Source organism: Methylobacterium sp. P5_C11 (assembly GCF_054049775.1).
This window is the reverse complement of sequence record NZ_JBFULS010000040.1, coordinates 1-48885: the sequence shown is the minus strand read 5'-3', so window position 1 is coordinate 48885 and position 48885 is coordinate 1. Positions and strand designations below refer to the sequence as shown.

Genomic DNA, 48885 nt, shown 5'->3' with positions numbered 1-48885 from the left:
ACACCGGTCCAGACCGGCATTCCCTCGACACGAACACCGATCCGGCCCCGGACACACCGCCCGCGCTCACACGAGCCGGCGCACTCCGGACCAGCCGCACACACTTGGCGCGGGGTGGAGCAGCCCGGTAGCTCGTCAGGCTCATAACCTGAAGGTCACAGGTTCAAATCCTGTCCCCGCAACCAAATCCCAATACCAAACAACCCGCCACGCTCACATGCGCGGCGGGTTGTTTGGTTTTTAAATACGATCGAAGCAAGCGCGACTCGCCTTTCGCCGAGTCGATGGATGCTCGACTTGGCCCCGCCTGCGCGAGGATCCGGGAAAGACGCCGGATGCTCAATGCCCGGAATTCTCCTGCGCAGCTTGGCCGGCGAGCGGCGCCGGTTCGATCATCGACGCCTGACGGCTGTCCGATCGGCCGCCCTGGAACGGGACGCCCATCCAGCCGCCTGACCAAGCGGCCCCTCACCGAGCCTTTACAAGCGCCTCGACCGTAGGTCGGTAGGATCCGGCGCCGCTCCGGACCCTGCCCCGCTCGCTTGCCCTGAACCGCCTTCACCGGATTCAGCACGCTGGAGTTGCATTTTCCGACGTGAAAGGACGACCGCACATCCGCCCCGCGCTCGCAATCGACGGATGCGCATGAGGACGAAATCTCTATAGCCTGCCCCAAATCATGCCTCCGGCTGTAAAGCGCGGCCTCAACCAGGTCGGAAGGATAAAATAGCCATATCGATTGCGCACAAGCGAAGTTATGGCAGACATTGTTCCTTCAGGTTGAGCGTTCCGGATTATTCATCTTAGGCTATTTGGATGGGTATATCGCCAGTCTGAATTTAAGACTTGACCCATCTTGGAAATGCGATTGTATCGGGCATCCGAATCGCGACGCAGTGCTTGCGTTCTGGCGAGTTTCGTCATCTTGAGAAGGCAACGCACGAGACATGCTTGAGTCGAACGGCGTCCACCTCCGCTTCGTCACGCTCACCTCCGAGATCGTCTCGGCCTATGTGAGCCACAATCACGTGCAGAGCGCGGACCTGCCAGGCCTCCTCAACGATGTGCATGCGGCGATCCGGGGCATCTGCGGCGCCGGCAGCGACACGCCGCCGGTGACCAAGGCGACCCCCCAGGAGATCCGACGCTCGGTGACCCCTGACTTCCTGATCTCGTTCGAGGATGGGAAGCCCTACAAGACCCTGCGCCGCCATCTCACCCTGCGCGGCCTCACCCCCGAGGCGTACCGCGCCAAGTGGGGTCTCGCCCTCGACTACCCGATGACCGCGCAGACCTATTCCGAGCAGCGCTCGCAGCTCGCCCGCTCCCTGGGCCTCGGGCAGCAACGGGTGAAGCCCGCGGAAGCGCCTCCGGAGCCCGACCCGGCCCCTCAACCCGCGGGACGACGCCGGGTGCGCAGCAAAGCGGTCGCCTGATTGCGAAGCGCTTGCGGCGAAGGTGTCGTCGCCCTGCCGCAATCGGCCTCGATAGCGTAGGGCCGCACGGTGCGCCCGCCTGATCGGCCTGGACGGCGCACCCGCCCTGATGCCGGAGCCCTGCATGCTGACCCGCCTCGCCCTGCCTGCCCTCGCCGCCGCCCTGATGGCCACCGGCCCGGCCGCGGCGCAGATGGCGCGCACGGAGGCGCGGGAAGCCCCCCGGGACGGGACGGCCAAGGTCGTGCCCCTCAGCAAGGCCGACGTGCAGCTCTCCTTCGCCCCCGTGGTGAAGCGGGCCGCGCCGTCGGTGGTGAACGTCTACGCCTCCCATGTCGAGAAGCGCGCCAGTGCCCGCTCCAGCGCCATGGAGGAGTTCATGCGCCGCTTCTTCGGTGAGCCGGAGGGCGGTCGCGGCCCCCGGGGCGACCGGGCTCAGAAATCGCTGGGTTCCGGCGTGCTGGTCGATGCCGACGGCCTCGTCATCACCAACAACCACGTCATCGACAACATGAACGAGGTGCGGATCGCGCTGGCGGACCGCCGGGAGTTCGAGGCGACGATCGTGATGCGCGACACCCGCACCGACCTCGCGGTACTCAAGATCAAGGACGTGCCGAAGGGCCTCGTGCCGATGCCGTTCGGCGATGCCGACGCCCTCGAGGTCGGCGATTTCGTGATGGCGATCGGCAACCCGTTCGGCGTCGGCCAGACGGTGACGCAGGGCATCGTCTCGGCCCTGGCGCGGACGCAGGTCGGCTCGGCCGACTATCAGTACTTCATCCAGACGGACGCGGCGATCAACCCGGGCAATTCGGGCGGGGCGCTGGTCGATCTGCGCGGCCATCTGGTGGGCATCAATACCGCGATCTACTCGCAGTCGGGTGGCAGCCACGGCATCGGCTTCGCGATCCCCGTGGGCATGGTCAAGGCGGTCGTCGACGCCGCCCGCGACGGCGCGAGCGTCGTGCGCCGGCCCTGGCTCGGGGCGCGCATCCAGAGCGTCTCCCCCGACATCGCCGACAGCATGGGCCTCGATCACCCGACCGGCGTTCTGGTGGCGAGCCTGCAGGCCAAGAGCCCCGCCGAGGAGGCCGGCCTGAAGCGCGGCGACCTGATCCTCACGGTGGACGGCCAGGAGGTGGCCGACCCGGAGGCCTTCGGCTACCGCTTCGCCCTCAAGGGCGTCCAGGGCCAGGCCCGGTTCGGGATCCTGCGCGGCACGAGCCGCCAGACGGTGGCGATCAAGCTCGCACCGGCGCCGGAGACGCGCCCGCGCGACGTGCTCAAGGTGAAGAATCGCTCGCCGTTCCTGGGCGCGACGCTCGTCAACACCTCGCCGGCGGTGGCCGAGGAGATGCAGGTCGATTTCCAGACGGACGGCGTGGCCGTGCAGGCGGTCGACGAGACCTCCATCGCGGCCCGGGTCGGTCTGCAGAAGGGCGACGTGATCCTCTCGGTCAACGGCGTCCCGGTGCCGACCACCAAGGATCTCGACCGGGTCACCCGCAACAGCCTCAATTCCTGGGAGGTGGCGATCAACCGCAACGGCGAGATCCTGACCTCGGTGTTCGGCGGCTGATCCCGCCCGGGCGGACGGCTCCGTAACCGTGGGCAAGCGCCGGCTCCCGGCTTGCGCCGCCGCCCGCGCCCGGTGTTGATGCGCGGATGTCCGACCTGTTCGCCTCCGCGGAGCCGCCCTCCGCGCCGGATCTAGCCCCCGGCCCCGAGACCGCCCGGCCCCTCGCGGACCGGCCCTTGGCGGACCGGCTGCGCCCGCAGAGCCTCGCGGAGGTCGTCGGCCAGGAGCACCTGACCGGGGAGGGCGGGGCACTCACGCGGCTGCTGCGCGGACGGAGCCTCGGCTCGCTGATCTTCTGGGGACCGCCGGGCACCGGCAAGACCACGGTGGCGCGGCTGCTCGCCCAGGGCACCGACCTGCATTTCGAGCAGATCTCGGCGATCTTTTCCGGCGTGCCCGACCTGCGCAAGGTGTTCGAGGCCGCCCGCAGGCGCCGGGCGAGCGGGCAGGCGACCCTGCTGTTCGTCGACGAGATCCACCGTTTCAACCGGGCGCAGCTCGACGCCTTCCTGCCGGTGATGGAGGACGGCACCGTCACGCTGGTGGGCGCGACCACCGAGAACCCCTCGTTCGAGCTGAACGCCGCGCTCCTGTCCCGCGCCCGGGTGCTGCTGTTCCGGGCGCTCGATCCGGGCGCCATCGCGCGGCTCCTGGTGCGGGCCGAGGCGCTGACCGGGCAGGCCCTGCCGCTCACCGAGGAGGCGCGCGGCGTGCTGGTGCGGATGGCCGACGGGGACGGGCGCGCGGCGCTGACCCTGGCCGAGGAGGTCTGGCGCTCGGCTGGCCCCGGTGAGACCCTCGACGCGGAAGAACTGCAAAAAATCGTGCAGCGCCGGGCGCCGATCTACGACAAGGCGCAGGAGGGCCACTACAACCTGATCTCGGCCCTGCACAAGACCGTGCGCGGCTCGGACCCGGACGCGGCGCTCTACTATCTCTGCCGAATGCTCGATGCCGGCGAGGACCGGCTGTTCATCGCCCGCCGGCTGGTGCGCATGGCGGTGGAGGATATCGGGCTCGCCGACCCGCAAGCGCTGGTGGTCGCCAACGCCGCCAAGGACGCCTTCGACTTCCTCGGCAGCCCCGAGGGCGAGCTGGCGCTGGCCCAGGCGGCGATCTACCTCGCCTGCGCGCCGAAATCGAACGCGGTCTACGAGGCCTACAAGGCCGCGACCCGCCTCGCCAAGGAGGCGGGCTCCCTGGCACCGCCCCGCACCATCCTGAACGCGCCGACCAAGCTGATGAAGCGGATCGGCTACGGCGAGGGCTACCGCTACGACCACGACGAGCCCGACGCCTTCTCGGGGCAGGATTACTGGCCCGACGCCCTGGGACGCCAGCACCTCTACCGGCCCACCGAGCGCGGCTACGAGACCCGGCTCGCCGAGCGCCTCGACCGGTGGGAGGCGCTGCGGAAGGCGCGGCGCGGGGCGGGGTAGGGGGCTTATCCCGCTTCTGGCTGACGGCTCCGGCGCCGTCATTGCGAGCGGAGCGAAGCAATCCAGCAGCCCCACGATTCCTGACGTCGCGCTGCCCTGGGTCACTTCGCTGCGCTCGTGATGACGGCGTGGGCTGCATCAACCGAAGCCGTATCAAAGATCGAGGGGCGCGTTGTCGATCACCTCCTTCATCACGAAGAAGGTCCGGGTCTGGCGCACCCCCGGCAGGCCGATCAGCGTGGCGCTGTGGAGGCGGTTGAAGTCGGCCATGTCGGAGACCCGGATCTTCAGCATGTAGTCGAAGTCGCCGGCCACGAGGTGGCAGTCGAGGAGCACGGGGATCGCCCGCACGGCGGCCTCGAACGCGGAGAAGCTCTCGGGGGTGGAGCGGTCGAGCACCACGCCGACGAAGACCAGGGTGCCGCGCCCGACCCGCATCGGGTCGATCAACGCCCGGACCGCCCGCACGAACCCGTCGGCGAACAGGCGCTGGATCCGGCGATGGCAGGTGGCCGCGCTGGTGCCGACCCGCTCGGCGATCTCGGCATTGGCCATGCGCCCGTCAGCCTGGAGGAGCCGGAGGATCTTCTGGTCGATCCGGTCGAGCCCTTCGGACATGGTGGATTCTTTCAGGAGAGACACGCAATCCGGAATTCTCTGTGGTGAAYGTGCTCGACAGCGCAAGGCTACGCACCTCCGATCTGAAAGATCGAGAGCACCTTTCATGCCGGATCGGGTAGTTTTCCCTGCGCCTCGAAGACGGATCCGAGCCCCGCGCCGGACCGTCCCCGAGGCCTCGCTTCAACGCGTCCGGGCCGGAGGGAGACCGCTCCTGCCCGGGCCGCGCCCCGAGACCCGGAGAGACCCGATGCTGGACAAGTTCGAGCGCTATCCCCTGACCTTCGGCCCGACGCCGATCGAGCCGCTCAAGCGCCTGACCGCGCATCTCGGCGGGGAGGTCGAGCTCTACGCCAAGCGCGAGGATTGCAATTCCGGCCTCGCCTACGGCGGCAACAAGCTGCGCAAGCTCGAGTACATCGTGCCGGACGCGATCAAGAGCGGGGCCGACACGCTGGTGTCGATCGGCGGCGTGCAGTCGAACCACACCCGCATGGTCGCGGCGGTCGCCGCCAAGATCGGGATGAAGTGCCGGCTGATCCAAGAGGCATGGGTGCCCCACGAGGACGCCGTCTACGACCGGGTCGGCAACATCCTCCTGTCGCGGATCATGGGCGCGCAGACGCAGCTCGTGGATGACGGGTTCGACATCGGCATCCGCGATTCGTGGAAGCGGGCGCTCGCCGAGGTCGAGGCCGAGGGCGGCAAGCCCTACGCGATCCCGGCCGGCGCCTCGGTGCACAAGTACGGCGGGCTCGGCTATGTCGGCTTCGCCGAGGAGGTGCGCAGGCAGGAGGCCGAGATGGGCCTGCGCTTCGACTACGTGGTGGTCTGCACGGTCACGGGCTCGACCCATGCCGGCATGCTGGTGGGCTTCTCCGCCGACGGGCGCGCCCGCAACGTCATCGGCATCGACGCCTCCTGCACCCCGGCCCAGACCAAGGCCCAGGTCCTCGACATCGCCCAGAACACCGCCGCCCTGGTCGGCGCGGGCGACATCGTGGCCGACGACGTGGTGCTCAACGAGGATTACGCCTACCCGGTCTACGGCGTGCCCTCCAAGGAGACCGTGGAAGCGATCCGGCTCTCGGCCCGGCTCGAGGGGATGATCACCGACCCGGTCTACGAGGGGAAGTCGATGCAGGGCATGATCGACCTCGTGAAGAAGGGCTTCTTCCCGAAGGGCTCGAAGGTGCTCTACGCCCATCTCGGCGGCGCGCCGGCGCTGAACGGCTACAGCTACACGTTCCGCAACGGCTGATACCGTTACCGGTCGATGCCTTCGGCACTGCCGTCCTTGCGAGCGGAGCGAAGCAATCCAGACGGCGCCACGCTTCCCGACGTGGCGTGAGCCTGGGTCACTTCGCTGCGCTCGTGATGACGGAGTGGGGCACCTCGACCGAAGCGTTCGAGCGAAGCTGTGTGAGGCGGAGCGGCCAGATCCCTCACCTGCCTTCGGCCATCTCATCCTGATGTGCCGTGCAGCAGCCTCGAAGGGGGCTCCGGAAGTCTCGCGATCCCTGGAGCTCCTCCGAGGCCCGCTGGCGCGGGCATCTCAGGATGCGGCGATCGGACGGGGCCAGCGACTCCGGCGCGCGGTCCCCTATATGGCCGCGCGGGACACGCACCATAGAGAGCAGGGATGATCGCACCGGCACGCGCGCTGCTCCTGGCCACCCTGCTCGCCCTCGGAGGCCCGGCCGCCTGGGCCGCCTCGGGGCCGGCCGTGGAGGCCGAGAACGGGATGGTGGTCTCGTCCCAGCGCCTCGCCTCGCAGGTGGGCGCCGACATCCTGAGGGCCGGCGGCAACGCCGTCGACGCCGCGGTGGCGGTGGCCTACGCCGAGGCGGTGGTGAACCCGTGCTGCGGCAATCTCGGCGGCGGCGGCTTCCTGGTGCTCCACAACGCCGACGGGCGCAGCCGCTTCGTCAATTTCCGCGAGATTGCCCCGGCGGCCGCCACCCGGGACATGTATCTCGACGCCGCCGGCACCGTCGTGAAGGGCGCTAGCCTGCGCGGCTGGAAGGCGGCCGGCGTGCCCGGAACCGTGCTCGGCCTCAACACCACGCTCGCCGAATACGGGACCCTGCCGCTGGCGCAGGTGATGGCGCCGGCGATCGCGCTCGCCCGCGACGGGTTCGTGCTGACCCGGGGCGACACCGACATCCTCGCATCCGGCACCAAGCTGTTCGCCGCCCAGGCAAACGTCGCCCGGATCTTCCTGCGCCCGGACGGCAGCCCCTGGCGGCCCGGGGACCGGCTGGTCCAGGCCGACCTCGCCCGCACCCTCCAGGCCATCGCCGACCGCGGCGCGGATGCGTTCTACAGGGGCGCGATCCCGGACGCCGTGGAGGCGGCCTCGCGCGCGGGCGGCGGCCTGCTGACGGCGGCCGACTTCGCCGCCTACACGGTGACGCAATCCGAGCCGCTCACCTGCCGCTACCGGGGCGCCACCATCCTGTCGGCGCCCCCGCCCTCGTCCGGCGGCACCACGCTCTGCGAGATCCTCAACATCCTGGACGGCTACGACCTGCGGGCCGCCGGGTTCAACGCGGCCCGGACCGTGCACCTGATGGTCGAGGCGATGCGGCGCGCCTACGCGGACCGCAACCTGCTGCTCGGCGACCCGGCCTTCGTGGAAAACCCGGTCGAGCGGCTCCTGTCGCCGGCCTACGCGGAGACGCTCCGGGCCTCGATCCGTCCGGACCGGGCGACCCCGTCGGCGGAGATCCGTCCGGATCCCGGCCAGGCGACGGGGGAGCGGCCCGAGACCACCCATATCTCGGTGATGGACAAGGCCGGCAACGCGGCCTCGCTGACCTACACGATCAACGGCTATTTCGGCGCCGGGGTGATCGCCGGCGACACGGGGTTCTTCCTGAACGACGAGATGGACGACTTCACGGTCAAGACCGGGGTGCCGAACCTGTTCGGCCTCGTGCAGGGGACGAAGAACGCGATCGCGCCCGGCAAGCGCCCGCTCTCGTCGATGGCCCCCACCATCGTCCTGCGCGACGGCAAGGTGGCGCTGGTGGCGGGCTCGCCGGGGGGGTCGCGGATCATCACGATCACCGCGCAGACGCTGATCAACATGCTGGATTTCGGCATGGAGCCGCAGGAGGCGGTGGACGCCCCGCGCATCCACCACCAGTGGCTGCCCGACACGGTCTATGCCGAGCCCTTCGCGCTCTCGGCCGACACGCAGGCGATCCTGCGCGCCATGGGCCACACGATCGTGGAGCAGAAACCCTGGGGCGCGCAGGAACTCATCGCGGTGCGCGCCGCCGCCCCGGCCGGGCCGGAGACGGCCTCCTCGGGCAACGACGCCTCGCGCACCGGGCGGATGCGCCCGGGGCTGCTCTACGGTGCCAACGACAACCGGCGGCCGGCGGGCGCGGCCGTGGGGGACTAGGGCGCGGCCGGTCCCATCGGAACAAACTCGTCACGCCGGACCCGCGAGGCGGCGCCCGGCATGACACGCTGGACGCTCAGCCCTCTCAGGCCTCCCGGGCCACCGCCCGGAACCCGATGTCGCGGCGGCAAAAACCCTCCGGCCAGTCGATCCGGGCCACCGCCGCGTAGGCGCGGGCCTGGGCGTCGGTGACGCTGTCGCCGAGCGCCGTGACCGCGAGGACCCGGCCGCCATCGGCGAGGAGCTGACCGCCCTCGGCGCGGGTGCCGGCCTGGAACACGTGGACGCCGTCGCCCTCGGCCCCATCGACGCCCCGGATCACCGAGCCCCGGACCACGGCCCCCGGATAGCCCGCCGCCGCCATCACCACGGTAAGGGCGGCCCGGTGGGCGTCGAATTCCAGGGTCACCCCGGAGAGATCCCCCTCGGTGGCCGACAGCAGGGCCGGCACGAGGTCGGAGGCAAGGCGCGGCATCAGCACCTGCGCCTCGGGGTCGCCGAACCGGGTGTTGTACTCGATGAGCTTCGGCCCGTCGGCGGTGAGCATCAGGCCGGCATACAGGATGCCGGTGAACGGGCAGCCCCGCGCCCGCATGCCGGCCAGCGTCGGCGCGATGATCTCGGCCATGACCCGGGCCTCGATCTCCGGGGTGACCACCCGGGCCGGGGAATAGGCGCCCATGCCGCCGGTGTTGGGGCCGCGGTCGCCGTCGAACACGCGCTTGTGGTCCTGCGCAGTGCCGAGCGGGATGGCCCGCGTGCCGTCGCACAGCGCGAAGAAGCTCGCTTCCTCGCCGAACAGGCATTCCTCGACCACGACCTCGGCGCCGGGCTCGGCGAACAGGGCGGTCAGCGCGTCCTCGGCCTGGTCGACGGTCTCGGCCACCGTGACGCCCTTGCCGGCCGCGAGCCCGTCGGCCTTCACGACGATCGGGGCGCCCTGCCGGCGGACATAGGCCAGCGCCGGGTCGAGGGCCGTGAAGCGCGCGAAGGCTGCGGTGGGGATGCCGCAGGCGGCGCAGAGATCCTTGGTGAAGCCCTTGGAGCCCTCGAGCCGGGCGGCGTCGCGGGTCGGCCCGAAGGCGCGGATCCCGGCGGCCTTCAGGTCGTCCACGAGCCCGGCGACCAGGGGCGCCTCGGGCCCGACCACCACGAGGCCGATCGACTCCGCGGCGCAGAAGGCGGCCACGGCCGCGTGGTCCGTGACGGAGAGGTCCGGACGGTTCGTCCCGTGGCGGGCGGTGCCGGGATTGCCCGGCGCCGTGAACAGGCGGGTGCAGAGGGGGCTCTGGGCCAGTCGCCAGGCCAGGGCGTGCTCGCGGCCGCCGGAGCCGATCAGCAGGATGTTCATGTGCACGCCACCATGAGCCCAGCTTCTGGGGTAAGCGTGCCGGCGGGAAAAGGTTTTTTTCGGGCTTTCCCCGCTCTGCGCGGATATCCCGCCCGTTCAGCAGCCGATGCAGACGCCCGTGCTGACGCCGCCGCCGCGCCGCACGACCCCGTGACGGCCGATATGGCGCCCCCCACGGCCCCCCCGGTAGGGCAGGGAGGGTCCGAGGTCCTGGTACTGGACGTTGCGCTGGATCGTCTGATTCAGGGTATTGAAGTCGGTGACCCGCTGCTGGTTGAAGGTCCGAAGCTGACCCTGCAGGGCGAACGAGGCGTTGGCGGCGTTCGGGTCGTTCTGCTGCACCTGCGCCGAGGCGGCGCCCGCCGGGAGGGCGAGCGCCAGGGCGAGGAGCGCGCGGGACGCGGCGCGCATGGGTCTCTCCGTGCGGTGTTCGAGGAACCTTCCGACTCGACGCGCCAGGATCGGTCCGGGTTCCGGGCCGCGTCAACCCGGCCCGACATCGTCCGCGAAGGTGCGGCCATCCTGGTCGATGGCGGTGATCCGGGCGCGGCCCGCGATCATGTAGGCCCACTCGGCCTCCTTGTGCCAGTGCATCTCGCGGACCGCGCCGGCCTTGAGCCGCATGTTGACCCCGGCCATGGCCTTCGAGACCGGCAGCTCGCGGATCGTCGTCTGGCGTGCCCAGCCACCCGTCTCCAGACGCATGTGGCTGTCGGCGAAGGACCATTTTAGGTTCGGCATCGTGCCATGGTCGGTGGCGGGCGGCGCCAGGGTGAAGGGCTCCTCGGCGGCCCGGGGACGGTTCTGCGGCCCCAGGATGTCGGCTCCCTTGATGTCGGCGCCCTTGTTGCCGCGCTCGGGGAGGGGCGGGGCCGGTCCGGCGGATTGCGCCGCGGCCGGGGACGCCACCATCGCGCCGCCGGCGGCGATGAGGGCGCGCCTGGAGATCTCGGTCATCGGGTCTCGGTCCCTGCTGTGTCGCAGGGTAACCGGACGGCGGACGGGTGGATCCGCGATCGGGGCGCATCGTGCAGTGCGGCATCTCGCCCGGAACCGGCTTTCGGCCTATATATTGAATGCACGACCTGACGCGTCCCGACCGGGCGGCGGGCGCCATTGCGGCGCATGATGCGCGACCCGAGGGCGAGGATGGCGAACCGGCACAGTTCAGCCGCAGGAAGAGCCGGCAGCGCCGCGTCCCACGGGCGCCTGTGGATCGCCCTGCTGGCCCTGGCGGGCGTGGGCTTCCTCGGCTACCGCCACTGGCCGGAGCAGTCCCGGGCGGCGAGCCCACCGCGCTCCGCCCCGGCCAAGCCGCCCTCCGTGCGCGTCGCCAAGGCCGAGCGGGCCACAGGCCCCCTGAGCCTCACCCAGACCGGCACCACCCAGGCCTTCGACGCGGCGAGCCTCTACCCGCGGGCGACCGGCTACATCGTGGAGCGCAAGGTCGATATCGGCTCGCACGTGAAGACGGGCGACCTGCTGTTCCGGATCAGCGCCCCCGACCTCGACCAGCAGCTCGTCCAGGCGCAGTCGCAGGTCCTGCAGCTCCAGGCGGCGCTGATCCAGGCGCGCGCGATGGTCGACCAGGCCGAGGCCAACCGGCACCTCGCCGACGTGACCAACCGACGGACCTCGACGCTTGCCGGCACCGGTGTCGAGACCCGGCAGAACGCCGACACGTCCCAGGCCGGGGTGCTGGCCCAGACCGCCAATGTCGACGCCGCCAGGGCCGCCGTGAAGGTGGCCGAGGCCAACATCGCCGCCCAGGAGGCGCAGGTCGCGCGCCTGAAGGTGCTGACCGGCTTCGAGGAGATCCGCGCGCCCTTCGACGGGGTCGTGACCACCCGCAACAACGATGTCGGCGACGCGGTCACGGCGGACACGAACACCGGCGCGCCGCTCCTCACCCTGGCGCGGGACGACGTCCTGCGCATGGCGGTGAACGTGCCGCTCTACGCCGCCGACGGCGTCCGCGACGGGCTCGACGCCAAGGTCGAGGTCGCGCAGATCCCCGGAAAGGTCTTCCCCGGGACGGTCTCGCGCTCCTCGACGACGCTGCTCTCCGCCGCCCGGACCCTGGTCACGCAGGTCGACATCCCCAACCCGGACGGCGCCCTGCGGGCGGGGCTCTACATCACCCTGACGCTGGAGATTCCGCGGGTCGCGCCCGCCGTGACGGTGCCGAACGACGCCCTGATCTTCGACCAGAACGGGACCCGCGTGGCGGCGGTCGAACCGGCCGGGGACGGGAGCGGGGTGGTGCGGATGCGCCCGGTCACCATCTTCCGGCAGACCCGGACGCTGCTGGAGCTGCGCACCGGCCTGAACGGCGGCGAGCGCGTCGTCGTGGGTCCTCCGGCCTCCCTGCGCGACGGCGACAGGGTCACCCTGCCTCCGGAGGACAGGGCAGGGGCGTGAGCGCCGCCGCGGGACGCGGCGCCAGCCGTCCGGTGCGGGGCAGACCCGTGCGGCCGCCCCACCCATGCGGCCCGTGTCCAGCCCTGGCACAGCTCCGTCGGCGATAAGCCGCAGGACCCGCGGCGTCCGCCGCGACAGGCTGGCTCAGGAAGCGGATACGACCGCCGTGGCACTCGGAACGATAGCGCTGTCGATCGCGCTGCTCGGCCTCGCCCTCGCGCTCTTCGGGCTGAAGCTGACCCTTGCAGGCGGGTCCTGGTTCTACGTCGCCCTGGGCGCGGGCGTGTTCGCCTCCGGCGTTCAGCTGGCCCGGCGCCGCCGGAGCGGATTGTGGATCTACGCCCTGGTCCTGGCGGCCGCCTTCGCCTGGACGATCGGCGAGGTCGGGTTCGACAAGTGGCAATGGATCCCGCGCGGCGCCCTGATCCTGCTCGTCGGCGCGGTTCTCTGCCTGCCCTTCGTCGTGCGGCGCCTGCGCGACGCGCCCGGGCGGCCCTGGGTACCGAGCCCCGGAAACGGCCCGCTCCTCCTTCGGGCCATCGTCCTGCTCATCGCGGCCGCGAGTGCCGCGGCCTGGTTCGTCGATCCGGTCGAGATCCGCGGCAGCCTGCCGAAGACCGCGGAGGCGGGATCCGCCGCCGTGGATCCGAGCGGCGTTGCCTATCCGGCCGACGACTGGGTCGCCTATGGCGGCACCAATCTCGGCCAGCGCTACTCGGCGCTCACGGACATCACCACCGGCACTGTCCGGGGCCTCGCGGTGGCCTGGGAGCATCACACGGGCGACCTGCGCAGCGACGGACGGACGGATTCGAAGGAGTTCACCTTTGAGGCCACGCCGATCAAGGTGAACGGGCTGCTCTATTTCTGCACCCCGCACAACATCGTCCAGGCCCTGGAGCCCGAGACCGGCCGGCTGGTCTGGTCCTTCGATCCGAAGATGGCGCGGGACGGCCAGTACCAGCACCAGACCTGCCGGGGCGTGTCCTACAACGACTCGGCCGCTTACGCGTCGCCGCCGGGGACCGATCCCGCCACGGCCGCCGCCGTCGCGACGGCGATCGCCGAATGCCCGCGCCGGATCATCGCGTCCTCGGTCGACGCACGGCTCTACGCGTTGAACGCCGAGACCGGCGCCCTGTGCAGGACCTTCGGGCCGGACGGGTTCGTCGACCTCACGGCACAGATGCCGAACCTCCGGCGCGCGGCCTATCAGCAGACCTCGGCGCCGCTGGTGACACGGAACCTCATCGTCCTCGGCAGCGCGATCGCCGACAATTACTACGCGGAGAATCCGTCGGGCGTGATCCGCGCCTTCGACGTGCGCACCGGCGCGATCGTCTGGAAGTTCGACGCCGGCAAGCCCGACGAGACCGCGCCGCTACAGCCGGGGGCGCTCTACGAGCCCAACTCGGCGGTGGCCTGGACGCAGTTCTCGGCCGACGAGGCCCTGGGGCTGGTCTACGTGCCGTTCGGCAACCGGGCGCCCGATCAGGTCGGCGTGTCCCGGTCTCAGGCGGACGAGGCCCTGGTCGACGCCCTGGCGGCTTTGGACCTGCAGACCGGCAAGCTGGCCTGGGCGTTCCGGACCACCCATCACGACCTGTGGGACCGCGATAATCCGTCCCAGCCGGTGCTCCTGACCCTACCGCGGGGCGACCGGGGCGACGGTCCGGTGCCGGCGATCCTGATCCCCACCAAGGTCGGCAACGTCTGGATTCTCGATCGCCGCACCGGCGACCCGATCCGGCCGATCTCTCAGGTGGCGGTCTCCACCCGGACCGACATCCCGGGGGAGACACCGTCCCCAGTCCAGCCGATGGCGTCCCTCCGCTTCACGCCGGCGCCGCTGACGGAGGCCGACATGTGGGGCGTCACGCCCTTCGACCAGATCCAGTGCCGCCTCGCCTTCCGGTCGAACCGCTACGACGGCAACCCGTTCACGCCGCCCCAGGCGTCGGAAGGCGCGATCATCTGGCCGGGCAACATCGGTGTGTTCAACTGGGGCTCGGTGGCCGTCGATCCGGTCCATCACTGGATGATCGCGACGCCGCAATACCTGCCCTACATCTACCGCCTGCTCCCCCGACCGGCGAGCGAGCCCGAGCGGCGCCTCGTCAGCGTCGATCCGGATTCCACCCCGGGCAACGAGAATCTCGGCGGCCCCTACGCGGTGTCCATCGCGCATATGCGTTCCGCCCTCGGCGTCCCGTGCAACGCGCCGCCCTGGGGCGTGCGGGTCGGCGTGAACCTCGCGGACGGCACCACCGCCTGGAAGCACCGCAACGGCACCGTCGCGGGGCAGAGGATCGGCGGTCTCGCGGTCCCAATCCCGTTCGAGATGGGCATGCTGGCCCATGGCGGCACCCTGGCCACGGCCGGCGGCGTCGCGTTCACGGCCGCCACCCTCGACGACCGCATCCGCGGCTACGACATGCAGACCGGGGCGGTCCTGTGGTCCAGGCCGCTGCCGGCCGGCGGTCAGGCCACCCCGATGACCTATCGCGGCAAGGATGGCCGGCAATACGTCGTGATCGCGGCGGGCGGGCACGGCTCGCTCGGGACCACGCCGGGCGATTCGGTCATCGCCTTCCGGCTCGAGTAAGCCGGCGCGCCCGTCGCGACGCCGGGACCGGCCTGCAGGGCCGGCGGGCGCCCCCCCGGCCTTCCGAGGCGGCGCGCCGTTCAGCCCGCCAGCCGCGCCCGCGCGTCGATGCGGGCGAGGCGGCCCAGCAGGTATTCGACCTCGGCCTTCGCCTGCGGGGTCAGCGCCTGGGACGGCTTGCGTTGCGCGTCGGATGAAAAGATCCCCCGGCGCATGAACACGTACTTGCGCACCGCGAGGCCCAGCGGCCCCTGCTGCTGCTCGTAGCGGAGATAGGGGAGGTGGGCGTCGAACAGGTCGTGGGCGGCCTCGCGCTCGCCGGCCCGGCCGAGGCGGACCACGTCGACCAGCATCTCCGGGAAGGCGTAGCCGGTATTGGCCCCGTCGGCGCCGCGCTCGGTCTCGAAATCGAGGAACAGGCCGCCATTGCCCACGAGGATGCTGATGTGGCGCATGGAGCCGTCGCGCTCGAAGCCGCGCAGCGTCGAGATCTTCTCGAGTCCCGGCCAGTCCTCGTGCTTAAGCATCACGCAGGAAGGGTTCTCGGACACGATCCGGCGGATCACCCCGGTGGTCATCTGGACCGAGAAGGTGAGGGGATAATCCTGAAGCACGAAGGGCACGTCCGTCCCGATCGCCTCCACGGCGTTGCGGTAGTAGCCGACCACCTGGTCGTCGGTGCGCAGCGTGTTGGGCGGCGCGATCATCACGCCGGCCGCACCCAGTTCCATCACCTCCCGGGCGAGCGACCGCATGGCCGCGAAGCCCGGCGCCGTGACGCCGACGATCACCGGCAGCCGGGTGCGCCCGAGGACGCGCTTGGCCACCGCGATTCCCTCCGCGTGGTCGAGCTTGCCGGCCTCGCCGAGCTGACCGAGGATTGTCAGGCCGTCGACGCCGGCCGACCCGAAGAAATCGGTCATCCGGTCCAGGGAATCCTCGTCGATCCGGCCGTCCGGATGGAACGGCGTCGGCGCGATCGGGACGACGCCGCCGATGTCGCTGGTGAGGGGCATGCCGGTCTCCGCGCTGCTGCGGCGGCCGCCGGCCGCCAGGTGGCATGCCCCATACTAAAAAATCCCGGGCGACGCGACGCGCCCGGGACGGGATCGGACCGCGTTCGGCGCGTGCGAGCGACCCGTTGGCTCAGCCCAGCAGCTTGTCGAGGGTGATCGGCATCGCGCGGACCCGCACGCCGGTGGCGTGCCAGACCGCGTTGGCGATGGCGCCCACCGTGCCGGTGATGCCGATCTCGCCGACCCCCTTCACGCCGAGATTGTTCACCACCGCGTCGTCCTCGTGGACCAGGATCGCCTCCAGGGCCGGAATGTCGGCGTTCACCGGCACGTGATACTCGGCGAGGTTGTCGTTGAGGAAGCGGCCGGTGCGCGGATCCATCTCGGCCCGCTCGTGGAGGGCGAAGGACAGGCCCCAGATCATCCCGCCGTAATACTGGCTCTGGACGAGGCGCGGGTTGATCACCCGGCCGGCCGCGAAGGCGCCGGTGAGGCGGCTCACCCGGATCTGGCCGAGATCGGGATCGACCTTCACCTCGGCGAAGACCGCGCCGTGGGCGTGCATGGCGTAGGAGGCCTGCGCGGCCGGGTCGGCGCCAGCCTTGCCCTGGCCCTCGATGCTGGACCGGCCGGCCCGCCGGAGGATGTCGGTGAACGACTCGCTCCGGCCCGAATCGTCGCGCCGGGTCAGGTGACCGCCCGCGGCGGTCACGCCGGCATTGCCCGCCCCGTAGAGCGGCGAGGCGGGGTCGTTGGTGGCGAGCTCCGCGAGTTGCCGGATCACGTCGCCGGCCGCCGCGTGGACCGCGCCGCCCGCCGTGGCGGTGTGGCCCGAGCCGCCCGCGATGCCGGCATTCGGCAGGTCGGAGGACCCCATCCGGAAGGTGAGGGCGTCCATCCCGATCCCCAGCCCGTCGGCGGCGATCTGGGCCAGCGCCGTCCAGGCACCCTGGCCCATGTCGATCGCCCCGAGTTCCACCGTGCCGGTGCCGTCGGCGCGGATCTCGGCCCGGGCCAGCCCCTCGAAGATCAGCGCCGGGAAGGTCGCGGTCCCCATGCCGGTGCCGACCAGGAACCCATCCCTGTCCCGCGTCTGGCGGGGCTGCAGCGGGCGCCCGGCCCAGCCGAAGGCCTCCGCGCCGCGCCGGTAGCATTCCCGCAGGGCCTTGGAGGAGAAGGGCTTTCCGGTGATCGGCTCGACCTCGGCGTAGTTGGCGAGCCGGAAGTCCAGCGGGTCCATGCCGAGTTCGTGGGCCATCTCGTCCAGCGCGCTCTCCAGGGCGACGCTGCCGGTGGCCTCGCCGGGCGCCCGCATGAACAGCGGCGTGCCGGTGTCGAGGCGCACCGCCTCATGCCGGATGGCGATGGCCGGGCTCGCGTAGAGGGTGCTGGTCGCCCGGCCCGCCGGCTCGAAGAAGTCGTCGAAGCTCGACGAGGCGGTGCGGATGTGGTGGTCGAGGGCGGTCAGCTTGCCGGACGCGTCGGCGCCGAGCCGGATCGTCTGCCGGGTCGGCCCGCGATGGCCCATCGGGCCGTACATCTGGGTGCGGGTCGGAACCAGCTTCACCGGTCGGCCGACGAGCTTGGCCGCCATGCAGGCGAGCACCTGGGGCCCGGCCGGCACGCCCTTCGAGCCGAAGCCGCCGCCGAGATAGGGGCTGTCGATGTGGATGTCGTCGGGGCGGATGCCGAACAGGCCGGCGAGCCGCCCCTGCGACATGGCGAGCGCCTGGGTCGGCATGAGCAGCGTCAGCCGGTCCCCGTCCCAGCTGGCCACCGCCGCGTGCGGCTCCATCGCGTTGTGGTACTGGGCCGGCGTCTCGTAGGTGGCAGCGATCGTCCTGGATGCGGCCGCGAGCCCGGCCTCGACGTCGCCCTCGGTCTCCACCGGTGGCGCGCCGACGCCGACCGAATCCGGCGTGAAGGCCTCACCGGAATCGAGGCCGATCCGCGGCGTCTCGGCCGCGTAGGTCGGGGCGAGCAGCCGGGCGCCTTCGGTCGCCGCCTCCAGGGTCTCGGCGATCACCACCGCGATGGGCTGGTTGGCGTAGCGGACCCGGTCGTTCTGCAGGAGGTCGAGGCGGAACGTGAACGGCCCGTCCTTGGCGTCCGGGTCCTTGGCGAGCGCCGGGGCATGGCCCGGCCGCATCACCGCGACGACACCCGGATGGGCCTCGGCAGCGGCCACGTCGAGGCCGGTGACGCGGCCCTTCGCGATCCGGGCGACGCAGAGCGCCGCGTGGAGAGTCCCGGGGGGCAGGTTGTCGGCGGAGAAGCGGGCCTGACCGGTCACCTTGAGGGGACCGTCGCGCCGGGTCAGGGGCTGGCCCATGCTGGAGCCGTGCCGGACCGCGCCGGCGGGGAGGTTCGAGGCGGGCGTGTTCGATGGCGTGGAGGTCGCGGTCATGCGGGTCTCCTCAGAGGGTTCCGGTTGAAGCCTTCGGTTGCGGTGACCCGCTCCGTCATCACGAGCGGAGCGAAGTGACCCAGGGCAGCGCGACATCGGGCATCGTAGCGCCGCCTGGGTTGCTTCGCTCCGCTCGCAAAGACGGCGCCGGAGCTGCCGACCGGGGGCAGGGTCAGACGATGCCGAACGGGGAGGCGGGGAGCGCCGGGATCCGGGCGGGCGTCCCGGCGGCGGCCAGGGTCAGCGCACGGACCGCCACCCGCCGGGCGAGCTCGATCTTGAAGGCGTTGACTTCGCCGGTGGGCTTGGCGCCGGCGAGCGCGGCGTCGGCGGCCTTCGCGTAGGCCTCGGGGGCGGGCGCCTGTCCGGCGAGCGCCGCCTCGGCCTCCGCCACCCGCCAGGGCTTGAGCGCCAGCCCGCCGAAGGCGAGCCGCGCCCGGCCGATCCGGCCTCCCTCGAGGGTCAGGGCGGCGGCCGCCGACACCACCGCGAAGGCGTAGGAGGTGCGGTCGCGGACCTTGAGGTAGCGGGCATGGGCTCGGAAGTCGGCGCCCTCCGGGGGCAGCCGCAGGGCGGTGATCAACTCGCCGGGCCGCAGGTCGGTCTCCCGCTCCGGATGGTCGCCGGGCAGGTGGTGGAAGGCCGTGAGCGGCACCGTTCGGTCACCGTCCGGCCCGGCGATCTCCACCACCGCGTCGAGGGCGGCGAGCGGCACGCAGAAATCGGACGGGTGGGTTGCGATGCAGTGCGCGCTCCAGCCCTGGACCGCGTGGATGCGGGTGGCGTGCCCCAGGGCCGCGCAGCCGGAGCCGGGCGCGCGCTTGTTGCAGGGCGAGACCGCGTCGGTGAAGTACGGGCAGCGGGTGCGCTGCATCAGGTTGCCGCCGACCGTGGCGGCGTTGCGCAGCTGCGCCGAGGCGCCCGCCAGCAGGGCCTCGGCCACCATCGGGTAGGCCTTGGCGAAGGCGGGGTCGTGGGCGAGGTCGCTGTTGCGCACCAGGGCGCCGACCCGTGTGGCCCCGTCCGGCAGCCGCTCGATAGCCGAGAGGCCGGGCAGGCGGGTGATGTCGACGACCCGTTCCGGGGTGGCGACGCCGCCCTTCATCAGGTCGACCAGGTTGGTCCCGGCGGCGAGATAGGCCGTGCCCGGCTGCCGCCCGGCCGCCACGGCCTCCGGCACGCTCGCGGGGCGGATGTAGTCGAAGGTCCTCACGCCGCGTCCTCCCGCTGCTCCGAGGTCCGGGCAGCCGCGTCCTGCACGGCGTCCAAGATGCCCGCATAGGCGCCGCAGCGGCAGAGGTTGCCGCTCATGCCCTCGCGGATGCGTTCGGGATCGGTGCCGGCCTGCCCCTCGCGGATCAGCCCCACGGCGCTCATGATCTGGCCGGGGGTGCAGAAGCCGCACTGGAAGCCGTCATGGGCGATGAAGGCCGCCTGGACGGGATGGAGCCGGTCGCCCTCGGCCAGCCCCTCGATGGTCAGGATCTCGGCGCCGTCGAGGCTCGCGGCCAGCGTCAGGCAGCTGTTGATGCGCCGCCCGTCCACCAGAACCGTGCAGGCGCCGCACTGGCCGCGGTCGCAGCCCTTCTTGGCACCGGTCAGGCCGAGGCGCTCGCGCAGGAGGTCGAGGAGGGTGACGCGTGGATCGTCGAGGGCGATCTCGCGCGGCTGCCCGTTCAGGGTGAGCCTGAGGGGAATGGTCATGCGGGGGTCCCGGCTTGAAGGCTGGAACCGTTACAGATAGCCGCCGCCCGGCCCTCGGCGAGGCCTCAACCGGGAGGCGATGTGCGCAAGCTCACGGTCCGTGCCGGTTGCGCGGTTATGCTGACTTGACCGTCACTTCCGAAGTCGACTTCAGCACCGTCTTGCCCTTGGTGGTCTTGATCTCCACGGCCGGCTCCGCCTTTGAGGCCGCGCGCTTCACGGTGTTGCCCTTGATGGTCTTCTCGACGTCCTGGGTGTGGACCTTGGTCACCTCGCCCGAGACGCTGCCCTTGCCCCACTTGTAGGTGACATCGTCCCCGGTCTTCACCTTCGCCTTGGCGGTCATGCGCGTCTCCCTCGTGGATGCGGGAACAAGCGGGCCGGGGCAGGGGCGTTCCCGGGTGTCCACGGCCGGGATGCCGCAGGCACGCGGCCAGACCGCTTGGCTATCGGCCTCCTGTCACGGAGACGCGCGGTCGCCTTTCAGCAGGCCAGACGGCGACGGCGCGCCTTCGCAGCCGTCGCGACGCGCCTGACCGTTTCAGGCGCCCAGTCGACGGCTGAGGACCAGGCCCTCAGCGGCCGACCGCCCCCCGCAGGGCCGCGACCATCGTCTCGACCGCCGCCTGCGCGGTTTCGCCGAGGTCGATCTGGGTCGCGCCGGCGGTCACGAGGCCGCGCCCTTCCAGCTCCTGGACGCCCTCCGAATCCGCCTCGTGGCCCGCGCCGTCCCGGCGGATCACCGCGGTGACCTTCTCGCCGCTGACGAGGCGGTGATAGGCCGCGAAGGCGAGGATCGAGAGAGCCTTGTCGGAGAGTGCGTTCACGTCGTCGGCCATGATGGTTGTCCTCGCGCACCGGTCCCGGGTCGGGTTCGACGGACGAACGCCCTGCGGGGGCGACGGCTCCGGCGGCCGCCAGGGGTGCGACGACGGGTGCGACCGTCGCGGCGGCCGCGCGTCGCCCGAGCCCCGCCTTTTTGCTACTCTGCCGCCCGCATGATGCCGAACACCGACCAGACCGAAGTGGAACCCAGCCCCGAGATGGCCGGTGGACCGGAACCCCACGACCTCGACTATCGCCTGCGCCAGCAGGCGATCCTGTCGGAGTTCGGCGTCGAGGCCCTCCGCGGCACCGATGTCGACCACCTGCTGCAGCGGGCGGCGGAGCTGTGCGCCGAGGGCATGGGCGCCGAGTTCTGCAAGGCCCTGGAATACCGGCGCGGTGCGGACACGCTGCTGGTGCGGGCCGGCGTCGGCTGGGGGCCGGACGTGATCGGGAAGGCCCGGGTCGGGGCCGACCTCGCCTCCCCGGCGGGCTTCGCCCTCAAGACCGGCCGGCCGGTGATCTCGAACCACCTCGCCGATGAGACCCGGTTCCGCACGCCGCAGCTCATGGCCGACCACGGCATCCGCCGGGCGATCAACGTGCTGATCGAGAACCGGGACGGGGCCTTCGGGGTGCTGGAGGTGGACGACACCCGCGAGGGCATGTTCGCGGAGGCCGACATCGCGTTCATGCAGGGCTTCGCCAACCTGCTCGGCGGCGCCATCGAGCGCCAGCGCACCGAGAGCCTGCTGCGCGCGGCGCTGGCCCGCCAGGACCTGCTCGCCCGGGAGATGAGCCACCGGGTCAAGAACAGCCTCGCCATCGTGGCGAGCCTGCTCGCCCTCCAGGCCCGCGCCGCCGAGGAGCCCGCCGTGCAGGCGGCCCTGACGGACGCGCGCAGCCGGGTCGAGGCGATCGCGGGCGTCCACGACCAGCTCTGGCGGGAGGGTGACGGGACGGCCGATGACGGGGAGGGGGTCCCGGGCGAAATCGACCTCGCGCCCTTCCTGGAGAAGCTGGTGGCCAACCTCGACAGCGGCGCGCCGGGCCTGCGTCTCGCCTGTACGGCCTGCCCGCAGCGGATCTCGGCCGACCGGGCGATCCCGATCGGCCTCCTCGTCAACGAACTCGTGACCAATGCGCTGAAATACGCCTACCCGCCCGCGACCCACCCGGAGGGGGGCGAGATCCGGGTCCGGGCCGAACGCCAGCTCGACACCCTCGTGGTCGAGGTGGCCGACGACGGGGTCGGGCTGCCGGCGGGGTTCGAGATCGGCCGCGTCTCGAAGAGCCTCGGCATGCGGGTGATCGGCAGCCTGACGCGCCAGCTCGGCGGCAGCCTGACGACGCCCGCCCCCGGGCGGGGCGCCTGCTTCCGGCTGGACGTGCCGATGACCCAATGAACGCCTGCGCGGCGCGGCACGCGCCGCGGCCGGGACTGGACAAATGTCCCGCGCCGTCGCGATCTGCGCGCGACGGGCTGGGCGAGACAGAGCGGATGCAGTGACCGGGATCAGGGATGCGGCGGCGATCCTCGCCGAGCGGCTCCACGCCTTCCGGAGCCTGGGCGACAATTGCGAGTTCGGGTTCGTGCAGCGCTACGGCGGCGTCGAGCCCTCCGGCCTGCTGCGCTTCTCCTACACGCCGATGGAAGACCTGATCCGCGGCCTGCGCTGCGGGTTCTCGGATTTCGGCGTGCCGGGCGACCTGCGGCTCTCCGTGAGCGCGGGCGGCACCTATTACTGTCACAGCTGCGCCTACAACATCTGGGCGAATACCGGGCACCCGGCCGGCTCGATCGCCCCGGAGCTGCTGCTGGAGCGGGAATACGGCCGGCTGGCCCATCTCAAGGGCAAGCTGCTGGACGACCTCGCCGACGGCTCGAAGATCCTGGTGCGCAAGGTCGGCCGCGACGAGGCCGAGGCCGACTTCGCCCGCTTGGCCGAGGCGGTCTGGGCGCACGGGCCCTCGACGCTGCTGCGCGTCACCGAGGCCGGACCGGACTGGCGTCCGGAGCCGGCCCGGCGCGTCGCCGACCGCCTGATCGCGGGACGGGTCCGCCGGTTCGCGCCGGTGGAGCAGGCCTGGGAGGTCGACCTCGAACCCTGGATGCACCTCGTGGACGGCGCCTACGCGCTCGTGCGCGGGGCGGCGCCGAGCCGCCTCGACGCCACAGCCTTCCCGCAGGCGCTGGCGCTGCCGGGCCGCCTGCGCCGCCATGTCGGCCGCCACCGGGAGGAAGCGCTGAGCGCCTACACCCGGGCGGTCGACCCGGCCGGCTTCCGAAGCGAGGCGGTCCACGTGTTCTCGAGCTGGGTGTGGATCCCGGAGGATTTTTCCGGGACGCGGGTCTTCGCGGCGGCCGGCTACGCGCGGCTCGGCTGGCGGGATGCGGACCTGTCGCAGCGCGGCTGCTGGCAGCGCGTCTGGGCCGCGGGGCGGCTGCGGCCCGAGGCAACGCGCGAGCCCGTCGGGCTTGGCATGATCGGCACCAACCGGGACGCGTTCTGGTCCGCCGGGGCGCGCTTCGCCGAAGGACCGATTCCGGGGGATGAGCCCGCGCCGGCGTTGCGGATGCCGCCCGCCCGCTTCCCGGGCCGGGATCTCCTCGGCCGGCTGCGGCCGCGGTTCCTGTAGCATCGTCGGCGCCGGGTCCCGACATCGACCCGGCGGGACCGTCCACACGCCCACGGGACACCGACGAGGGAGCGTCCGGGCAAAGTGGACGATCGACTCAGCGAAGATGGTCTCCCGTAAAAACCTACCCCTCGTCGGCTCGACCGCAGGATTTACGCCTGCGTTCAGGGGAAAAATCGACGCATTCATTTTCTTGATCTTGACTTCACATCGAATAAAACTTGGCCTCCTCCGCTGTCGCGCAAACCATCTGGCCGGCCTCATGCGTGTCCCGTCCCGCCGCCTCGTCCTGGCAGGCACCCTGAGCCTTGTTGTCGGGGGGGCGGCCCGTGCGGCCGGGCCGCCCCTGCGCGTCGTGGCATCCTCGGTGCCCCATGCGGAGATCCTGCGCTTCGTGAGCGAGACCCTTGCCCCCGGCTTTCCCCTGACGATCATCGAGATCAGCGGTGACCTGCGGCCGAACGCGCTGCTGCGCGACGGCGATGCCGACGCCAACTTCTTCCAGCACGTGCCCTACCTGCGGGCCGAGGAAGCCGCGCTGGGGATCCGTTTCGCCGTGGTGGCCACGGTGCATGTCGAGCCCCTCGGGCTCTATAGTCGACGCGCCAAGGCGCTGGCCGACCTGCCCAAGGGAGGCGTCATCGCCCTTCCGAACAACGTGTCGAACGCGAGCCGGAGCCTGAAGCTGCTCCAGGAGAACGGCCTGATCCGCCTGCGGCCGGGCGGGGAGGGGATCCTGGCGACAACCGACGACATCGCCGAGAACCCGAAGGCGTTCCGCTTCGTCGAGATCGACGCGGCGCAGGTGCCGCGCTCCCTCGACGACGTGGCGCTCGCGGTGATCAACGGCAACTCCGCGCTGGAGGCGGGGTTGGCGCCGGCCCGGGACGCCCTGGCGCTGGAACGGGCGGACGGCAATCCGTACGCGAACGTCCTCGTCACCACGGAGGTGCTGGCACGCGATCCGCGCATCCTGCGCCTCGTCGACCTCCTGACTTCGGCCGAGGTCGCGGGCTTCATCCGGACGCGCTATCGCGGCTCCGTGGTGCCGGTCCGCGCCTGACCGGACGTCCTGTCCGCACCCAGGACCCGGGCCGGGGTCCGGCCGGCCGGCGTTTCGGTCCTGCGTCGGGTCGACCGCCCGGGGCAGCAGCCGTCAGACAGGGCAGGGGGAGCCTGCCTCGGGTGACAGCGCGGTGGCGCGCAGGCGCCCTCACCCGCGCGGTCGTCGTCCACCTCTCCCACCGTCACGTCCGGTCCATCGCGATCGCCAGGCTCTCGATAGTGCGCGCGAGGCCCGACGGGCGCCCGCGTCACGCATTGCGGCCGCCGCTCCGCACGAGGGTCTTCAGGACCCGTCGGCACCCGTCCCGGCCCGTACGCCGGTGATCTGCCGGATCCGCCGCGGCAGGTCGCGAACGAGGGCGGTCCTCCTGTAGGGCGCCATCTTCCGCCACGCGCGGATCTCCAGGACCGTGCGGCCGCAACCGAGGCACCAGCCGGTGCGCCCGTCCCACTGGCAAACCCCGATGCAGGGGTCGTCCTTCTTCATGTTAGGGCTCCGCACGTCACGAGGACCATCAACCGCTCGACACATATAGGGTACCCCCCTATATATCACGACGACGAGGAAGCCCCCGATGGCCCACACGATCAAGGACAAGACCAAGCTCCTGGCGCGGGTGCGCCGGATCAAGGGACAGGCGGAAGCCGTCGAGCGGGCTCTGGAGGCCGAGCTCGGCTGCGCCGACGTCCTGATGCTGGTCGCCTCGATGCGCGGGGCCATCAACGGGCTGACCGCCGAGCTGATGGAAGACCACATCCGCCACCACGTCGTGAACCCGGACGTCGAGCCGGACGCCGAGCGCGCCCGGGGCGCGGCCGAGCTGATCGAGGTGGTGCGGACCTACCTCAAGTGACGAGATCCCATGACCTCCTTGCCTGACCTGCTGCAGCAGGGGACCGCGCATGCGTGGCTGTTCGTGCCGAGCGCGATCCTGCTCGGCGCCTTGCACGGCCTGGAGCCGGGCCACGCGAAGACGATGATGGCCGCCTTCATCATCGCGGTCCGGGGCACGGTGACGCAGGCGGTGCTGCTGGGGCTCGCGGCCACGCTCTCGCACACGGCGGTCGTGTGGGTGATCGCGCTGGGCGGGCAGTACGTCGGCCAGGAATGGGGCGGCGCGGCGAGCGAGCCGTACTTCCAGCTCGCCTCCGCGGTCGCCATCGTCGGCATCGCGCTCTGGATGGCGTGGCGCACCTGGCGCGCGCAGCACCACGACCATCACCACCATCACGACGAGGCGAGACGCGTCGCGACCGAAGCCGGAATCCTGACGCTGGAACTGTTCGAGGACGGCGTGCCGCCGCGCTGGCGGGTGCGGGCGGAGGGGGGCGCGCTGCCGGCCCCCGGGACCATGACCGTCGAGACGGTCCGGCCCGATGGCGGCCGGCAGACGTTCGCCTTCGCGAACGGGGGCGACGTCCTGGAGAGCCTGGAGACCGTCCCCGAGCCGCACGCCTTCACGGCGCGCCTGCACCTGAAGGGGCCGGCCGGCGCCGAGACCCATGAGGTTGCCTTCGCAGAGCACGACCACGACCATGGACACATGAACCTGGGCGACGAGGACGACGCCCATGCCAGGGCGCATGCCCAGGACATCCGCCGCCGCTTCGCGGGCCGGCCGGTGACGACCGGTCAGATCGTCCTGTTCGGCCTGACCGGCGGCCTGATCCCGTGCCCGGCGGCCATCACGGTCCTGCTCCTCTGCATCCAGCTCAAGCAGTTCAGCCTGGGATTCGCGCTCGTCGTCTGCTTCAGCATCGGCTTGGCGCTCACGATGGTCTCGGCCGGCGTCATCGCGGCGCTCAGCGTCAGGCACGTCGCCTCGCGCTGGTCCGGATTCGGCGGTTTCGCCCGCCAGGCGCCCTACGCCTCGGCCGCCCTGATCGTCCTGGTCGGCCTCTACACGGGCTGGCTCGGCTGGGAAGGCCTCCATCATCCCGCGGCCACACAGGCAGAGAGCGCGTCGAGCTGGGCCGGTTGACCGACAGTCCTCCGCGACGGCAGGATCTCCGGCATCGCCCCGCCGGCGCGCGGCCGAGAGCCTGCCGAACCCGGTGCGCACGACCTTTGCCCTGTTCCTCGCGCCGGGTTATCCGCGACCTTGGTCACATGGAACACCAGGATCTCCTGGCTGGCTTCGTCCGGCTGCACATCCTCCACCACGCGGCCGAGGGCGACCTCTACGGCCAGTGGATGATCGCGGAACTGGGCCGGCACGGCTACACGCTCAGCGCCGGGACCCTCTACCCGATGCTGCACGCCATGGAGCGCCGGGGGTACCTGACCTCACGGATGGAACGGGCCGGCCGCAGCCAGCGGCGGATCTACCGCGCGACGGTATTGGGCTGCGAGGCCCTCGCCCTGGCGCGCGAGCGGATGCGCGAGCTGTTCCACGAGGTGCTGCCGCGCGAGGAACCCGACCGGCGGGGCACCTCGAATCCCTGACCGTCGCCGTCGCGCGCGACGGGACAGGTCTCGTCCTTCGCCCGGTCCGCCGACCCCGAGGTCGCCGATCGGCCTGCGCCGGTGCCCGACCTCGGACAGGTCGGCATCGGCCCGCTCGGAAGCCGCCTCCCGGTCGGAGTCGGGACTGCGTGCCGCCCCCGGCCCGCGACCTGGCCCGCAATCCCCGTCATCGCAGGCCTCGAGCCCCGGCCGGATCGGGCAAGGCGGACTGGATCCTGGCGGCGGGGCCGGTCAGAGCAGGGCCAGGGCGACGCCGCCCAGGGCCGTGAGCGCGACGACGATCCACGGCGGGACCCGACCGACCGTGAGCAGCACGAAGGCCAGCACGGCCACCGCGACATCGCGGGGGTTGCCGACGGCACTGGTCCAGACGGGCTCGTAGAGCGCGGAACCGAGGATGCCGACCACCGCCGCATTGGTGCCGCGCATGGCCGCCTGGGCCATCGGACGCGTCCGGAACGCGTCCCAGTAGGGCAGCATGCCGTAGACCAGCAGCAGCCCCGGGAGAAAGATCGCCACGAGCGCGATGGCCGAACCGACCGCCCCGTGGGGTGCCGGCCCGGCGACGGCCCCGAGATAGGCCGCGAAGGTGAACAGCGGGCCGGGCACGGCCTGGGCGGCGCCGTAGCCGGCGAGGAAGGTGCCGGGGCCGACCCAGCCCGGGGCGACCACCTCGGCCTGCAGCAGCGGCAGCACCACGTGGCCGCCGCCGAACACCAGGGCGCCGGAGCGATAGAAGGCGTCGAACAGGGCCAGGGACTGGGCGTGCAGGCCGGCGGCGAGGAGGTGAGGCACGACGAGGAGCAGGGCGAAGGCGATCAGCGCCGCAGCCCCTGCCCGACGGGACACCGGGAACGCGAGGTGCCCGGCTTGACCCGGCGGCGCCGCGCGGCAGAGGGCGAGGCCGGCGACGGCCCCGAGGACGATGGCCGCGAGCTGCCCGACCGAGCCGGCCACGAACACGGTGAGGAACAGCGCCGCCACCGCGATGCCGGCGCGCGGCCGGTCCGGCGCCAGGGAGCGGGCCATGCCCCACACCGCCTGCGCGACCACGGCGACGGCGACGAGCTTCAGGCCGTGGATCGCGCCGTCGGCGACCGGGCCGGACAGCGCGGCGGCTCCGTACGCGAAGGCGAGCAGCAGCAGGGCCGACGGGAGGGTGAACCCGGCCCAGGCGGCGAGCCCGCCGAGAAGCCCGCCACCCCGCAGGACGCCCAGCGAGAAGCCGACCTGACTGGAAGCCGGCCCGGGCAGGAACTGGCAGAGCGCCACCAGGTCGGCGTAGGCGCGCTCGTCCAGCCACCGCCGCCGGGTGACCAGCGCGTCGCGGAAGTAGCCGAGATGCGCGATGGGGCCGCCGAACGCGGTCAGGCCCAGCTTGAGGAAGGCGAGGAACACCTCGCCGACGGAGCCGGCAGGGCCAGCCGACGCCTCGTCGGCACGCCGCGTCTCAGCGGTCGGGGGAGCATCGGCCATGGTCCGTCTCGGTCCGTCTCGGCAGGCGGAGGGGGGTTCGCGGACGTCCAGGGTTCGGCGTCCCTCGCAGGACGGCCTCCCCCGGCGCCCCATCGAGCACCGGTCCGTCATGCTGTCGCAGCCGCCTGGATCGGTGAGCCTTCCTGCGGTATCGGGTTTCGATATCGAGGACGAGGGGCCGGGACAAGGCGCCCTCGCAGGCCCGTCCCGCCCCCGTCGCGACAAGGACGCCACCATGCCCGTCCGCATGCCTCACCCGGACCGTCGCCAGGTCCTTGGCCAAGTCCTTGGCCAGGTCCTTGGCGCTAGCGGAGCCGCGACGCTCGGCCTCGCGCTCCCGTCGTCCTCCGGCCACGCCGCGGAGGCGGGCGCGGACCACACCATCCGGATCGCGCCGGTCTCGCACGAGATCGCCCCCGGCAAGGTCATCCGGACGACGGCCTATAACGGCGCCGTCCCGGGGCCGGTCCTGCGCCTGAAGGAGAATGAGCCGGTCCGCATCAACGTCGTCAACGACAGCGGCTATCCCAACCTCGTCCACTGGCACGGGTTGCACCTCCCGCCCGAGCAGGACGGCGCGATCGAGGAAGGCTCGCCCATCATCGCGCCGGGCGGGTCGCTGGTCTACGCCTTCACGCCGAAGCCCTCCGGTACGCGCTGGTACCACAGCCACGCCATGGCCATGGAGGACCTGACGAAGAGCACCTACTCGGGCGAGTTCGGCTTCCTGATCGTGGAGCCGGCGGCGGGCGACCCCGGCCGCTACGACCGCGAGGTGCTCCTGGCATCCCACACCTGGGAAGGCCACTGGGTCAGCATGCAGGACATGAGGAAGGGGCCGCCGCCGGACAACGGCCTGGAGGCGATGTACCGCTCGGCGACRCTGGGCGACCGGATGCTCGGCCACGGCGAGCCCGTCCGGGTCCGCGAGGGCGAGCGGGTGCTGTTCCGCATCCTCAACGCCAACGCGAGCATGGGCATCTCCCTCGCCCTGCCGGGCCACCGCTTCCAGGTCATCGCGCTCGACGGCAACCCGGTGCCGGTCCAGGCCGCCGTCGAGGTGCTCAAGCTCGACGTGGCGGAGCGCGCCGACGTCATCGTCGCGATGAACAACCCCGGCGTCTGGGTGCTCGGCTCGACCAAGGACGACGCGCGCGGCATGGGCATGGGCGTGGTCGTCGAATACGCGAACCGGCAGGGCGAGCCGCACTGGATCAGGCCACAGCGGGACGACTGGCGCTATGCCGCCTTCGCCCGGGCCGGGGCGGCGGCCGCGCCGGACGAGACCATCGCCCTGCGGTTCGAGAAGATCCCCGGGGGCCGCGGCGGCTACAACCGATGGACGATCAACGGCAAGTCCTGGCCCGACACCGATCCGCTGTTCACGGTGCAACGGGGCAAGCGCTACCGCCTGGTCATGGACAACCATAGCGGCGACGAGCACCCGGTGCACATCCACCGCCACACGTTCGAGGTGACCAAGGTCGGCGACCAGCCCATGTCGGGGCTGATGAAGGACACGATCAGCCTGCCGCGCTTCTCGAAGGCGGAGGTCGACTTCGTCGCCGACGACCCCGGCGCGACCTTCTTCCACTGCCACCACCAGGACCACATGGACGAGGGCTTCGCAGGGCTGATCCGCTACGCGTGAGGCCGGCGAACCTGGGCGCGGCGCCGCCGGGGAACGCGGCAGCCCGGATCCTCGGGACTCCACGCGTTCGGAGGGCTTGACCTTCCCACGGTGGGAAGCCCCATCTTGTCGGGACGTCATCCGAAGGAGAGCGTCATGATCCGCTTCAAGGTCGACACGATGGAGTGCGGCGGCTGCGCCAAGGCCGTGACCCGCGCCGTCGAGGCCATCGAGCCCGGCGCCCGGGTGACGGTCGACCTGGAGACCAAGCGCGTGACCGTGTCGGGCGCTGTCGGAACGGCCGAGAGGATCGCCCACGCGATCGCGTCGGCCGGCTACCCGGCGGAGCCCCTGCGCGCGGCGGCCTGAGGCTGCGGGCCGGAAACCTAACCTCCCCGTCCGCATTCACGTCCCACGCGCGGACATGGTCCCGACACCCGAACCGGTATAATCCTGACCCCATGAGCCCCGACCGGCAGATCCTGCGCCTGATGGCGGCGATGATCCTCGCGATCATCGCCTACGTCGCGCCGTCCGCCGTCCAGGCCCACGAGGGCCACGCGCACCACGGCCATCCCGTGGCGGCGCAGCCGAAGGCCGTCACGGCGGCCGCCGACACCGTGGTTGTGCCGGCGAAGCCCGCATTCCGGGCCGAGGCGCCCGCGTGGTCCAGGGTCGCGCGCGCCACCGCCGAGGCGGCGCGCATCGAGCCGACCGAGGACGGTTGCTGCCGCCCGGGCTGCAAGACCCGCTGCTGCGGGACGATGGCCTGCTGCGCCACCGCAATCCTCACCGGACCCCATGGCCTCTCGCCGTCCCTGTTCCGGACCGTCACGCTGATCCCGCGCGACGTCGCCGGCCGCGCCGGCCGCGGCCCCGAGACCCTGCCAGAGCCCCCACGAACCCGCGCGTGAGATGAGGCGCGCCTGAGGCGCGCGAGGCCCGAGGTGCGCCCGCCCGTGGCCGCGCCCGGCATCCCCACCGCGAGGATACCGTTCCCATGCCGATCCGTCCTGCCGCCGCCCTCGGCGCGGTGGCGCTGCTGGCCGCCGTGCTGGCCGAGCCCGCGCGCGCCCACGAGGGCCACGACCACGGCGCCGGCCAGCCGCCCGTCTCGAAGACCATCGCCCCGCGCGGCGAGGCCCTCACCGACGCCTTCGAACTCGTCGCCGTCCCGCGCGACGGTACCCTGACCCTGTTCCTCGACCGCTTCCGGACGAACGAGCCGGTGACCGGTGCGACGCTCGAGGTCGAGACGCCGGAGGGTCCGAGGACCGCCACTGCCACGCCCGAGGGCGGCTACGCGCTGCCGGCCCCGTGGCTGTCCAAGCCCGGGCGGCACGCGTTCACCGCCACCGTCACGGTGGGCGGGGACGTCGACGTCCTCGCGGTCTCGGTCACCGTTCCGGACGGGAAGGCGACGATGGGAGGCGCCCCGGCGACGCCCGCGTCGATACAGTCCGTGACGTCGCGCGTCTCGACAATCGCCCGCCGCGTCCGCGAGCGCCTCGGCGCGAAGGACCCGACCCTGGTCGGCGCGGTCGCCGTCGCCTTCCTGCTCGGCATGCTCGTGACCGGGCTCGCCCGGGGGCGCCGTAGCGTCCCGGCGGTGGCGCTCGCCGCCCTCGGCATCACCCTCGTGCTGGGCACCGCCGCCTTCGCGCACGACGACGCGGATCACGGCGCCCCCGTGCAGGGGGCCGCTCTGACCGGGCCGCGTCAGGGCGCGCCCGCCTCGTCGGACCTGGCGCAGCGCCTGCCCGACGGCTCGGTCTTCGTGCCCAAGCCCACCCAGCGCCTGCTCGTCCTGCGAACGGTCATGACCGAGCAGGGCCGTTTCCACCGCTCGGTCGCGCTGCCCGGCCGCATCATCCCCGACCCCAACGCCAGCGGCGTCGTGCAGTCCTCGGTCGGCGGCCGCCTGTCGCCGCCGCCCTCCGGGCTGTTCCCTCGCCTCGGCACGCGGGTGCGCAAGGGCGAGGTTCTGGCCACGGTCACCCCGCCGATCCAGGCCGTCGACGTCTCCGACATGCGCCAGACCCAAGGGGACCTCGATCAGCAGATCGCCATCGTCGAGCGCCGGGTCGACCGGTACAAGCGCCTCGCCCTGACGGGGGCCGTGGCCCAGACCCAGCTCGACGACGCCCAGGCCGAACTCAAGGGCCTTCAGGACCGGCGCGCGGCCCTCGACAAGATCCGGCAGCAGCCGGAGCCGCTTGTCGCGCCGGTCGACGGGGTTGTGGCCCAGGCCGCGGCGGTGGCGGGCCAGATGGCCAGCCCCGGGCAGATGGTCTTCCAGATCGTCGATCCGGCCCGCCTCTGGGTCGAGGCACTGAGCTTCGACGCCCTCACGCCCGCGCAGGACGCCACGGCGCGGCTCGCCGACGGCCGCACCCTCAAGCTCGCCTACCAGGGTTCGGGCCTCGCCGACCGCAACCAGGCCATCCCGGTGCAGTTCGCGATCCAGGGCGACGCCTCGGGCCTGCGGGTCGGGCAGCTCGTCACCGTGCTCGCCGGCACCGACCGCGAGCAGGCCGGGCTGGCGCTGCCGCGCGCGGCGGTCGTGCGCGCCGGCAACGGGCAGGACGTCGTCTACGAGCACACCACCGCCGAGCGCTTCGAGGCGCGACCCGTCCGCGTCGAGCCGCTGGACGGCGGCCGGGTGCTGGTCGCCGAGGGGGTCGGACCGGGCAGGCGGATCGTGACCCAGGGCGCCGAGCTCCTCGACCAGGTGCGCTGAGGAGGCCCCCGATGTTCACGTTCCTCGTCGGCCAGTCGGTCCGCAACCGCCTGCTCGTGCTCGCGCTCGCCGCGGTGCTGGTGTTCTACGGCGCCTTCGCCGCCACCAAGCTGCCGGTCGACGTCTTCCCTGACCTCAACAAGCCGACCGTCACCATCATGACGGAGGCCGAAGGGTATGCCCCCCAGGAGGTCGAGCAGCTCGTGACCTACCCCATCGAGACCCGGATGAACGGCCTCCCCGGGGTGAACCGGGTGCGCTCGGTCTCGGGCGTGGGGCTGTCCATCACCTACGTCGAGTTCGACTGGGGCACGGACATCTACCGCAACCGCCAGCAGGTCGCCGAGCGACTGGCGCTGGTGCAGGATCAGCTGCCTCGGGGCGTGACCCCGGTCATGGGGCCGATCTCCTCGATCATGGGCCAGATCCTGCTGGTGGCGGTCACGGGCGACACCGCGACCCCCATGCAGGTGCGCGAGATCGCGGACTTCACCATCCGCCCGCGGCTGCTGACCATTCCGGGCGTCGCGCAGGTCATCCCCATCGGCGGCGAGGTGCGCCAGTTCCGGGTCAGCCCGAACCCGGCGGCGATGCGCGCGCTCGGCGTGACCAACGCGCAGCTCGAGACCGCGCTCGCGCAGTTCGGCACCAACGCCGGCGGCGGCTTCACCGACCAGAACGCCCGCGAGTACCTGATCCGGAACATCGGCCGGACCATGAGCCTCGACGACCTGCGCAACCTCGTGGTCGCGACGGTCAAGGACGCGCCGGTCTACCTGCGCCAGATCGCCGACGTGTCGTTCGCCGCCAAGGCGAAGCGCGGCGACGCCGGCTACAGGGCCAAGCCCGCGGTCATCGTCTCGGTCGAGAAGCAGCCCGGCGTCGACACGGTGCGGCTGACCCGCAGCATCGAGACAGCGCTGAAGGAGCTGAACCCGAGCCTGCCCGGCGGCATCAAGGCCGACCAGGTCCTGTTCCGCCAGGCCGACTTCATCGAGACCTCGATCCGCAACGTCGAGCGCGTCCTCGTCGAGGCCGTGCTGGTGGTGGCCGTGGTGCTGTTCGCCTTCCTGCTGAACGTGCGCACCACGGCGATCTCGCTGCTGGCCATCCCGGTCTCGGTGCTGACGACGGCCGTGGCGTTCTACCTGTTCGGGCTGTCCATCAACACCATGACGCTCGGGGGGCTGGCCATCGCCATCGGCGAACTCGTCGACGACGCGGTGGTCGACGTCGAGAACATCTATCGGAGGCTCGGCGAGAACCGGCGAGCGGGCAACCCGCGCTCGGTCTTCGAGGTGGTGGTCTCGGCCTCGAACGAGGTGCGCTCCGGCATCGTCTACGCGACGCTGATCATCATCCTGGTGTTCGTGCCGCTCTTCGCGCTCTCGGGCATCGAGGGTCGGCTCTTCGCCCCACTCGGGCAGGCGTACATCATTTCCATCCTGGCGAGCCTGCTCACCTCCATCACCCTGACCCCGGTGCTGGCGTCCCTGCTGCTGCCGGGCCTGAAGAACCTGGAGGAGCACGACAGCCGCCTTCTCAAGCTGCTCAAGCGGGGCAACGCCGCCCTGCTGCAGATCGCGTTCCGGCACCAGGCCCTGCTGGTCGGGACCGTCGCGGCGGCAGTGGTTGCGGCCGGTATCGCCGCCTGGAACCTGCCCCGGGCCTTCCTGCCGCCGTTCAACGAGGGCTCCTTCACGGTCAACATGACCTTCAACCCGGGCATCTCGCTCGCCGAGAGCAACCGGGTCGGCCTGATCGCGGAGAAGCTGCTGCTGGAGATCCCCGGCGTGAAGGCGGTCGGCCGCCGCACCGGCCGGGCCGAGTTCGACGAGCATGCCGAGGGCGTCCATTCCTCGGAGATCGAGGTGGCCCTCGACGAGGGCGCGAGGCGCCCGAAGGCGGCGCTGGTCGCCGACATCCGCGGGCGCCTCGCGGCCCTGCCGGTGGCGGTCAACGTCGGCCAGCCGATCGCGCACCGGCTCGACCACATGCTGTCAGGCGTACGCGCCGAGATCGCCCTCAAGGTGTACGGGGAGGACCTCGACGCCCTGCGGCGGGTGGCCAACGCCCTGCGCGACCGGATGGCCGCGATCCCGGGACTCACCGACCTGCAGGTCGAGCGGCAGGTGCGCATCCCGCAGCTTGAGGTCCGCGTCGACTACACCCGGGCGGCCCTCTACGGGGTCCAGCCGGCCGCAGTCGTCGACCAGATCAGCCGCCTCTCGAACGGGCGCGTGCTCTCGACGGTGGTCGATGGCGTGCGCCGCTTCGACGTGGTGCTGCGCCTGTCCGAGGACCGCCGGACCACCGCGGGCCTGGGCGACCTGCTACTGGAGACGCCCTCGGGCTGGGTGCCGGCGCGCCAGGTGGCCGACATCCGCGAGACGGACGGCCCGAACCAGATCCTGCGCGAGAACACCCGGCGGCGCATCGTGGTGCAGGCCAACACGGACGGCGGGAGCGACATGGCCACCGTCGTGGCAGCCATCCGCGAGGCGGTGGCGAAGGAGCCGCTGCCGCCGGGCTTCTTCACCAGCCTGGAGGGGACCTTCCAGGCCCAGGAGGAGGCGAGCCGGACCATCGCGCTGCTGTCCGGCCTGTCCCTGGCCCTCGTCTTCGCCATCCTGTTCAGCCGCTACAGGTCGGCGGCGCTCGCCCTCATCATCATGGGCAACGTGCCCCTCGCGCTGATCGGCTCGGTGGCGGCGCTGTGGCTGGTCGGGCAGCCACTGTCGGTGGCGTCGATGATCGGCTTCATCACGCTGACCGGCATCGCGGCGCGCAACGGCATCCTGAAGATCAGCCACTATCTGAACCTGTCGCTGCACGAGGGGGTGCCGTTCGGCGCCGACCTCGTGGTGCGCGGCAGCCTGGAGCGGCTGACCCCGGTGCTGATGACGGCGCTGTCGGCCGGCGTCGCCCTGGTGCCGCTGCTCTACGACGCGGCGAGCCCGGGCAAGGAGATCCTGCACCCGGTGGCGGTGACGATCTTCGGCGGGCTCGTCAGCGCGACGCTGCTCGACACCGTCCTGACCCCGGTCCTGTTCCTGCGCTTCGGCCGCAAGCCGCTGGAGCGGCTGCGCGCCCTCCACGCCGAGACGCCGGCCCACCCCTCCGCGGACGGCGCGCACCCGCGCCCGGCCGAGGCCTACTGACCCCAGAGGAGACGAGAGCGTGATCCTATCGAGAGTGACCCTGGCCGCCGGCCTGCTCGCCGCGACCGCCGCCTACGCCCACGAGACCGCCGGCCGGCACGGCGGCCGGGTGACCGACGCCGGCCTGTTCCACGTCGAGCTCGTCGCCAAGGGCGAGACCGTCGACGTGTTCCTGTCCGACGAGAGGCAGAGGCCGGTCCCCGCGGCCGGCTTCAAGGGGACCGCCATCCTCGTCGTCGGCGGCAAGCCGACCCGGGTCCCGCTGGAGCCCGCCGACGGCAACCGCCTCACCGGCAAGGCCGCGGCGGCGCTCGGCGACGGCCCCAAGGGCGCCGTGCAGCTCACCGGTCCGGACGGCGCGACCGCCAGCGGCAAGTTCAACTGAGTTCAACTGATCCCCACCGAGAGAGCAAGATCCATGACGCGCCTCCGCACCCTGTTCGCCGCCGCCCTGCTGTCGACCGGGCTGGCCGGCGCCGCCCTCGCGCAGGGCCTGCACGACCACGGCTCCCTGTCCGGCAAGGACACGGACTCGATGGGCTCGATGAAGCCGGACCCCAAGGACGACGCCTCGACCAAGGCGTTCAAGGCCGCCGACATGGCGATGATGAAGGACATGGACGTCCCCTACACCGGCGACGCCGACGTCGACTTCCGCACGCACATGATCCCGCACCACAAGGGTGCGGTCGCCATGGCCAAGGTTGCGCTGAAGCACGCCAAGGATCCGGCCACCAAGGCGATGGCGCAGACGATCATCGACGACCAGGAGAAGGAGATCGCGGACATGCAGGCGTGGCTCAAGCGGCACGGGAAGTAGCCGCCGTCGCCGGGACCACCGGCCAGCGAGGTCCCGGTCCGCTTCCCCGATGCAGCCCCCGTTCCCGCAGGAGACCGAGATGCAAGCCGCCCGGAAGGCCATCCTCTATCGGATGGTCACCCCCGAACACACCTGTCCCTACGGCCTGAAGGCCAAGGACCTCCTCGAACGCAAGGGCTTCGCGGTCGATGACCATTGGCTGACCACGCGCGAGGAGACAGACCGCTTCAAGGCCGAGCACCACGTCAAGTCGACGCCGCAGACCTTCATCGACGGCGCGCGCGTCGGTGGCTTCGACGATCTGCAGCGTCATTTCGGCAAGCCCGCCGGCGACCCGGACACGCCGACCTACACGCCCGTCATCGCGGTGTTCTCGATGACGGCGCTGATGGCCCTGGCGGCGAGTTACGCCGCCTACGGCACGCCGCTGACGGTGCGCGCGGCCGCGTGGTTCATCGCCTTCAGCATGTGCGTGCTCGCCCTCCTGAAGTTGCAGGACGTGGAGAGCTTCTCCTCGATGTTCCTGGGCTACGACCTGCTCGGCCAGCGCTGGGTGCGCTACGCCTACGCCTACCCGTTCCTCGAAGGCATCGCCGGCGTGCTGATGGTGGCTGGCGCCCTGAACTGGATCTCGATCCCGGTGGCCCTGTTCATCGGCTCGGTCGGGGCGGTCTCGGTGTTCAAGGCGGTCTACGTCGACAAGCGGGACATCACGTGTGCCTGCGTTGGCGGGTCGAGCAAGGTGCCGCTCGGCTTCGTCTCGCTCACCGAGAACGTGATGATGGTCGCCATGGCCGTCTGGATGCTGGCAATGCACCCTTGAGTGCCGCCTTCGCCACCCGGGCTGGCTCCACGCCCTCTCCGTCGCGTTCCTCCTGCCAGGGGCTGCCGGCTCGCTCCTGCTGTCGGTGCAGGCGATCCGCCACCCGCAGCACATGGCGGTGGTGAACGTCATCTGGCCGGTCTGCGCCTTATTGGAACGTTGGCTGACAGCCGGGGCAGGGGCCTTCGGTCGGTTCATCCGCCCCCCGCAGCATGACCGAGCCTTACGACCGCCGCCGGTGTCAGATTATGCCGGGGCGCGTGTCGGAAGACCTCGGCTGGGTGCCAGGATAGGGCGGGGCAGGGATGGGCCAACCCGCCCCAAGCGTCTGGAAAGGCGTCCGTTTCCGGTTCTGCGAAAAGGCGGCGGGCCGCCGCGGACCTCGGCGGCCGGAAGCGGAACCTGACGCCGGCCCAGGCGGCGCGCGCCGCGACCTGCGGGACGTCCATCATGGCACGCCTCCGCGTTCGCCCCGCCGACGCCTGTAAAGTGCCGGCGTGGCGTCCCCGCCGAACACCTTCCACGCCTTCACCTGACGGAGAAGGAGATGGGGCAGGGCGGGGCGGCCACGTTTCCGGAAGGCCGGCTCGGCCTGTCGCTGCAGCACGGCCACCGGGTCGCGCTGGAGACGGCGCACCACGCCGACAGGTCCGGAGCCGAGGCCGATCCTGCAGCCCTCCCCGGCGAACGTGCGGATGCGGTGGCCGATTCCCTGGGGCGCTTCTCGTACCGGCCGTCCTCCGAGACGCGCGGCCGGGTCTCGGAGCGGCCCGACCGGGACGACGCAGGTTCGCTCGACCGCTTGCGCCTGAAGCAAGCCGAGGCCATGGCATCGGCCCTGGCCAGGCACGCAGAGGCTGCAGCCGACGGTGCGAAGGATGCTCTGCCTTCCTTCGGCGGATGCGGCCGTGAGGCCCGCGGTCACCCGCCTGCGGAGCGCCAGCGAGCGCTTTGCAGCGGGGAGGGCGGACAGGGTGCCGTTTTGCGGGGGTGGCCAGGGCCGTTTTCAATCCGGGCACGACAGCCCTCGTCCGGTCCCGAGCCCGCACCGGGAATTCGCATAAGATATATTATGGAACTCAAGCCTCGAAACGGGCCGGGCGAGGGGGCCGGCATGCCAAGCGGCCCGATGGATAGCAGGGATCCTGGCCGGATCTGTGGCCAACCCCGCCGGCGCGGCCGATCTCGGTGCCGGAAGGCGTCTCCAGGGAGACCGGGCGAGGGCGGTGCGAGCCCCCTCCCCGTTCCCGCGCCTCCGACGGCCTGCGGACGCGCTGTGGGAAGAGACGCTGTCAGGCGTCGGGACCGGGCGTCCGGCGCTCGCCCAGGATCCGGCCGTCGCGGGTGCGACACTCGATCTGCTCCGACATGCGGCCCGGTCGGACGCGGACGGCCGCGGGTCGGGTCAGGGTCTCGGCGTGCTCCAGGAAACCTGCGGCGGTCATCGGCGCGTCACGCCCGCCGCCGAGCCCCCGCCACCAGGACACCGCCTTCTCCCGCTCGTAGCCCCTGCGCTCCGGCCGCAGGCGCACGCGCCAGCGGGCCTGCGCGACCCCGTCCCGCCAGCCGAGCACGAGGTCGACCCCGTCCGGCGCGGCTTCCAGGTTCAGGGCCGTGACCGGATGCCAGGCCGCCCCGTGCCCGCCGGTCTCCGGCGCGGGGGCAGGGCCGGCCGGTTCGAAATCCGGCAATCCGGGGTCGGCCGAGAGGATCGCCAGCTCGTCGTCGGCCGCGGCCTCGTGCGGAGCCTCCGCGTCCGCGTCCGTCTCCGGCTCGGTCCAGCAGGCCTCGCAGGTGGAGGCGTTCAGCGCGATCAGGGCTCCGCAGCCGGGGCAGGGCTTGGCGCGCGAGGCCCCTGCCCCGCCCAAGCCCTGGGTGGCGCTCCGGACGGTCACGGCGTCCACGGGACCGTGCATCCGCACCAGCCCGGCATAGTCGAGGATCAGGGCGTCGGCCTTGCCGGGGGCGCAGCGGAGCGCCCGGCCGACCTGCTGCACGTAGAGCCCGGTGCTGCGGGTCGGGCGCAGCAGCGCCACCAAGTCGACCTCGGGCACGTTGAAGCCGGTCCCGAGCACGCCCACCGAGGTCAGGCAGCGGATCTGTCCCGCCCGGAACGCCGCAACGATCCGGTCGCGCACCCGGCGCGGCGTCTCGCCCGAGACGGTCTCGCAGGCATAGCCTTCCGCCCGCACGGCGTCGCGCACGGCCTCCGCGTGGGCGAGGCCCGCGCAGAAGGCGAGCCAGGCCCGGCGCCCGCATCCGTACTCCGCGAGCTCCGCCACCGCCGCGCGGGTGATCCAGTCGCGGTTGACCGCCGCCTCCAGTTCCCCCGGGATGTAGTCGCCCCCGCGCCGGCCGACCCCCGAGACGTCGAGCTGGGTCAGGGTCGCCTTGGAGACGAGGGGCGCCAGGAAGCCCCGCCGGATCAGCGTGAACGTGTCGGCCTCGTAGGCGATGCCGGAGAACAGCCGGTGCTCGCCTTCGTCGAGGCGGCCCGAATCGAGCCGGTACGGGGTCGCGGTGAAGCCCGCCACGCGCAGCCCGGGGGTCCGCGCCCGCAGGCCCGACAGGAACCGGCCGTAGCGGGTGTCGGCGGCGCGGGGGATCAGGTGGGCCTCGTCGACGATCACGAGATCGCGCGGGCCCACCGCGTCGAGCCGGTCGGCCACCGACTGGATGCCGCAGACCAGCACCTGCGCGTCGGCCTCCCGCCGCCCGAGCCCGGCGGAGAAGATCCCGGCCGGCGCCTCCGGCCAGGCGCGGGTCAGTTCCGAGAAGTTCTGGGCGACCAGCTCGCGGCTGTGGGTGACGATCGCCACCCGGGCGAGGGGGTTTTCCGCCAGGGTCTCCCGGGCGAGGGCCGCGATCACGAGCGCCTTACCGGCGCCGGTAGGCAGCACGATCAGGTGGCCGGGCGCCGACGCGTCCGCCCCTCCCCGCCCCCAAGCGGCCGAGAGCGCGTCGAGGCTGGCGCGCTGGTAGTCCCGCAGGCGCAGCATGGCCGCGGTCTAAGCGGGTTCGCCGGCCCTGTCCGTGGCGGCGCGGTCACGGCGCAGCAGGTAGATGTCCATGATCCAGCCGTGGCGGGCGCGGGCCTCCGCACGGACCCGGCGGATCCCGTCGCCCACGTCGCCCAGCCGGCCGGCGAGCAGGATCTCGTCCGGGCCGCCGAGATAGGCGCCCCAGTAGATCGTCAGGTCCGGGTCGAGATGGCCGAAGGCCGGTTCGCCGTCGAGCATCACCACGACGCTCTCCACGTCCACCGGCCAGCCCGCCGCGAGGCGCCGGCCGGTGGTGATCAGCACCGACCCGCCGATGCCGTTCAGCGGCACGCCGTGGCGGGCGGCGAGCACCTGCACGCTCGTCAGGCCGGGGATCACCCTGCGGGTGAACGCGACGCGCCCGCGGGCGGCGATGCGGTCGAGGATGCGGAGCACGCTGTCGTAGAGGGCGGGGTCGCCCCAGGCCAGGATCGCCCCCACCTCCCCCGGCCGGAGATCCGCCGCGAAGGCCGCCTCCAGGCGCTCGGCCCGGGCCGCGTGCCAGGCCGCGACGGTGCCGCCGTAATCGGCCGGGCGGCGCTCCCGGGGCGGGTCCTCGACCGTGACGACCCGATGGGGCTTCGCGATATGGGCCGCGCAGATCCGGCGGCGGATCTCGACGAGATCGGCGGTCTCGGCGCGCTTGTCGAGCACGAACACCGCGTCGACGTCGGCGAGCGCCCGCACCGCCTGAAGGGTCAGGTGCTCGGGATCGCCGGTGCCGATGCCGATGACCCGGATCTGCCTGTCCTGCATGCGTGGCCGTCCTCCGCCGGTGCGGGGGAGGGCCGGCGCCGGCCTCCCCTACCTGCGCGCGTCGGCTTTGGCGAGGATCGCCCGGGCGATGGTCAGGTCCTGCAGGGCGATGCCGGAGGAATCGAACACGGTGATCGCCTCCGGATCGGTCCGGCCCCCCTCCCCGCTCCGGAGCACGTCGCCGAGCGCCCGCAGGCCGGCCAGGGCGCCCGCGGAGGCGTGCTGGAACTCGCCGATGGCGCGCGACTGCTCCGGCAGGTCGCAGAACAGGGCCGCCCGCTCCAGCAGGGCGGGGGGCAGCTCCTGCTTGCCCTTCGCATCCGCCCCCATGGCGGCAACATGCGTGCCGGGGCGGACCCAGGCGGCCTCGAACAGCGGCGCGCGGGCGGGCGTCGCCGTGACGATCACGTCGGCGGCCGCGCAGGCCTCCCGGGGCGCGGCCGCCCGCACGTCGAGCCCGGACGCCCCCTGCCCCGCCAGGCGCTCACCGAGCCCCGCGACCTTGGCGGCGTCCCGGGCGACGACCAGGACCGTCCGGATCGGCAGGATCCGGGCCAGCGCCGCGCACTCGAACTCGGCCTGGTTGCCGGCCCCGAACACCGCCAGCACCGCCGAATCCGGCCGCGCCAGGACACTGGCCGCCACAGCGTCGGCGGCGGCGGTCCGGTAGGCGTTGACGCGGCCCGCCTCGATCACCGTGTCGACCCGGCCGACAGCCTGGTCGAACAGCAGGATCACCGAATTGTGCCGGGGCAGGCCCCGGTCGGGGTTGCCGGGCCAGAACGAGCCGACCTTCAGGCCGGCATAGTCGGCCGTCGCGCCCGACTTGATCGAGAACCGGTTGGTCGGCTCCGAGCCGTGGCCGAGCACCGCCGGGAACAGGGTGGTCCCCGGCGCCACCGCGGCGATCAGCGCCTCCCGGGCCGCCGCGAACGCCATGGCGTGATCGACCAGGGCGGCGGATTCCTCTTCCGCGATGAAGCGCATGACGTGACGATCTCCAAAGTCATGGTTTCAAAAGGTCGAGACCCTTTGCGGGTGTCGGGCAGAGCCCGATGTAGGGGCGCCGCCCCGACACCCCGGCGAAGGGCCAGAGCCCTTCGGAAACCCCTACAGGGTCATGCCGCGGGCGGTGACCGGCCAGATCGCTTCGACGCGGCCGTTCCGCACGCCCACGTACCAATCGTAGACGTTGACCGTCGGGTCGCAATGGCCGGGGATCAGCTTCAGGCGCTCGTTGAGCCTCAGCACGTTGCCGGGATCGCTGATCACCCCGTGCTCGTCCGAGCACTTGATGTACGCGACGTCCTCCCGGCCGAAGACCACCGGCAGGCCGCTGTCGATGCTCTGCGCCTTCAGGCCGGCGTCGCAGATCGCGACGTCCGCCTTCGCCTTGCTCATGATCGCCGTGTAGATGAACAGGCTGTTCTCGAACTCCGCGATCGGCCGCCCGTCCGCGTCCTTCACCCGCTGGTAGTCGGCGTCCATGAAGACGTAGGAGCCGCATTGCAGCTCGTTGTAGACGCCGCTGCCGCCCTCCAGGGCGAAGCTGCCGGTCCCGGCGCCCGCGACGATGTCGCAGGTGAGCCCCTCGGCCTTCAGGAGGTCGACGGTGCGCCGCGTCTCGTCGATCGCCGTCTGGATCAGGGCCTTGCGCTCGCCGTAGTCGCGCACGTGCTGCGCCTTGCCCTGATAGGCCTGCAGGCCCGCGAAGCTGAGGCCCGGCGCCGCCGCGATCTTCTTCGCGATCGCGACTGCTGGCTCGCCCGGCGCGACGCCGCAGCGGCCGGCGCCGACGTCGATCTCCACGAGGCACTCGAGGGTGACGCCGAACTTGACCGCCGCCGCCGAGAGGTCGTCGACATTGCCGAGGTCGTCGACGCAGACCAGTACCCGCGCCCGGGTGGCGAGCGCCGCGAGGCGCTCGATCTTCTTCGGCGCCACAACCTGGTTGGAGACCAGCACGTCGCGGATGCCGGCGCTCACCAGCGCCTCGGCCTCGCTCACCTTCTGGCAGCAGACGCCGCAGGCCCCGCCCCGCTCGATCTGCATCACGGCGATGTCGGACGACTTGTGGGTCTTGGCATGCGCCCGGTGGCGCAGGCCGTGCTCCGTCATGAAGCGGCCGAGCCTGTCGATGTTGCGCTCGAGGGCGTCGAGGTCGACCATCAGGCAGGGGGTATCCACCTCCTCGACCGGCATCCCGACGCTGGCGGGGATGTTGTTGCGCATGGTGTGTCCTCCTGATCGCGTGTCAGCGGGCGTGGGTCACGGGGCGAGGCCCAGCAGTTCGGCGATGCGCGGCGTCGCCTTGATGCCGGTGCCGGTGAGCACCACCACGGTGGTCTCGTCGGGCCGGATCGCTCCGCGCGCGGTGAGATCGGTGAGCGCCGCCGTCGCCATGGCGCAGGTGGGCTCGACGTAGAGGCCCGAGCGGGCGAGCTCCATCAGGGCCGCCTCGATGGCTTCCTCGGAGACCGCCACGGTGCCGCCGCCGGAGCGGCGGAGCGCCGCCAGCACCTCCCGGCCGCGCACCGGCTGGGCGATCGAGGCGCCCTCCGCCAGCGTCGGGCGCGGGGTGACCGGCACGAAATCGGAGGCGCCGGCCTCGAACCCGGCATGCAGGGGCGCGCAATGGGCCGGCTGGACCGCGTAGAGCCGCGGCAGGCGGGCGATCGCGCCCCGGCGCAGCAGCTCCGAGAAGCCGATGTCGCAGCCGAGGATGTTGCTGCCGGCGCCACACGGGATGATGACGGCGTCGGGCGCGGCAAAACCCAGATCCTCCCACAGCTCGTAGGCGAGGGTCTTGGTGCCCTGGAGGAAATGGGCCTGCCAGTTGTGGCTGGCGTAGAAGATCGACTCCGCTTGGCCGACCGCGGCGTCCGCGGTGTCCTGGCGGGTGCCGGGCACCAGCTCGACCGCGGCGCCGGCGGCGCGCATCTGCACGGTCTTGGCCGGCGAGGTCGAGGCCGGGACCAGGATCTTGGCCCGCATCCCGGCGGCGGCCGCGTAGGTCGCCACCGCGGCGCCGCCGTTCCCGGAGGAATCCTCCAGCACCGCGTCGATCCCCTGCTGACGCAGGATCGACAGCATCACGGAGGCACCCCGGTCCTTGAAGCTGCCCGAGGGCGCGAACCATTCGAGCTTGAAATGGGCGTGGCCGCCCCGCCAGGGCCGGCGCACCAGCGGGGTGCAGCCCTCCCCGAGCGAGACCGGATCGGCCACCACCACCGGCAGCGCGGCGGCGTAGCGCCAGAGGGAGCGGGTGCCGGTGTCGATCTCGGCCCGGCCGATCCCCGGCAGGTCGGTGATCATCAGCGGACCGCCCGTCTCGGAACGCCAGCGCGGCGTCTCGATCGGGTAGGTCGCGCCGGTGGCGGGGTCGAGATAGGCCGGGGACAGGGACATCGCGGCTCGGTTTCCGGGGCGGCTCGGGAAGATAATACAAAATAATCTTGAGCGGCGCGCCTCCCTTCTCGGGGCAGGGACGGCGCGCCGCGATCCGGACTGGGGCGGCCGAGGCCCCCCTCGTCAGGGCTAAGCCCTGACGACCCGCCGAAGGCCCGGCGCCCTTCGGAACCCGGGATCCTCAGGCCGCGAGCGGCAGGACCGCCGGCTCCGGGGCGTGCTCGGCGGCGATCGCCCCAGCGACGATCTCGGCGGTGGCGCCCGCCAGGGTCCAGCCGAGATGGCCGTGGCCGGTGTTGTAGAAGACGCCGGGCCGGCGGCCGCGGCCGACCTTGGGCAGCATGTTCGGCAGCATCGGGCGCAGGCCGCTCCAGGCCACCACCCGGTCGGTGTCGACGCGCGGGAACTRCTCCCGGGTCCAGTCGACCAGCGGCTGGATCCGGTCGTGGCGGATGTCGCGGTTGAAGCCGTTGAACTCGGCGGTGCCGGCGACCCGCAGGCGCGCGTCGCCGAGCCGGCTGGTGACGATCTTGGCCGCCTCGTCGAGGATGCTCACCTCGGGGGCCGCCCGCTGCGCCTCCGGGGTCAGCAGGTTCACGGTGATCGAGTAGCCCTTCACCGGGTAGACGTTCACCCGGTCCCCGAGCATCGCGGCGAAATGCCGGCTGGCGCAGCCCGCGCAGATCACCACCGCGTCGGCCCGCAGGATCCGCAGCGCCCCGGCAGGATGGCCCGCTTCACGCCAGCGGACGGCGTAGCCCCCCTCCCCCGGCGCGATCGTCGCGACGTCGGCGTCCTGGACGAAGCGGACGCCCTTGCGGGCGCAGGCGGAAGCCAGCCCCCGGGTGAACTTGTGGATGTCGCCGGTGGCATCGGAGGGCGTGAAGAAGCCGCCGTGGTAGGTCCCGGAGAGCGTCGGCTCGATCGCCCGGATCTCCTCCGGGGTCACGGCGTAGCGCTCGAGGCCGCCCTCCCGCAGCAGGGCGTTGACGCCGACCGCCTTCTCGAAGCCCGCCCGGTCCCGGTAGAAATGCAGGATGCCGCGGGTCTTCAGGTCGAAGTCGATCCCCTCGGCCCCGGCCATGGCGAACAGGGCCTCCCGGGCCTTCAGCGCCAGCCGCACGGTCTCCACGGTGTTCTCCCGGTAATGGGCGATCTCGCGGACGAACTCGGCCATCCAGGTCAGCTTGTGCCAGGAGGGCTTGGGATTCATCAGAAGCGGCGCGTCGCGGCGCATCATCCAGCGCAGGCCCTGCATCACCGTGGAGGGCTTGTTCCAGACCTCTGCGTTGCAGGCCGAGAGCTGGCCGCCATTGGCGAAGGAGGTCTCCATGGCGGCGTAGCGCTGCCGGTCGAGGACGGTGACGCGGTAGCCGCGCTGGGCGAGGGCGTAGGCGGTCGTCACGCCGGTGATGCCGGCGCCGATCACGGCGATGTGGGTCATGGGATTGGACTCCGGGACGTGGACGCGTGGAGGCCGTCCGCGAGCGGTCGGCCGGTTGCGCGCCCCATCTGTCCCGGTGCCTGAGAGTTTGATCCGGCCCAGCCCTGGCGAGGCGAAGCACGGACGTCCCCTTCGGCGGGTGCCCACGGGCACGCCCGCTGCACCACTCTCCAGATCGCCCTGACGACACGGTTCCGGTGCCTGAGAGTTTCCGGGGCGGTTGCTCCGTCGGCGCCGGGTCCCCTCTGTTGGGAAGATCCCGGTCTCTCCCGCATCGTCGCGATGGGCTGATCCTCCGATACGCCGATTCGGCCCCGGAGGAGAAGCCCGCAGGCCGGGCCGGCGTCCGATTCCACGGACAGCGGATGCGGGATGTCACCGGCCGGGCGCGATCCGGGCCGCCGTCGGTCGACGAAGGCGTGCCGCGGGCACCCGATGCGGACCGGGCTGGCGACCTGAGCCAGTACGGTGCGCGATCGCCGCCGATCCGAGAGGTTGATTTACACTCTATAAACCCAGCAATCCAGATTTTCGCTCCCTGAATACAGAAAAATTCGGGTCGACACTGTGCGACCGGGATCTTTTAAGAGTCTCAGCCTAGGCAAGGTCCGAGCGACACAGTTCTGGTTCAGGCAGGCGGCGCGATGGCGAAGTGGATACCCGGCGCGGCCGTTTTCGGCCTCCTGTGCCTGATGATCATCCCGGCCCCCGGGATCTGGGGGGTCCTGATCGGGGCCGTCTGCGTGCTGGCCATCATCGGCAGCCTGTGCATGTTCCTCTTGGATCGGGCCGCGACCGGCATCCTCACCTGGCGCGAGCGGATGCGGGCACAACGCCTGAGCCGGTCTCGGGCGGTTCATGCCGGGTCCGGAATGACCCGGAAGGTCTGAGCGCCGGGGCTGGATTCCCGGTGGCATCGGTGCAAGGTCCCGGCGCCACGATCAACCGGGACGGTCCGATGAAGCTGCTCTACTCCCCCGCCTCCCCCTACGCCCGCAAGGTTCTGGTCCTCGCCCACGAGACCGGGCTGATCGACCGGATCGCCGTCACGGCCGCCGGGGCGTCGCCGACCGGACCTTCCCCCGAGGTCGCCGCCCACAACCCGCTGGGCAAGATCCCCGCGCTGGTCCTGGAGGACGGCACCGCCCTCTACGACAGCCGGGTGATCTGCGAGTATCTCGACGGCCTCTCGGCCGGCCCGCACCTGTTCCCCCAGGGCGCCGCCCGCTGGGACGCGCTGACCCGGCAGGCGCTCGCCGACGGCCTGCTCGATGCGGCGTTGCTCACCCGCTACGAGCGCGTGCTGCGCCCCGAGCCCCAGCGCTGGGACGCCTGGGAGGCCGGCCAGATCGGCAAGATCCGGTCGGCGCTGGACCGGTTCGAGGCCCTGGTCGCCGGCATGCCGGCGCTGGATATCGGCGCGGTCGCGATGGCCTGCGCCCTCGGCTACCTGGATCTGCGCTTCCCCGACCTCGCGTGGCGGGAGGGCCGTCCGGCGGTCGCGGCATGGTACGCGGATTTCGAGCGCCGCCCCTCGATGGAAGCCACCGTGCCGAAGGCCTGAGAACCTGCCCCCCCGGGGCTCGGCTACGGCCGAGCCCGATCGGCGATCGCGTAGGGATGCGTGGAGCCGAGGGGTTCGGCCAGGAAGTCCTGGACCGTGCCGGCCCCCGTGCCGAACGTGATGAGCAGGAAGCCGCCCGCCAGCGCGATGTTCTTCAGGAAGTCCCAGAACAGTTCGCGACCCTTGCCGCCGACCCAGAAATCCCCCGGCCGCCAGAACCGCTTCCACAGCAGGGCCGTGAGGCCGCAATAGCCGGCGAGCACGAACGCGGCGGCCCGGTCGGCGGTCCCCGTCAGGATGCAGAGCGACATCCCGATCTCGACGCAGAGCCCGACCAGGATCAGCGCCGTCGCGGGCGCGGTGGCGTGCACGGCCTCCCGCGCCTGCCCGACCGCGCCCCTGAAGTTCAGGATCTTGTCGAGGGCGCTGAACGGCAGGAACAGCAGCACGAGGAGCAGGCGGACGCCGAACGCGATCGCGACGCTGAGGCTGGCCATGCGCAGAATCGACCCCGATCCGGCCCGGTTCGAGCCGCTGATCCAAGCCGCGAGCGGCGCAAAGGTTTCGTCCGCGACAGCCCCTCGGCCACCGATTCCCGGCACACGGCGCACGATACCCGGACCGGACCCAGACAGCGCGCCCTATTTCTTCGGACGTAGGTTGCATGCAGGCAACAGAGGATGGATTGACGGAATATAGTACGTCGTATTTTATTTCCTCATTCTCACAAGTGCATCTCGATCGTTTGTATTCTAATATCAGAGATTTAAACATTATTAAGACTTCTTGTGCCTTCACTCAGAAATTCGAACTTCGAATCACGACTTGACAGAAGGCACCCTCGCGAACTCTGTAATCTCAAACGTTCCAGCGAGAGTCATCGCGTTCCATCTCCGACTCTCCCGATCCGACGGCACGTTACGGCCTCGAAATCGGATTTAACTGAGCGAACTGAGCATGAACATCGCGATCATCACACCATCACGGCTGAAGCCTTCGACCTTGGCCGGAAAGGCCGGCCAGTATTTCCTCCT

General features: G+C 71.7%; 41 protein-coding genes, 1 tRNA gene, 1 pseudogene and 2 riboswitches. Of the genes and pseudogenes, 24 read left to right on the top strand and 19 right to left on the bottom strand.

The genetic code is table 11. From position 1 onward, the window contains the following. Window positions 1-108 precede the first annotated feature (108 nt). The 4 genes from ACXJKQ_RS19395 to ACXJKQ_RS19380 all read left to right on the top strand — a co-directional run bounded on the left by ACXJKQ_RS19395 (window position 109) and on the right by ACXJKQ_RS19380 (window position 4457). A tRNA-Met gene (locus tag ACXJKQ_RS19395) sits at window positions 109-185 on the top strand. Between the two features lie 762 nt (window positions 186-947). Continuing rightward, entirely contained in the window at window positions 948-1436 is a 489-nt protein-coding gene (locus ACXJKQ_RS19390) for a MucR family transcriptional regulator (RefSeq protein WP_457107352.1), read from the top strand. A gap of 124 nt (window positions 1437-1560) precedes the next feature. Further along, complete coding sequence (locus ACXJKQ_RS19385) at window positions 1561-3018, top strand: Do family serine endopeptidase (RefSeq protein WP_457107351.1); 1458 nt, start codon at window positions 1561-1563, stop codon at window positions 3016-3018. Window positions 3019-3104: 86 nt separating this feature from the next. Next, a complete protein-coding gene (locus ACXJKQ_RS19380) occupies window positions 3105-4457 on the top strand; it encodes a replication-associated recombination protein A (protein WP_457107350.1) in 1353 nt (450 codons plus the stop codon). 153 nt (window positions 4458-4610) lie between these two features. Here ACXJKQ_RS19380 and ACXJKQ_RS19375 read toward each other — a convergent pair whose 3' ends face one another. After that, window positions 4611-5075, bottom strand: coding sequence for an Lrp/AsnC family transcriptional regulator (locus ACXJKQ_RS19375; RefSeq protein WP_457107349.1), 465 nt, complete (start codon window positions 5073-5075; stop codon window positions 4611-4613). Between the two features lie 250 nt (window positions 5076-5325). On the opposite strand from ACXJKQ_RS19375, the gene ACXJKQ_RS19370 reads away from it, so the two are divergent. Both ACXJKQ_RS19370 and ggt read left to right on the top strand, forming a co-directional pair. Then, the gene (locus ACXJKQ_RS19370) at window positions 5326-6336 is read left to right on the top strand and encodes a 1-aminocyclopropane-1-carboxylate deaminase (RefSeq protein WP_331318870.1); all 1011 of its coding nucleotides are present in this window, start codon (window positions 5326-5328) and stop codon (window positions 6334-6336) included. 381 nt (window positions 6337-6717) lie between these two features. After that, window positions 6718-8487 (top strand): gamma-glutamyltransferase, encoded by a 1770-nt coding sequence (gene ggt, locus ACXJKQ_RS19365; RefSeq protein ID WP_457107348.1) that lies wholly within the window; start codon window positions 6718-6720, stop codon window positions 8485-8487. An 85-nt stretch (window positions 8488-8572) separates the two neighbouring features. Here the strand turns inward: ggt and purD are convergent, their stop codons facing one another. From purD to ACXJKQ_RS19350, 3 genes and pseudogenes are all read right to left on the bottom strand, one after another. Continuing rightward, window positions 8573-9838, bottom strand: coding sequence for a phosphoribosylamine--glycine ligase (gene purD / locus ACXJKQ_RS19360; RefSeq protein WP_457107347.1), 1266 nt, complete (start codon window positions 9836-9838; stop codon window positions 8573-8575). A 96-nt stretch (window positions 9839-9934) separates the two neighbouring features. After that, window positions 9935-10249, bottom strand: coding sequence for a hypothetical protein (locus ACXJKQ_RS19355; protein WP_457107346.1), 315 nt, complete (start codon window positions 10247-10249; stop codon window positions 9935-9937). Between the two features lie 75 nt (window positions 10250-10324). After that, window positions 10325-10795 (bottom strand): annotated as a pseudogene (locus ACXJKQ_RS19350) (cupin domain-containing protein); the annotation flags it as partial. A gap of 192 nt (window positions 10796-10987) precedes the next feature. Here ACXJKQ_RS19350 and ACXJKQ_RS19345 point away from each other — a divergent pair. Further along, a complete protein-coding gene (locus tag ACXJKQ_RS19345) occupies window positions 10988-12259 on the top strand; it encodes an efflux RND transporter periplasmic adaptor subunit (RefSeq protein ID WP_457107345.1) in 1272 nt (423 codons plus the stop codon). Between the two features lie 166 nt (window positions 12260-12425). Beyond that, window positions 12426-14864 carry a membrane-bound PQQ-dependent dehydrogenase, glucose/quinate/shikimate family gene (locus ACXJKQ_RS19340; protein ID WP_457107344.1) on the top strand — a complete coding sequence of 813 codons (2439 nt, stop codon included), beginning with the start codon at window positions 12426-12428 and terminating at the stop codon, window positions 14862-14864. An 80-nt stretch (window positions 14865-14944) separates the two neighbouring features. On the opposite strand, the gene ACXJKQ_RS19335 is transcribed toward ACXJKQ_RS19340, so the two are convergent. The 6 genes from ACXJKQ_RS19335 to ACXJKQ_RS19310 all read right to left on the bottom strand — a co-directional run bounded on the left by ACXJKQ_RS19335 (window position 14945) and on the right by ACXJKQ_RS19310 (window position 20830). Next, complete coding sequence (locus ACXJKQ_RS19335) at window positions 14945-15880, bottom strand: dihydrodipicolinate synthase family protein (protein ID WP_457107343.1); 936 nt, start codon at window positions 15878-15880, stop codon at window positions 14945-14947. A gap of 130 nt (window positions 15881-16010) precedes the next feature. Next, window positions 16011-18287 (bottom strand): xanthine dehydrogenase family protein molybdopterin-binding subunit, encoded by a 2277-nt coding sequence (locus ACXJKQ_RS19330; RefSeq protein WP_457107342.1) that lies wholly within the window; start codon window positions 18285-18287, stop codon window positions 16011-16013. A 172-nt stretch (window positions 18288-18459) separates the two neighbouring features. Further along, window positions 18460-19500, bottom strand: coding sequence for an FAD binding domain-containing protein (locus tag ACXJKQ_RS19325; protein ID WP_457107341.1), 1041 nt, complete (start codon window positions 19498-19500; stop codon window positions 18460-18462). Then, complete coding sequence (locus ACXJKQ_RS19320) at window positions 19497-19991, bottom strand: (2Fe-2S)-binding protein (RefSeq protein ID WP_042673359.1); 495 nt, start codon at window positions 19989-19991, stop codon at window positions 19497-19499. The genes ACXJKQ_RS19325 and ACXJKQ_RS19320 overlap by 4 nt, the downstream gene beginning before the upstream one ends. 115 nt (window positions 19992-20106) lie before the next feature. Further along, on the bottom strand, window positions 20107-20337 hold the full coding sequence (locus ACXJKQ_RS19315) for a DUF2945 domain-containing protein (RefSeq protein WP_457107340.1): 231 nt from the start codon (window positions 20335-20337) through the stop codon (window positions 20107-20109). A gap of 229 nt (window positions 20338-20566) precedes the next feature. Beyond that, window positions 20567-20830, bottom strand: coding sequence for a hypothetical protein (locus ACXJKQ_RS19310; protein ID WP_457107339.1), 264 nt, complete (start codon window positions 20828-20830; stop codon window positions 20567-20569). A 162-nt stretch (window positions 20831-20992) separates the two neighbouring features. Here ACXJKQ_RS19310 and ACXJKQ_RS19305 point away from each other — a divergent pair, with 162 nt between their 5' ends. The 3 genes from ACXJKQ_RS19305 (at window position 20993) to ACXJKQ_RS19295 (ending at window position 24519) form a co-directional block, all read left to right on the top strand. Beyond that, window positions 20993-22222 carry a sensor histidine kinase gene (locus ACXJKQ_RS19305; RefSeq protein ID WP_457107354.1) on the top strand — a complete coding sequence of 410 codons (1230 nt, stop codon included), beginning with the start codon at window positions 20993-20995 and terminating at the stop codon, window positions 22220-22222. Window positions 22223-22322: 100 nt separating this feature from the next. Further along, window positions 22323-23456, top strand: a complete 1134-nt coding sequence (locus ACXJKQ_RS19300; RefSeq protein WP_457107338.1) for a hypothetical protein — start codon at window positions 22323-22325, stop codon at window positions 23454-23456. 262 nt (window positions 23457-23718) lie between these two features. Further along, entirely contained in the window at window positions 23719-24519 is an 801-nt protein-coding gene (locus ACXJKQ_RS19295; protein WP_457107337.1) for a MetQ/NlpA family ABC transporter substrate-binding protein, read from the top strand. Window positions 24520-24804: 285 nt separating this feature from the next. Here the strand turns inward: ACXJKQ_RS19295 and ACXJKQ_RS19290 are convergent, their stop codons facing one another. Beyond that, on the bottom strand, window positions 24805-25008 hold the full coding sequence (locus ACXJKQ_RS19290; RefSeq protein ID WP_457107336.1) for a DUF1289 domain-containing protein: 204 nt from the start codon (window positions 25006-25008) through the stop codon (window positions 24805-24807). A gap of 88 nt (window positions 25009-25096) precedes the next feature. Here ACXJKQ_RS19290 and ACXJKQ_RS19285 point away from each other — a divergent pair, with 88 nt between their 5' ends. The 3 genes from ACXJKQ_RS19285 to ACXJKQ_RS19275 all read left to right on the top strand — a co-directional run bounded on the left by ACXJKQ_RS19285 (window position 25097) and on the right by ACXJKQ_RS19275 (window position 26967). Then, entirely contained in the window at window positions 25097-25375 is a 279-nt protein-coding gene (locus ACXJKQ_RS19285) for a metal/formaldehyde-sensitive transcriptional repressor (RefSeq protein ID WP_457107335.1), read from the top strand. Between the two features lie 9 nt (window positions 25376-25384). After that, complete coding sequence (locus tag ACXJKQ_RS19280) at window positions 25385-26503, top strand: nickel/cobalt efflux transporter (RefSeq protein WP_457107334.1); 1119 nt, start codon at window positions 25385-25387, stop codon at window positions 26501-26503. Window positions 26504-26631: 128 nt separating this feature from the next. Then, window positions 26632-26967 carry a PadR family transcriptional regulator gene (locus ACXJKQ_RS19275; RefSeq protein WP_457107333.1) on the top strand — a complete coding sequence of 112 codons (336 nt, stop codon included), beginning with the start codon at window positions 26632-26634 and terminating at the stop codon, window positions 26965-26967. A gap of 252 nt (window positions 26968-27219) precedes the next feature. Here the strand turns inward: ACXJKQ_RS19275 and chrA are convergent, their stop codons facing one another. Next, complete coding sequence (gene chrA / locus ACXJKQ_RS19270) at window positions 27220-28464, bottom strand: chromate efflux transporter (RefSeq protein WP_457107332.1); 1245 nt, start codon at window positions 28462-28464, stop codon at window positions 27220-27222. Window positions 28465-28699: 235 nt separating this feature from the next. On the opposite strand from chrA, the gene ACXJKQ_RS19265 reads away from it, so the two are divergent. The 8 genes from ACXJKQ_RS19265 to ACXJKQ_RS19230 all read left to right on the top strand — a co-directional run bounded on the left by ACXJKQ_RS19265 (window position 28700) and on the right by ACXJKQ_RS19230 (window position 37638). Continuing rightward, window positions 28700-30115 carry a multicopper oxidase family protein gene (locus ACXJKQ_RS19265; protein ID WP_457107331.1) on the top strand — a complete coding sequence of 472 codons (1416 nt, stop codon included), beginning with the start codon at window positions 28700-28702 and terminating at the stop codon, window positions 30113-30115. A gap of 135 nt (window positions 30116-30250) precedes the next feature. Beyond that, window positions 30251-30463 carry a heavy-metal-associated domain-containing protein gene (locus tag ACXJKQ_RS19260; protein ID WP_457107330.1) on the top strand — a complete coding sequence of 71 codons (213 nt, stop codon included), beginning with the start codon at window positions 30251-30253 and terminating at the stop codon, window positions 30461-30463. Window positions 30464-30555: 92 nt separating this feature from the next. Then, window positions 30556-31008: a hypothetical protein gene (locus ACXJKQ_RS19255; protein ID WP_457107329.1), complete on the top strand. Its 453-nt coding sequence runs from the start codon at window positions 30556-30558 to the stop codon at window positions 31006-31008. 86 nt (window positions 31009-31094) lie between these two features. Next, window positions 31095-32834, top strand: coding sequence for an efflux RND transporter periplasmic adaptor subunit (locus tag ACXJKQ_RS19250; RefSeq protein ID WP_457107328.1), 1740 nt, complete (start codon window positions 31095-31097; stop codon window positions 32832-32834). Between the two features lie 11 nt (window positions 32835-32845). Continuing rightward, window positions 32846-35995, top strand: a complete 3150-nt coding sequence (locus tag ACXJKQ_RS19245; RefSeq protein ID WP_457107327.1) for an efflux RND transporter permease subunit — start codon at window positions 32846-32848, stop codon at window positions 35993-35995. Between the two features lie 19 nt (window positions 35996-36014). Beyond that, a complete protein-coding gene (locus tag ACXJKQ_RS19240; RefSeq protein WP_457107326.1) occupies window positions 36015-36380 on the top strand; it encodes a hypothetical protein in 366 nt (121 codons plus the stop codon). Between the two features lie 33 nt (window positions 36381-36413). Beyond that, window positions 36414-36815: a CopM family metallochaperone gene (gene copM / locus ACXJKQ_RS19235; protein WP_457107325.1), complete on the top strand. Its 402-nt coding sequence runs from the start codon at window positions 36414-36416 to the stop codon at window positions 36813-36815. 79 nt (window positions 36816-36894) lie between these two features. Next, on the top strand, window positions 36895-37638 hold the full coding sequence (locus ACXJKQ_RS19230) for a MauE/DoxX family redox-associated membrane protein (protein WP_457107324.1): 744 nt from the start codon (window positions 36895-36897) through the stop codon (window positions 37636-37638). A 1292-nt stretch (window positions 37639-38930) separates the two neighbouring features. On the opposite strand, the gene ACXJKQ_RS19225 is transcribed toward ACXJKQ_RS19230, so the two are convergent. The 6 genes from ACXJKQ_RS19225 to ACXJKQ_RS19200 all read right to left on the bottom strand — a co-directional run bounded on the left by ACXJKQ_RS19225 (window position 38931) and on the right by ACXJKQ_RS19200 (window position 46287). Continuing rightward, window positions 38931-40637, bottom strand: coding sequence for a DEAD/DEAH box helicase (locus tag ACXJKQ_RS19225; RefSeq protein ID WP_457107323.1), 1707 nt, complete (start codon window positions 40635-40637; stop codon window positions 38931-38933). A 9-nt stretch (window positions 40638-40646) separates the two neighbouring features. Beyond that, entirely contained in the window at window positions 40647-41435 is a 789-nt protein-coding gene (gene cobF, locus ACXJKQ_RS19220; protein ID WP_457107322.1) for a precorrin-6A synthase (deacetylating), read from the bottom strand. A 48-nt stretch (window positions 41436-41483) separates the two neighbouring features. Beyond that, window positions 41484-42422 (bottom strand): ornithine cyclodeaminase family protein, encoded by a 939-nt coding sequence (locus ACXJKQ_RS19215; RefSeq protein WP_457107321.1) that lies wholly within the window; start codon window positions 42420-42422, stop codon window positions 41484-41486. A gap of 123 nt (window positions 42423-42545) precedes the next feature. Further along, the gene (locus ACXJKQ_RS19210) at window positions 42546-43667 is read right to left on the bottom strand and encodes a DSD1 family PLP-dependent enzyme (RefSeq protein ID WP_457107320.1); all 1122 of its coding nucleotides are present in this window, start codon (window positions 43665-43667) and stop codon (window positions 42546-42548) included. Between the two features lie 36 nt (window positions 43668-43703). Next, window positions 43704-44843 (bottom strand): threonine synthase, encoded by a 1140-nt coding sequence (locus ACXJKQ_RS19205; protein ID WP_457107319.1) that lies wholly within the window; start codon window positions 44841-44843, stop codon window positions 43704-43706. Window positions 44844-45024: 181 nt separating this feature from the next. Continuing rightward, window positions 45025-46287: a D-amino acid dehydrogenase gene (locus ACXJKQ_RS19200; RefSeq protein WP_457107318.1), complete on the bottom strand. Its 1263-nt coding sequence runs from the start codon at window positions 46285-46287 to the stop codon at window positions 45025-45027. A 66-nt stretch (window positions 46288-46353) separates the two neighbouring features. Further along, window positions 46354-46463, bottom strand: a riboswitch (glycine riboswitch). Window positions 46464-46466: 3 nt separating this feature from the next. Further along, window positions 46467-46569: riboswitch (glycine riboswitch) on the bottom strand. 362 nt (window positions 46570-46931) lie between these two features. Here ACXJKQ_RS19200 and ACXJKQ_RS19195 point away from each other — a divergent pair. Further along, entirely contained in the window at window positions 46932-47177 is a 246-nt protein-coding gene (locus ACXJKQ_RS19195) for a hypothetical protein (protein ID WP_457107317.1), read from the top strand. Between the two features lie 68 nt (window positions 47178-47245). Beyond that, the gene (locus ACXJKQ_RS19190) at window positions 47246-47851 is read left to right on the top strand and encodes a glutathione S-transferase (protein WP_457107353.1); all 606 of its coding nucleotides are present in this window, start codon (window positions 47246-47248) and stop codon (window positions 47849-47851) included. A 23-nt stretch (window positions 47852-47874) separates the two neighbouring features. Here the strand turns inward: ACXJKQ_RS19190 and ACXJKQ_RS19185 are convergent, their stop codons facing one another. Then, the gene (locus ACXJKQ_RS19185; RefSeq protein WP_457107316.1) at window positions 47875-48348 is read right to left on the bottom strand and encodes a DoxX family membrane protein; all 474 of its coding nucleotides are present in this window, start codon (window positions 48346-48348) and stop codon (window positions 47875-47877) included. Window positions 48349-48885 lie beyond the last annotated feature (537 nt).

Bases quoted from the DNA above. Each gene is read 5' to 3' on its own strand.
- ACXJKQ_RS19390 (WP_457107352.1), top strand. From the start codon at position 948: ATGCTTGAGTCGAACGGCGTCCACCTCCGCTTCGTCACGCTCACCTCC.
- ACXJKQ_RS19385 (WP_457107351.1), top strand. From the start codon at position 1,561: ATGCTGACCCGCCTCGCCCTGCCTGCCCTCGCCGCCGCCCTGATGGCC.
- ACXJKQ_RS19380 (WP_457107350.1), top strand. From the start codon at position 3,105: ATGTCCGACCTGTTCGCCTCCGCGGAGCCGCCCTCCGCGCCGGATCTA.
- ACXJKQ_RS19375 (WP_457107349.1), bottom strand. From the start codon at position 5,075: ATGTCCGAAGGGCTCGACCGGATCGACCAGAAGATCCTCCGGCTCCTC.
- ACXJKQ_RS19370 (WP_331318870.1), top strand. From the start codon at position 5,326: ATGCTGGACAAGTTCGAGCGCTATCCCCTGACCTTCGGCCCGACGCCG.
- ggt (WP_457107348.1), top strand. From the start codon at position 6,718: ATGATCGCACCGGCACGCGCGCTGCTCCTGGCCACCCTGCTCGCCCTC.
- purD (WP_457107347.1), bottom strand. From the start codon at position 9,838: ATGAACATCCTGCTGATCGGCTCCGGCGGCCGCGAGCACGCCCTGGCC.
- ACXJKQ_RS19355 (WP_457107346.1), bottom strand. From the start codon at position 10,249: ATGCGCGCCGCGTCCCGCGCGCTCCTCGCCCTGGCGCTCGCCCTCCCG.
- ACXJKQ_RS19345 (WP_457107345.1), top strand. From the start codon at position 10,988: ATGGCGAACCGGCACAGTTCAGCCGCAGGAAGAGCCGGCAGCGCCGCG.
- ACXJKQ_RS19335 (WP_457107343.1), bottom strand. From the start codon at position 15,880: ATGCCCCTCACCAGCGACATCGGCGGCGTCGTCCCGATCGCGCCGACG.
- ACXJKQ_RS19330 (WP_457107342.1), bottom strand. From the start codon at position 18,287: ATGACCGCGACCTCCACGCCATCGAACACGCCCGCCTCGAACCTCCCC.
- ACXJKQ_RS19320 (WP_042673359.1), bottom strand. From the start codon at position 19,991: ATGACCATTCCCCTCAGGCTCACCCTGAACGGGCAGCCGCGCGAGATC.
- ACXJKQ_RS19315 (WP_457107340.1), bottom strand. From the start codon at position 20,337: ATGACCGCCAAGGCGAAGGTGAAGACCGGGGACGATGTCACCTACAAG.
- ACXJKQ_RS19310 (WP_457107339.1), bottom strand. From the start codon at position 20,830: ATGGCCGACGACGTGAACGCACTCTCCGACAAGGCTCTCTCGATCCTC.
- ACXJKQ_RS19305 (WP_457107354.1), top strand. From the start codon at position 20,993: ATGCCGAACACCGACCAGACCGAAGTGGAACCCAGCCCCGAGATGGCC.
- ACXJKQ_RS19295 (WP_457107337.1), top strand. From the start codon at position 23,719: ATGCGTGTCCCGTCCCGCCGCCTCGTCCTGGCAGGCACCCTGAGCCTT.
- ACXJKQ_RS19290 (WP_457107336.1), bottom strand. From the start codon at position 25,008: ATGAAGAAGGACGACCCCTGCATCGGGGTTTGCCAGTGGGACGGGCGC.
- ACXJKQ_RS19285 (WP_457107335.1), top strand. From the start codon at position 25,097: ATGGCCCACACGATCAAGGACAAGACCAAGCTCCTGGCGCGGGTGCGC.
- ACXJKQ_RS19280 (WP_457107334.1), top strand. From the start codon at position 25,385: ATGACCTCCTTGCCTGACCTGCTGCAGCAGGGGACCGCGCATGCGTGG.
- ACXJKQ_RS19275 (WP_457107333.1), top strand. From the start codon at position 26,632: ATGGAACACCAGGATCTCCTGGCTGGCTTCGTCCGGCTGCACATCCTC.
- chrA (WP_457107332.1), bottom strand. From the start codon at position 28,464: ATGGCCGATGCTCCCCCGACCGCTGAGACGCGGCGTGCCGACGAGGCG.
- ACXJKQ_RS19260 (WP_457107330.1), top strand. From the start codon at position 30,251: ATGATCCGCTTCAAGGTCGACACGATGGAGTGCGGCGGCTGCGCCAAG.
- ACXJKQ_RS19255 (WP_457107329.1), top strand. From the start codon at position 30,556: ATGAGCCCCGACCGGCAGATCCTGCGCCTGATGGCGGCGATGATCCTC.
- ACXJKQ_RS19250 (WP_457107328.1), top strand. From the start codon at position 31,095: ATGCCGATCCGTCCTGCCGCCGCCCTCGGCGCGGTGGCGCTGCTGGCC.
- ACXJKQ_RS19245 (WP_457107327.1), top strand. From the start codon at position 32,846: ATGTTCACGTTCCTCGTCGGCCAGTCGGTCCGCAACCGCCTGCTCGTG.
- copM (WP_457107325.1), top strand. From the start codon at position 36,414: ATGACGCGCCTCCGCACCCTGTTCGCCGCCGCCCTGCTGTCGACCGGG.
- ACXJKQ_RS19230 (WP_457107324.1), top strand. From the start codon at position 36,895: ATGCAAGCCGCCCGGAAGGCCATCCTCTATCGGATGGTCACCCCCGAA.
- ACXJKQ_RS19225 (WP_457107323.1), bottom strand. From the start codon at position 40,637: ATGCTGCGCCTGCGGGACTACCAGCGCGCCAGCCTCGACGCGCTCTCG.
- cobF (WP_457107322.1), bottom strand. From the start codon at position 41,435: ATGCAGGACAGGCAGATCCGGGTCATCGGCATCGGCACCGGCGATCCC.
- ACXJKQ_RS19215 (WP_457107321.1), bottom strand. From the start codon at position 42,422: ATGCGCTTCATCGCGGAAGAGGAATCCGCCGCCCTGGTCGATCACGCC.
- ACXJKQ_RS19210 (WP_457107320.1), bottom strand. From the start codon at position 43,667: ATGCGCAACAACATCCCCGCCAGCGTCGGGATGCCGGTCGAGGAGGTG.
- ACXJKQ_RS19205 (WP_457107319.1), bottom strand. From the start codon at position 44,843: ATGTCCCTGTCCCCGGCCTATCTCGACCCCGCCACCGGCGCGACCTAC.
- ACXJKQ_RS19195 (WP_457107317.1), top strand. From the start codon at position 46,932: ATGGCGAAGTGGATACCCGGCGCGGCCGTTTTCGGCCTCCTGTGCCTG.
- ACXJKQ_RS19190 (WP_457107353.1), top strand. From the start codon at position 47,246: ATGAAGCTGCTCTACTCCCCCGCCTCCCCCTACGCCCGCAAGGTTCTG.
- ACXJKQ_RS19185 (WP_457107316.1), bottom strand. From the start codon at position 48,348: ATGGCCAGCCTCAGCGTCGCGATCGCGTTCGGCGTCCGCCTGCTCCTC.